The 57,171-nt window shown below is 70.6% G+C and carries 54 protein-coding genes and 1 tRNA gene (1 of these 55 only partly in view); 36 read left to right on the forward strand and 19 right to left on the reverse strand.

What is annotated here, in order from left to right:
- From ABZ154_RS13320 to ABZ154_RS13355, 8 genes are all read right to left on the reverse strand, one after another.
- The coding region (locus ABZ154_RS13320) for an adenylyl-sulfate kinase (protein ID WP_356832003.1) at positions 1–392 on the reverse strand (392 nt) is incomplete at its 3' end.
- Between the two features lie 48 nt (positions 393–440).
- A complete protein-coding gene (locus tag ABZ154_RS13325) occupies positions 441–1,793 on the reverse strand; it encodes an MFS transporter (RefSeq protein WP_356832005.1) in 1,353 nt (450 codons plus the stop codon).
- A gap of 10 nt (positions 1,794–1,803) precedes the next feature.
- On the reverse strand, positions 1,804–2,598 hold the full coding sequence (locus ABZ154_RS13330; RefSeq protein WP_356832007.1) for a methyltransferase domain-containing protein: 795 nt from the start codon (positions 2,596–2,598) through the stop codon (positions 1,804–1,806).
- A 93-nt stretch (positions 2,599–2,691) separates the two neighbouring features.
- Positions 2,692–3,840, reverse strand: a complete 1,149-nt coding sequence (locus ABZ154_RS13335; RefSeq protein ID WP_356832009.1) for a hypothetical protein — start codon at positions 3,838–3,840, stop codon at positions 2,692–2,694.
- 27 nt (positions 3,841–3,867) lie between these two features.
- Positions 3,868–4,599 carry an SDR family oxidoreductase gene (locus ABZ154_RS13340; RefSeq protein WP_356832011.1) on the reverse strand — a complete coding sequence of 244 codons (732 nt, stop codon included), beginning with the start codon at positions 4,597–4,599 and terminating at the stop codon, positions 3,868–3,870.
- Complete coding sequence (locus ABZ154_RS13345; protein WP_356832013.1) at positions 4,596–5,348, reverse strand: hypothetical protein; 753 nt, start codon at positions 5,346–5,348, stop codon at positions 4,596–4,598. Before ABZ154_RS13345 ends, ABZ154_RS13340 begins: the two co-directional genes overlap by 4 nt.
- A gap of 49 nt (positions 5,349–5,397) precedes the next feature.
- Positions 5,398–6,624: a transaldolase family protein gene (locus ABZ154_RS13350; protein WP_356832015.1), complete on the reverse strand. Its 1,227-nt coding sequence runs from the start codon at positions 6,622–6,624 to the stop codon at positions 5,398–5,400.
- Between the two features lie 42 nt (positions 6,625–6,666).
- Positions 6,667–7,347 (reverse strand): HAD family hydrolase, encoded by a 681-nt coding sequence (locus ABZ154_RS13355; RefSeq protein ID WP_356832017.1) that lies wholly within the window; start codon positions 7,345–7,347, stop codon positions 6,667–6,669.
- Between the two features lie 443 nt (positions 7,348–7,790).
- Here ABZ154_RS13355 and ABZ154_RS13360 point away from each other — a divergent pair, with 443 nt between their 5' ends.
- From ABZ154_RS13360 to ABZ154_RS13370, 3 genes are read left to right on the forward strand one after another with little or no spacing between them, the layout of a single operon-like run.
- Positions 7,791–8,498, forward strand: a complete 708-nt coding sequence (locus tag ABZ154_RS13360; protein ID WP_356832019.1) for an AfsR/SARP family transcriptional regulator — start codon at positions 7,791–7,793, stop codon at positions 8,496–8,498.
- A gap of 38 nt (positions 8,499–8,536) precedes the next feature.
- Positions 8,537–9,913 carry an MFS transporter gene (locus ABZ154_RS13365; protein ID WP_356832021.1) on the forward strand — a complete coding sequence of 459 codons (1,377 nt, stop codon included), beginning with the start codon at positions 8,537–8,539 and terminating at the stop codon, positions 9,911–9,913.
- Between the two features lie 58 nt (positions 9,914–9,971).
- Positions 9,972–11,102 (forward strand): transaldolase family protein, encoded by a 1,131-nt coding sequence (locus ABZ154_RS13370; RefSeq protein ID WP_356832023.1) that lies wholly within the window; start codon positions 9,972–9,974, stop codon positions 11,100–11,102.
- Positions 11,103–11,150: 48 nt separating this feature from the next.
- Here the strand turns inward: ABZ154_RS13370 and pabB are convergent, their stop codons facing one another.
- Positions 11,151–13,319, reverse strand: coding sequence for an aminodeoxychorismate synthase component I (gene pabB / locus ABZ154_RS13375; RefSeq protein ID WP_356832025.1), 2,169 nt, complete (start codon positions 13,317–13,319; stop codon positions 11,151–11,153).
- 49 nt (positions 13,320–13,368) lie between these two features.
- The gene (locus ABZ154_RS13380; RefSeq protein ID WP_356832027.1) at positions 13,369–14,076 is read right to left on the reverse strand and encodes a class I SAM-dependent methyltransferase; all 708 of its coding nucleotides are present in this window, start codon (positions 14,074–14,076) and stop codon (positions 13,369–13,371) included.
- 247 nt (positions 14,077–14,323) lie between these two features.
- Between ABZ154_RS13380 and ABZ154_RS13385 the strand changes: the two genes are divergently transcribed.
- Positions 14,324–16,309, forward strand: a complete 1,986-nt coding sequence (locus tag ABZ154_RS13385) for a helix-turn-helix domain-containing protein (RefSeq protein WP_356832029.1) — start codon at positions 14,324–14,326, stop codon at positions 16,307–16,309.
- Here ABZ154_RS13385 and ABZ154_RS13390 read toward each other — a convergent pair.
- The 3 genes from ABZ154_RS13390 to ABZ154_RS13400 all read right to left on the reverse strand — a co-directional run bounded on the left by ABZ154_RS13390 (position 16,249) and on the right by ABZ154_RS13400 (position 19,212).
- On the reverse strand, positions 16,249–17,442 hold the full coding sequence (locus tag ABZ154_RS13390; protein ID WP_356832031.1) for a transposase: 1,194 nt from the start codon (positions 17,440–17,442) through the stop codon (positions 16,249–16,251). The two genes, ABZ154_RS13385 and ABZ154_RS13390, sit on opposite strands and share 61 nt — an antisense overlap.
- Positions 17,443–17,640: 198 nt before the next feature.
- Positions 17,641–18,474: an alpha/beta fold hydrolase gene (locus ABZ154_RS13395; protein ID WP_356832033.1), complete on the reverse strand. Its 834-nt coding sequence runs from the start codon at positions 18,472–18,474 to the stop codon at positions 17,641–17,643.
- A gap of 147 nt (positions 18,475–18,621) precedes the next feature.
- Positions 18,622–19,212, reverse strand: a complete 591-nt coding sequence (locus ABZ154_RS13400) for a CGNR zinc finger domain-containing protein (RefSeq protein ID WP_356832035.1) — start codon at positions 19,210–19,212, stop codon at positions 18,622–18,624.
- A 154-nt stretch (positions 19,213–19,366) separates the two neighbouring features.
- Here ABZ154_RS13400 and ABZ154_RS13405 point away from each other — a divergent pair, with 154 nt between their 5' ends.
- Entirely contained in the window at positions 19,367–19,489 is a 123-nt protein-coding gene (locus ABZ154_RS13405) for a hypothetical protein (RefSeq protein WP_356832037.1), read from the forward strand.
- An 18-nt stretch (positions 19,490–19,507) separates the two neighbouring features.
- A complete protein-coding gene (locus ABZ154_RS13410; protein WP_356832039.1) occupies positions 19,508–19,987 on the forward strand; it encodes a hypothetical protein in 480 nt (159 codons plus the stop codon).
- Positions 19,988–20,200: 213 nt separating this feature from the next.
- Here ABZ154_RS13410 and ABZ154_RS13415 read toward each other — a convergent pair.
- Positions 20,201–20,272: transfer RNA gene (locus ABZ154_RS13415), tRNA-Arg, on the reverse strand.
- Positions 20,273–20,445: 173 nt separating this feature from the next.
- Between ABZ154_RS13415 and ABZ154_RS13420 the strand changes: the two genes are divergently transcribed.
- The 26 genes from ABZ154_RS13420 to ABZ154_RS13545 all read left to right on the forward strand — a co-directional run bounded on the left by ABZ154_RS13420 (position 20,446) and on the right by ABZ154_RS13545 (position 47,320).
- Complete coding sequence (locus tag ABZ154_RS13420) at positions 20,446–20,859, forward strand: response regulator (RefSeq protein WP_356832041.1); 414 nt, start codon at positions 20,446–20,448, stop codon at positions 20,857–20,859.
- A gap of 55 nt (positions 20,860–20,914) precedes the next feature.
- Positions 20,915–22,009, forward strand: a complete 1,095-nt coding sequence (gene nrtL, locus ABZ154_RS13425; RefSeq protein ID WP_356832043.1) for an ArgS-related anticodon-binding protein NrtL — start codon at positions 20,915–20,917, stop codon at positions 22,007–22,009.
- A gap of 29 nt (positions 22,010–22,038) precedes the next feature.
- Positions 22,039–23,430 carry a diaminopimelate decarboxylase gene (gene lysA / locus ABZ154_RS13430; RefSeq protein WP_356832045.1) on the forward strand — a complete coding sequence of 464 codons (1,392 nt, stop codon included), beginning with the start codon at positions 22,039–22,041 and terminating at the stop codon, positions 23,428–23,430.
- 96 nt (positions 23,431–23,526) lie between these two features.
- Entirely contained in the window at positions 23,527–24,828 is a 1,302-nt protein-coding gene (locus ABZ154_RS13435; RefSeq protein WP_199863223.1) for a homoserine dehydrogenase, read from the forward strand.
- Positions 24,829–24,835: 7 nt separating this feature from the next.
- The gene (gene thrC, locus ABZ154_RS13440; RefSeq protein ID WP_356832047.1) at positions 24,836–25,906 is read left to right on the forward strand and encodes a threonine synthase; all 1,071 of its coding nucleotides are present in this window, start codon (positions 24,836–24,838) and stop codon (positions 25,904–25,906) included.
- A gap of 350 nt (positions 25,907–26,256) precedes the next feature.
- A complete protein-coding gene (gene thrB, locus ABZ154_RS13445) occupies positions 26,257–27,174 on the forward strand; it encodes a homoserine kinase (protein ID WP_356832049.1) in 918 nt (305 codons plus the stop codon).
- A gap of 389 nt (positions 27,175–27,563) precedes the next feature.
- Positions 27,564–29,615: a transcription termination factor Rho gene (gene rho / locus ABZ154_RS13450; protein ID WP_356832051.1), complete on the forward strand. Its 2,052-nt coding sequence runs from the start codon at positions 27,564–27,566 to the stop codon at positions 29,613–29,615.
- Positions 29,616–29,944: 329 nt separating this feature from the next.
- On the forward strand, positions 29,945–31,048 hold the full coding sequence (locus ABZ154_RS13455) for an LCP family protein (RefSeq protein ID WP_356832053.1): 1,104 nt from the start codon (positions 29,945–29,947) through the stop codon (positions 31,046–31,048).
- A gap of 148 nt (positions 31,049–31,196) precedes the next feature.
- Positions 31,197–31,421, forward strand: coding sequence for a 50S ribosomal protein L31 (rpmE, locus tag ABZ154_RS13460; protein WP_015611364.1), 225 nt, complete (start codon positions 31,197–31,199; stop codon positions 31,419–31,421).
- A 149-nt stretch (positions 31,422–31,570) separates the two neighbouring features.
- Positions 31,571–32,647 (forward strand): peptide chain release factor 1, encoded by a 1,077-nt coding sequence (prfA, locus tag ABZ154_RS13465; protein ID WP_030569167.1) that lies wholly within the window; start codon positions 31,571–31,573, stop codon positions 32,645–32,647.
- A 46-nt stretch (positions 32,648–32,693) separates the two neighbouring features.
- On the forward strand, positions 32,694–33,539 hold the full coding sequence (gene prmC / locus ABZ154_RS13470) for a peptide chain release factor N(5)-glutamine methyltransferase (RefSeq protein WP_356832055.1): 846 nt from the start codon (positions 32,694–32,696) through the stop codon (positions 33,537–33,539).
- Between the two features lie 52 nt (positions 33,540–33,591).
- Positions 33,592–34,239: an L-threonylcarbamoyladenylate synthase gene (locus tag ABZ154_RS13475; RefSeq protein ID WP_356832057.1), complete on the forward strand. Its 648-nt coding sequence runs from the start codon at positions 33,592–33,594 to the stop codon at positions 34,237–34,239.
- Positions 34,236–34,877, forward strand: a complete 642-nt coding sequence (locus ABZ154_RS13480) for a protein-tyrosine-phosphatase (protein ID WP_073878323.1) — start codon at positions 34,236–34,238, stop codon at positions 34,875–34,877. Before ABZ154_RS13475 ends, ABZ154_RS13480 begins: the two co-directional genes overlap by 4 nt.
- Positions 34,878–35,075: 198 nt before the next feature.
- The gene (glyA, locus tag ABZ154_RS13485; RefSeq protein WP_356832060.1) at positions 35,076–36,362 is read left to right on the forward strand and encodes a serine hydroxymethyltransferase; all 1,287 of its coding nucleotides are present in this window, start codon (positions 35,076–35,078) and stop codon (positions 36,360–36,362) included.
- A gap of 180 nt (positions 36,363–36,542) precedes the next feature.
- Positions 36,543–37,889 carry an MraY family glycosyltransferase gene (locus tag ABZ154_RS13490; protein ID WP_356832062.1) on the forward strand — a complete coding sequence of 449 codons (1,347 nt, stop codon included), beginning with the start codon at positions 36,543–36,545 and terminating at the stop codon, positions 37,887–37,889.
- A gap of 290 nt (positions 37,890–38,179) precedes the next feature.
- Complete coding sequence (locus ABZ154_RS13495; protein ID WP_356832064.1) at positions 38,180–38,593, forward strand: hypothetical protein; 414 nt, start codon at positions 38,180–38,182, stop codon at positions 38,591–38,593.
- Between the two features lie 387 nt (positions 38,594–38,980).
- Positions 38,981–39,421, forward strand: a complete 441-nt coding sequence (locus tag ABZ154_RS13500; protein WP_356832066.1) for a hypothetical protein — start codon at positions 38,981–38,983, stop codon at positions 39,419–39,421.
- Between the two features lie 200 nt (positions 39,422–39,621).
- Positions 39,622–40,449 carry a F0F1 ATP synthase subunit A gene (gene atpB / locus ABZ154_RS13505; RefSeq protein WP_151510888.1) on the forward strand — a complete coding sequence of 276 codons (828 nt, stop codon included), beginning with the start codon at positions 39,622–39,624 and terminating at the stop codon, positions 40,447–40,449.
- Positions 40,450–40,546: 97 nt separating this feature from the next.
- On the forward strand, positions 40,547–40,783 hold the full coding sequence (gene atpE / locus ABZ154_RS13510) for an ATP synthase F0 subunit C (RefSeq protein WP_003966254.1): 237 nt from the start codon (positions 40,547–40,549) through the stop codon (positions 40,781–40,783).
- Between the two features lie 37 nt (positions 40,784–40,820).
- Positions 40,821–41,357, forward strand: a complete 537-nt coding sequence (locus ABZ154_RS13515) for a F0F1 ATP synthase subunit B (RefSeq protein ID WP_356832068.1) — start codon at positions 40,821–40,823, stop codon at positions 41,355–41,357.
- Positions 41,354–42,169: a F0F1 ATP synthase subunit delta gene (locus tag ABZ154_RS13520; RefSeq protein WP_356832070.1), complete on the forward strand. Its 816-nt coding sequence runs from the start codon at positions 41,354–41,356 to the stop codon at positions 42,167–42,169. The genes ABZ154_RS13515 and ABZ154_RS13520 overlap by 4 nt, the downstream gene beginning before the upstream one ends.
- A gap of 143 nt (positions 42,170–42,312) precedes the next feature.
- A complete protein-coding gene (atpA, locus tag ABZ154_RS13525; protein ID WP_356832072.1) occupies positions 42,313–43,884 on the forward strand; it encodes a F0F1 ATP synthase subunit alpha in 1,572 nt (523 codons plus the stop codon).
- Positions 43,885–43,887: 3 nt separating this feature from the next.
- Positions 43,888–44,805, forward strand: coding sequence for a F0F1 ATP synthase subunit gamma (locus ABZ154_RS13530; protein ID WP_356832074.1), 918 nt, complete (start codon positions 43,888–43,890; stop codon positions 44,803–44,805).
- Positions 44,805–46,247 (forward strand): F0F1 ATP synthase subunit beta, encoded by a 1,443-nt coding sequence (atpD, locus tag ABZ154_RS13535; protein WP_031122932.1) that lies wholly within the window; start codon positions 44,805–44,807, stop codon positions 46,245–46,247. The genes ABZ154_RS13530 and atpD overlap by 1 nt, the downstream gene beginning before the upstream one ends.
- A gap of 109 nt (positions 46,248–46,356) precedes the next feature.
- Positions 46,357–46,731, forward strand: coding sequence for a F0F1 ATP synthase subunit epsilon (locus ABZ154_RS13540; protein WP_015611381.1), 375 nt, complete (start codon positions 46,357–46,359; stop codon positions 46,729–46,731).
- A 142-nt stretch (positions 46,732–46,873) separates the two neighbouring features.
- A complete protein-coding gene (locus ABZ154_RS13545; RefSeq protein ID WP_151510938.1) occupies positions 46,874–47,320 on the forward strand; it encodes a DUF2550 domain-containing protein in 447 nt (148 codons plus the stop codon).
- 190 nt (positions 47,321–47,510) lie between these two features.
- On the opposite strand, the gene ABZ154_RS13550 is transcribed toward ABZ154_RS13545, so the two are convergent.
- The 3 genes from ABZ154_RS13550 to ABZ154_RS13560 all read right to left on the reverse strand — a co-directional run bounded on the left by ABZ154_RS13550 (position 47,511) and on the right by ABZ154_RS13560 (position 51,422).
- Positions 47,511–49,385 (reverse strand): glycoside hydrolase family 18 chitinase, encoded by a 1,875-nt coding sequence (locus ABZ154_RS13550; protein ID WP_356832077.1) that lies wholly within the window; start codon positions 49,383–49,385, stop codon positions 47,511–47,513.
- Between the two features lie 190 nt (positions 49,386–49,575).
- Positions 49,576–50,226, reverse strand: a complete 651-nt coding sequence (locus tag ABZ154_RS13555) for a response regulator transcription factor (protein WP_356832079.1) — start codon at positions 50,224–50,226, stop codon at positions 49,576–49,578.
- A complete protein-coding gene (locus ABZ154_RS13560; protein WP_356832081.1) occupies positions 50,223–51,422 on the reverse strand; it encodes a histidine kinase in 1,200 nt (399 codons plus the stop codon). The genes ABZ154_RS13555 and ABZ154_RS13560 overlap by 4 nt, the downstream gene beginning before the upstream one ends.
- 151 nt (positions 51,423–51,573) lie before the next feature.
- Between ABZ154_RS13560 and ABZ154_RS13565 the strand changes: the two genes are divergently transcribed.
- Complete coding sequence (locus ABZ154_RS13565; protein ID WP_356832083.1) at positions 51,574–52,143, forward strand: hypothetical protein; 570 nt, start codon at positions 51,574–51,576, stop codon at positions 52,141–52,143.
- Here ABZ154_RS13565 and ABZ154_RS13570 read toward each other — a convergent pair.
- Entirely contained in the window at positions 52,140–52,712 is a 573-nt protein-coding gene (locus ABZ154_RS13570; RefSeq protein WP_356832086.1) for a cob(I)yrinic acid a,c-diamide adenosyltransferase, read from the reverse strand. The two genes, ABZ154_RS13565 and ABZ154_RS13570, sit on opposite strands and share 4 nt — an antisense overlap.
- A gap of 218 nt (positions 52,713–52,930) precedes the next feature.
- Between ABZ154_RS13570 and ABZ154_RS13575 the strand changes: the two genes are divergently transcribed.
- From ABZ154_RS13575 to ABZ154_RS13585, 3 genes are all read left to right on the forward strand, one after another.
- Positions 52,931–53,779, forward strand: a complete 849-nt coding sequence (locus ABZ154_RS13575) for a 3-hydroxyacyl-CoA dehydrogenase family protein (protein WP_356832089.1) — start codon at positions 52,931–52,933, stop codon at positions 53,777–53,779.
- 213 nt (positions 53,780–53,992) lie between these two features.
- On the forward strand, positions 53,993–54,316 hold the full coding sequence (locus ABZ154_RS13580; protein ID WP_018492200.1) for an STAS domain-containing protein: 324 nt from the start codon (positions 53,993–53,995) through the stop codon (positions 54,314–54,316).
- A gap of 221 nt (positions 54,317–54,537) precedes the next feature.
- Entirely contained in the window at positions 54,538–57,060 is a 2,523-nt protein-coding gene (locus tag ABZ154_RS13585) for an ATP-binding protein (RefSeq protein WP_356832091.1), read from the forward strand.
- A 68-nt stretch (positions 57,061–57,128) separates the two neighbouring features.
- On the opposite strand, the gene nucS is transcribed toward ABZ154_RS13585, so the two are convergent.
- Positions 57,129–57,171 carry the 3' portion of an endonuclease NucS gene (nucS, locus tag ABZ154_RS13590; protein WP_356832093.1) on the reverse strand. It continues 629 nt past the right edge of the window, so the window shows 43 of its 672 coding nt (coding positions 630–672); the start codon falls outside the window, past its right edge; the stop codon is at positions 57,129–57,131.

Genomic DNA, 57,171 nt, shown 5'->3' on the forward strand with positions numbered 1-57,171 from the left:
TTCACATCCCGTACGGAACACACCTCGACGGGCGTCGCGACGTGCACCTCCAGGTAGGGGGTAGCGCTGTTCGCGTGCCGCTTGCGGACCGCCTCACGGCTGTCGGCGAACGGGGCGATCACCGGCACGAGGGCCGTCACGCCGTTGCGTGCCAGGACCTCCGCCACCAGACCGATGCGCTGGACGTTGGTGTGCCGGTCCTCGCGGGAGAAGCCGAGCCCCGCGGAGAGGAACTCCCGGATCTCGTCGCCGTCGAGCACCTCCACCCGGCGGCCATCGGCCCGCAGCCTGGTGGCCAGGGCGTAGGCGAGCGTGGTCTTGCCGGCACTGGGCAGTCCGGTCAGCCACACCGTGGCCCCAGGACGGCAGGTGCATATACCTTGCTGTTTCATGGGGTCCTTTCCCAAAGGTGCCGTCCGTCGCGGCGGACGGGCGTGCGGTCAGCCGACGGAGGGAGCGGTCTGCTTCCCTGCGCCCGGAGCGGCCGGCTTCTTGCCGATGGCGCTCTCCGCCGATCCCTCACGAGGTAGTTGGAGAGTGAGAAGAGCGAGAACCACCGCGGTCACGGCGATCACGACGTAGTACCACATGAAATCCCCGGTCACGTTCTTGAGGAATCCCGCCGTGTAGTTCCCGGCAATTCCACCGATTCCCTGCGTCACGTTCGTGACACCGAATATGACGGTCGCGGCAGCGCCCGACGCCGACTTGGAGACATAGGCCGGGACCAACCCGTAGATCGGGTAGAAGGCCAGCGCGAAAAGCACCCCGGAGACCATCGGTAGGAATCCGACGGGGGCGACCACGAGTATCAGGGCCGAAAGGAAGAAGAGCGTGTAGCACATCACCAGGGAGGCGCGTACGCCGATCCGGTCGGATAGCCAGCCCACCGCGAATCCGGCGAACATCCCGATGACCCCGATGGCGCCCCACACCTGTGCCGCGAAGCCGATGTCGAATCCCAGGCCCTCACGCAGATAGGGAGACAGGTAGTTCTGGAAGGGCATACAGGCGAAGCCGTTCAGGAACTTCATCGTCCACACGATGACGACCCACCGGACCAGCACCATGCGCCAGCCCGCCCGGGCACTGCTGTCTCCGGGGGCCCCCTTCCCCGCCACGGCCTGCTCCGCGCCCTCGGGCGAGCTCTCCTCCTCATGCCGGAAGAGCCCCAGCCGGTGGAAGGTGAAGGCGGCCACCGCGGTCACCATGAGAGTGCCGAAGCCGACCGAATACCACAGGCCGCGCCAGTTGTCGTCCCGGACGAAGCCGGGCACCAGCATGCTGTTGACGAACACCCCGTAGCTGGTTCCGCTGGAGACCAGCCCCAGGACCTTGCCGCGGTGCCGGTAGTCGATGACCCGGCCGACGATCTCCACCAGAGGCACATAGACCGAGGCGGCGGTGCCACCCATGATCGTCAGCAGTGCGCCGATCACGATGATGCTGTCGCTCAGCGGAAGCAGCACCAGACACAGGCCGCACAGGGCGACCGAGCCGATGACCACCTGGCCGCCCCCGACCTTGGTCGACAGCCAGGTGCCGACCAGGGCGAACACCAGGAAACCGAACTGGCCGGCTGCGGTGATCGTCCCGACCGCGGTGTAGCCGAATCCGAGATCTCTGCGCATGTCGGTGACGATCTGCGCGAAGAGATAGAAACCGAAACCGTAGGTCGCGGCGACGAAACTGGTCAGCAGCACGGTCGTAGCGAATGCCGCGAACACCTTCGAGCGGTCGGCGTCCGTCTTCTGTGTCCTCACCACCGGTGCGGGCCTTTCTGACTTCTTCATGGGGCGCTGATCACTGCTTCCGGGCGACGTGGATGACGAAGTCCACCGCGGCGGCGTCGTAATTCTCCTGAAAGTCGCCGAAGTTCTGGACCGTGTCGAAGCCGGTGTCGATCAGCAGCGACGACAGCTCGTCCGAGAGAATGGGGTAGACCTCCAGATGGTGTGTGCCGCCATCGCTGAAGTCGTACTGGAAACGGCACAGCCGGTCGTCGATGTGGGCGACGGTCACGGTCGCTCCGGTGCCGCAGTAGTAGTAGTTCCCGGAACTGCGGTAGCGGTGCTGACGGATCGCGTCGAAGTTCCTGTGGTCGACGATGAGCATGCCACCGGGGTTCAGCGCCTCGTAGAACTCGGTGAGCACCGCCCGCCGGTCGGTCTCCTGGAAGAGGTGCGGCAGCGAACTGCCCAGGCACACGACCGCGTCGTACCGCCCGTCGATGTGCTCGCCCAGGCTCCGCCAGTCGGCCTGGACGGCCGGGAAGACCAGGCCCCGCCGCTCCGCGTTGCGCCGGGTCCGCGCGATCATCTCCGCACTGCCGTCCGCCGCGGTGACGTCGAAGCCCGCCTCGGCCAGGGTCACCGCGTGGTACCCCGTCCCCGCCGCCACGTCGAGCACCCGGCGTGCCTCCGCCCCGCGCAGCAGCTCCACGAAGAAGTCCTGCTCGCCGGCGCGGCGTCGGTCCCAGTCGATCAGCTGGTCCCAGCGGTCCACCAGTGGGCTGACGTACTGTCCCTCGAAGTCCTCGGCGGCCTTGGCCCGCGCAGCGGTAAGGGCGTCTGATGTCCGGGTCGCGGGTGTGGTCACGATGGTCCTCCGGCTCTCGGCGGTGCTACGGCGTCCATGCGGTCAGCTGGACGTGGGGGCCGACCGGGGACCGCACCCCGGCCGGCAGCGGCGTCAGCTGAACTTGGCGGCGAACGCCCGGTACTTGGCGCCCAGTTCGTCGGCCCAGCCCTGGGCGTCGCCGAGCTTCATGCTCGGGCAGTCGTAGCCCAGGAGCCGCTTCATCACGGACATCTCCCGGCCGGTGAAGTGCACCGTCCCGTCACTGTCGATCCGGTCGATGCCGTCGGCGCGCTGACAGTCCTCGTTGATGCGGACCGCCTCGTCGCGGCTCAGTCCCTCCGGGAGGTCGAGCGTGCCTCCGCCCCGGTGGACCCGGACCGGATAGCCGCCCGGGAGACCGCCGGGGGCGGGCGCATGGGCCGCCACGCCACTGTCGGTGGCCAGGCCCCGCAGCACCCGTACGGCCGACGACGCGGTGAGCAGCTGGCCGTCCACTCCGCCCAGCCGCTTGAGCCGGCGGCCGAGCTGGGCGAAGAGCGCGCCGTGGTCCACCTCCGCCGGTCCCGGCCGGTCCGACGCCGTCACCGCGAGGTGGTAGGCGCCCTGCCCGGCGTCGCCGAAGCGCGGCACGTAGTGGCTGAAGTAGTGCTGGGCCGTCAGCCGGACCTGGACCTGCGAAGGGTGCAGGCCGAGCAGGTGCGCGGACCCCCAGGTGAGCGCCGGAACGATGTTGGCCACGTTGCCGACACCGATGGCCGGTGCCAGGCCGACCTTGTCGAGCACCGGCCCGACCGCGTCGGGGAAGGCGGCGTTCACCACCGGGGCCTGGACGCCCGACTCCCGGACCGCTCGCATCAGCAGGTGGTTGAGCGTCAGGTGCATGGGGAGCCACGGACCGAACTGCGCCTCGTCCAGCTCCTCGAAGACGTCCCTGGGCAGGGCGGTGATGACCCGCCAGGACTGGAGGGAGGCGCCCATGAAGATGATGTCGGGACGGACCCGGGCCAGAGTCTCGGCGGTGGCGTCGACATCGCGCAGGTCGATGTGGACGGTGTCGGCCGTGCCGTGCTCACCGAGGTTGGTGGCGGTGAACAGGGCCAGATTGGCGCGCTTGCGCATCAGGTCGGTGTCGCGTCCGGCGAGGACGACGCGGTTGGTCGCCGGGTCGCCGAGCAGCATGGAGAGGACCCGGGCGCTCAGATCACCCATGCCCACCACCATGATCAACGGCTTGGCGGGACCGCTTGTCGAGGAGTTCACGAGATTCCCTTCACGGTGTTCTGGCACTCAGCGCGGGTAGGAGCCGTTGTCGGCGCGCAGGAGGGCGCCGGTGAGGGTCCGGGACTCGTCGCTGAGCAGGTAGGCGCAGACGTCGGCGACGTACTCGGGCAGGATGTCGCCGTCGAGCTGCTCCTGGCGTTTGTACTCGGCGTAGCGGTAGGCCGGTATGCGGTCTGCGATGGCGGTGTTGACGATGAGGCCGGGCGAGACCACGTTGACCCGGATGTAGGGGGCGAAGTTCATGGCGTTGGACTTCGTGAGGCCGATGACCCCGGCCTTCACCGTGCCGTAGAGCGCGTCGGAACTGCCGACCTCGCCTGCCACGGACGCGAGGTTGACGATGGCACCCCGCCGCTCGGCGGGCAGCAGGTGCTCGGCGAAGCGCCGGGACAGCCATACCGGTCCCTTGATGTTCACCGCGATGACGCGCTCGATCGTCTCGTCGTCGTACGCGCCGACCGGCTGCCCGAGATAGAGGCCGGCGTTGTTGACCAGCCCGCTCACCTCGGGGTGGGCGGCCAGGACCCGGTCCATGAAGGCGTCGCAGTCGGCGTGTGAGGCCACGTCCGTGACATGGGTCTCCAGCGGCCGCCCGCCATGCTCCTCGGCGAGCGTCTTCAGGCCGGCTTCGTCGATGTCACACGTGATGACGGTCTTGCCGGCGTCCAGCAGTCTGCCCACCAGAGCCCGGCCGACGCCGCTCGCCCCGCCGGTGACGATGACCGTGTGCATACTCATACGCTTGCCTCCTCGGCCGGCCGCAGCCGGTGCTGGTCCAGGTGGTCGTAGAAGGGGCGGCAGTGCCGCTCGAACTGCCGTAGCTCGGGTCGCGTCTCGTAGGTGAAGCGGTAGGAGCCCGGCGGCCTGGTGAAACCGCTGCTGGCGGCGACGTCGGTGTGCCAGCCGCTCCAGGTGGCCCACTGCGGCTGCTCGCCCGCCGACCACCGCAGGGCGTCGGGGAGGAAGGGGATGCCGACCGCCTCGCAGTAGGCGGCCAGGGTGGCCCGTGGGCGCGCCGTGAGATCCGCGGCGTTCACGACCACCGGCGTGGCGCCCGTCAGCTCCGTGACGAAGTCGAAGGCGCGGGCCAGCTCTTCGTAGCCGAGCACCTCGCGCGTGAGCTCGGGGTGGACGGTGGCGTGCGAGAGGACGGCTTCCTCGGGGTCCCGGATCAGGAAGGTGTTCACCTGTCCGAGCAAGTACTCGGGGTCCTTGAGCAGGTGGTCGAGACAGTGGTACGGGAAGTCCTTGTGGAAGACCGGGCGTTCGCGCCGTGCGTCCTCCATCATCCGCTTGACCTCCGGGTAGGTCAGGGGATGATCCGGGTCCTGGTTCTTGTGGGGGATCGCCGCCCGTTCCTCGTGCATGAAGTAGACGTAGGCGAAGGCCTCGTGGAACACCGTGAAGTCACCCCGTTCGATGAACGAGCGCTCCAGGGCGGTCGACATCGACCGGGGGTGGCTCCACAGTGCGACGGACCGGTGCATCCGGTACCTCCTCGAAAGACGAAACGGGGCCGGCCGTGGGCGGACCGGATCAGATCAGCAGCAGCGGCCGGGCGGAGAGTGCCGCCGACTGGAACTGATGGGCGACGAAGTCGATCAACTTCCGGGTGTTGCCCATGACTTCCGAGTACGTGGAGATGAACGAGCCGTAATGGCAGAACTCCTCGGGCCGCATACCGTCCGGGTCGTAGGCGCGTTGGAACGATGGCAGCCAGCCCAGCTTCTCCAGCACGTCCGCCGGCACCTCCTCCTCGATGGCCCGGGCGTCGAAGGCGGGCAGCTCGCTCTCGCGGAGCATCACGTCGGCGATGAACCGGGGCTTGCAGGTGTAGGCGACGGCGCCGCCGGCGCTCTGCTCCAGGTGCATACTCAGCGTCGCGGATCCCAGCGCCGGATCGTCCACCTCCAGGCTGGAGAGCAGCGGCTTGACGGGGTGGCCGTTGTCCCGGATGAGTGTGTGGATGCGCTTGAGGATGGCGACCTCGGCCCAGCGCAGGTCGGTCTGCGAGAGTTCGATCTCACGGATGGCGGCTTCGTGGCGCAGATCGGTGTTGGCGCCGAACCGGCCGATCATGTGCGTGAAGACGGCCCGCCACCGTCCGGTGTCGACCCCGTCGGCCTTCGCCTTCAGCAGCCCCGCCTCCACCGCCTCGGCACAGGCCACGAACTGCGGGACGGTGTACGAAAGGGTCGAGTTGACCGAGATCCCGCGGGCCACCAGGTGCCGGATGGCCTCGTAACCCTGCTGGGTGCCGGGCACCTTCACCATCAGGTTCGGCGCTATCCGGGCGATGCTCAGGGCCTGTTCGAGCATCAGGTCGGTGTCGAACATGCGGCGTGGGTCGAGCTGCCCCGACACCCAGCCGTAACGGCCCCCGCTCGCCTCCCACATGGGCAGCATCTCGCGTGCGGCACGGCGCAGCGCCTCCTCGTACAGGAGCGAGAACGTGCTCGCCACATCGGGGGCTGCCTGGCTGCGGATGAGCTGCCGGATGTCGGTGCGCCAGTTCTCCGGCGAGGCCAGGACGCTCTGGGCCACCAGGGAGGGGTTGGTCGTCACACCGCGGGCCAGGGAGAGTTCCGGGGTGGCCGGACAGAGGAAGCGTTGGAGCTGCTCACGCCACCGTTCCCTGGTGGACGCGTCGGGGGCCGTGGCCAGGTGGCGATCGCACCAACCGGGGAAGTCGAGCGGGGAGGAGTCCCACCAGATCTCCGCCGCGTCGCTGGTCCGCTGTAGTTCTTCGAGAACACTCGGCATGTGAATCATCCCTTTGTCTCGGTTCTCCGGGAGGGGCGGGTGTCACCGGGCCGCAGGCGCGGCCGGGCCCTGTGCGGTCCACCGGTCCAGCAGCCCGGGGAGTTCCGTCATCGAGCCGAATACCGTCGCCCCCTCCGCTCGCAGCTCACCGGCCGTTCCGCTCTCCGGCGGTGCGTAGCCGAACACGGCCATGCCGGCGGCGCGGCCCGCGCGGACGCCGACGAGGCTGTCCTCGACGACCGCGCAGCGGTCGGCCGGTACACCGAGGTCCGCCGCTGCGTGGAGGAACAGCCCGGGGTCCGGTTTCCACGAGCCGACCTCGTAGGCGCTGTAGATGCGGTCCTGGAAGGAGGGCAGGAGGCCGGTCAGTCCCAGGGTGTTGAGGATCTTCTCGCGCGGCGCACTGGACGCCGTGCAGAACGGGAGCCGGAGGCCGTCGACCACGTGGCGCACGTGGGGGACCGCTCGCAGCTCGGTGGCGAACAGCTCCGCCGACCTCGTGCGGAACCGTGGGACGAACCCGGCCGGCAGCGCCCGGCCCAGCTGCGCCTCCAACTGCCCGACCCACTCGGCGACCTTGCGGCCGCGGATGAAGGCGAGAGCCTGTTCCGGGGAGAAGGAGAGCCCTTCCAGGCCGGCCATCTCCCGCATGACCTGCGAGCTCAGCGTCTCGCTGTCGACCAGAACACCGTCGCAGTCGAAGATGACCAGAGGCTTCGTCATGGGGGAGCCCTTCCAGGGTGGCGAGCCGTCTTGTGCCACGCGCTCCGGGTGATGCGGGCGGCGGGACTCCATGAGCAAAGCAAAGCGTTCTTACGATTCGCTCACCGCTCGATACCTGGACGGCCGGAAGTGGCGTCAAAGGGGCGAAAGCGGGCGCATTTGACGGAGTCGGCTCTCCTTCCTGGACCCACCGGCCCGGGCTGGCTAGCTTCGTCACCGGGTGCACGGCGGTGAAATGGGTACCCCGTTCACCCGTTTCCCCCCAGCCGCCGATCACATCTGTCGTCGGATCTCTTCGGCCAGGAGCCGGTGCGAGAGGGAGTGCGATGAAGTTCGGAGTTCTCGGTCCGTTATCACTGACGGAGGGCGGGCATTCCCTGCTGCCGTCCGCTCCAAAGACGCGCCAGCTACTGGCCCTGTTCCTCACGAGAGCGAATCACCTGGTGACATTGGACGCGTGCGTCCAGGAACTCTGGGGCGGGGCGGCGCCGCGCAGTGCCGTACAGAGCGTGCACACACGCGTCTTCCAGATGCGCCAGGCCCTGGCCGCGGGCACACCCGGGGGGACGGCGGACGAGAGCAAGCGCATCCTGCGTACGCACCACCACGGTTATCTGCTCCAGGTCGACCAAGGCGCCCTCGACCTGCACGGTCTCGACCGGTATCTGGCCGATTTCCGGCAGGCACAGGGGCGCCGGGACGATGTCGGCATCTCCTCGGCACTCCGCTCGGCCCTCGGCCTCTGGCGCGGCCAGACCCTGCTCGACGTGCAGCACGGCCCCTGCCTCCAGTCCTACGTCACCGGCATGGAGGCGCTCCGCATGACCGTGCTGGAACAGTGCATCGACGCCGAACTCCGCCTCGGAATGCACCATCAGCTCCTTTTCGAGCTCGGCGCCCTGGTGGCCCGTAATCCGGTGCACGAAAATTTGCACGCCCAGTACATGGTCGCCCTCTACCGGTCAGGGCGTACCGCCGATTCGCTGGAGGCCTATCACCTCCTCCACCGGAAACTGAACGAGGAACTCGGAATCGATCCGTCCCCCAGGATCAGGCAGGTGCAGACGGCAGTTCTGACCGAAAGCGCGGAACTCGACGTCGTTCCGTCGGAAAGGACCGATCTGTCACCGGCCCTCGTGGCCGGACGCTAGCGATATCCGGCGCCACCGGCGGGGAGGGGAGGACGTTCGTGTCCGCCGTGCATGTGCACAGGGGAAGCGGTCCGGCCGACCGGGACCGCCGTCGCGTCCGCCGCTTCGAGAACCGCATCACGGTGTGCGCCGGCGGCGGCGAGGTATGCGACGGATGGGTGCTGGGAGTGGTCGGCGCCGCGGTGCCGTTGGCCCGCGACGATCTCGCACTCACCCCGGTGTGGACGGGGCTGATCGGTTCCGCCTCGCTCATCGGTCTGTTCTTCGGAGGGCTGGTCTTCGGCTGGCTCACCGACCGGATCGGCCGCCAGAAGATGTACCTCATCGATCTGTTGGTCTTCCTCGTCGGCTCCCTGGCTCAGCTGGTCGTGCAGGACGCCGCCCAACTCCTGGCCATCCGACTGGTCATGGGTGCCGCGGTGGGTGCGGACTACGCCATCGCCGGAGCGCTGGTCGCCGAGTTCGCCCCGCCCCACCGCAGAGGCCGGCTCCTGGCCTCGCTGATCGTCTTCTGGTACGTCGGCTACACCCTGGCCACGGCGCTGGGCATCGCGGTGACGCAGCTGACCGACGACGTCTCCGTGTGGCGCTGGATCCTCGCGAGCAGCGCGATCCCCTCCCTCGTCGTCCTGCTGGCCCGGCTGGGCACGCCTGAATCGCCGACCTGGCTGGCGAGCAAGGGCCGGACGGCCGAGGCCGAAGCGATCAGCAGGCGCTGGCTGGGCAGGGAGCTCGACCCGCCGGACAAGGACGGCGCACCGGTCCGGACGGGGCACAGCGCGCTGTTCTCACCGCCCTACGTCCGCCGGACCCTGTTCACCAGCCTGTTCTGGCTCTGCCAGGTGACCCCCTTCTTCGCGATCTCCACCTTCGCGCCACAGGTGCTGCGGCTCCTCGGAGCCCCGTCCGACGGGACCGGGGAACTGCTGCTCAACGGGTTCCTGCTGGTGGGCTGCCTGAGCGGCATGGCGGTCATCAACCGGGTGAGCCGCCGGGCCCTGCTGATCCGGCCGTTCGCCGTCACGGCCGCCGCCCTGCTCGCTCTGGGGCTGTGGCCGCACGCCCCGCAGGCGGTGATCGCCCTCTGCTTCGGTGTCTTCGCCCTCTTCCACGCCGCGTCCAGCGTGCTCCAGGCGGTCTATCCGAGCGAGGTGTTCCCCACGGAGATCCGGGCCACCGGCATCGGGTTCGCCGCCGCGGTCAGCCGGATCGGCGCCGCCGTCGGCACGTTCCTCGTCCCGCTGGGGCTGGAGGCGTGGGGCGTCGGCCCGGTCATGCTCCTGGGCTGTGCGCTCTCCCTCGCGGGCGTGCTGGTCTCGGTCGCCTGGGCTCCCGAGACCCGTGGCCTGGCGCTGGAGCGGGTGAGCCGCCCGGACACACCGCCCCGGCGCCGCCGGGCCGCCGGTGATCCGTGAACCGCGTTGCGGCCGGCACCGGCCCGCCCGACCTGACCGAAGGAGCGGTGAGCATTCCATGGGGGAAGACGACGCCCCGCGCGGGAGCAGCGCCTTGACGCAACTGACCCATGAGGGCGTGTCCGTCTGGCTGGACCGGGCGGGCCACCGGCCGCTCGTGGACGGGACGCTCACGCGGTGGGCGGCGCACGCCCCCCTTGGTGGTGTCGTGCTGTCCCTGGGCGCGCTGGCCGACGAGGTCCGGGCCGGGTGCGCCGGCCTCGCTGAGGGGACGGGCCCGGCCGGTCCCGGGCACCCCGCACCGGACGATGCCGTACAGGCCATGCATCACGCGGACGCCCGCCGGGCCTGCGACGCGCTGCGGCCGCGCTTCGCCGAGACCCGGGGGGCTGAGGGCTGGGTCACCGTGGAACTGGACCCGCGGTTCGCCGACGACGCCCGCGCCACGGTCGTCCGGGCGCGCGCCGCGGCGCGTGCGGTGAACCGGCCCAGCCTGCTGGTTGCGGTGTCCGCCACCACCGCGGGACTGACCGCGATCAGCGACTGCGTGGCGGAGGGCATCGGAGTGAACGCCTGTCACATCACCTCGCCGGCACGCTACGCGGAGGTGGCCGAGGCCTGCTTCGAGGGCCTGGAGCGGGCGGTCGCCGCCGGTCGCTCCGTCGCCGGGCACATCGCGGTGGCCACGTTCGAGGCGGCCCGGATGGAGGCAGCGGTGGACCGGCGCCTGGACCCCGGGGGCGGGGGCGGTACTCCGCTCGCCGGACGTACGGCGCAGACCCTCGCCCGGGCCGCCTACCAGTTGTACGAAGGACAGCTGGGTTCCGCCCGCTGGCGGCGGCTGCGGGCGGCCGGGGCACGTCCGCAGCGACTCGTCTGGGCGGCCGGTGACGCGCCCGGGAGCGCCCTTGCCGTCCGGCAGGTGGAGGATCTCGTGGCGTGGAGCACGGTCCACGCGCTGCCCCGGCCGACCCTGGACGCGCTGACCCGGACGGGACGGCTGCGCGGTGACACGCTGTCGGGGGAGTCCGGGGCGGCGGAGTCGGTGCTGTCGGGCCTGCGGCAGGCCGGCGTCGACGTCGGGAGTACGGGGACGGAGCTGGCCCGTACACTGCGCCGACGCGGTCTGGACGACCGCCGGGAGGTCGTCGGCGCGGTGCGCGAGGCGTGGGGCTGCACCCGGCGGTGAACGTCCCGTCCGTCACCGCCGGGTCGGCGCCCTGCCCACCCGTCGGGTTCAGCGCCCGAAGGCGTCCGCCCGGACCGCGGAGACGGACTCGTGGTGCGGTAGCGCGCTCGCGACCATCGCGAACAGCGGTTTCGCCTTGAGCACCGTCTCCTCGAACTCGGCCTCCGGGTCCGACAGTGCGGTGACGGCCCCGCCGACCCCGTACCGGACGCGCCCCGGAGTGATCACCGCCGTACGGATGACGATGCTCAGGTCGGCGGCCCCGTTGAGGGAGAAGTACCCGACGGCCCCCGAGTAGACGCCCCGGGGGCCGTCCTCCAGCCGCTGGATGATCCGCATCGTCCGCTCCTTGGGGGCCCCGGTCATCGAGCCGCCCGGGAAGGCCGAACGCACGCAGCCGATGGCGCCCGCGTCATCGCGCAGCCTCGCGGTGACGGTGCTGACCAACTGGTGGAGGGTCGCGTACGTCTCCACGCGGAGAATGTCCCGCGCCACCACCGAGCCGGTCTCCGCGCACCGCCCCAGGTCGTTGCGGACCAGGTCGACGATCATGAGGTTCTCGGCTCGCTCCTTCTCGTCCGTGCCCAGCTCCCGCGCCAGCGCCGCGTCCCGGGCGGGCGTCGCACCACGGGGCCGGGTCCCCTTGATCGGCCGTGACTCGGCCACCCCGTCCGCGCCGACCCGCAGGAAGCGCTCCGGCGAACTGCTCAGCACCGAGAGCCCGTCGAACCGCAGCAGTGCGGCGAACGGGGCGGGGGAGGAGCGCCGCAGCCGCCGGTAGCTCTGCCACGGGTCGAGGTCCACCCGGGCCTCGGCCATGTTGGTCAGGCAGATCTCGTACGACTCTCCCTCCCGTATCCGGTCCTGGCAGGAGGCTACGAGATCCAGGTACGCGGAGCGGCTGTGCCGCAGCTCCACCCGCTCGACCGCGGGCGGAGGGCCCGGCGGGGGCTCCGGCTCCCCGTCGTCGGCCAGGGCTTCCAGCCGCGCCGCGGTCCGCCGCAGCCAGGAGCGAGCGGCCTCCTCCCCCGTGCCGGGCTCCGCCGGATCCCGCGCGGCGTCGGCGCTCAGGGCGAGGAGGTGGGTCGTGCCCCGGTCGTGGTCGAAGACCACCGCCCGGTCGGCGAAGACCATCGCGGCGTCCGGCTCTTCGGAGCGGTGCGCCGCGCCGCCACCGGGAGGCGGCTTCAACTCGTAGCCCAGGTAGCCGACCCAGCCGAGCGCGAAGTCACCGGGCAGCTCCGGTACGTCGGTCACCGTGCCCCGCAGGTCCGCGTCCAGCCAGTCCAGGAAGTCCCCGGTGACGATCTCCGTACCGGCCCGGGAGGCGACCTGTACGGTGCCGCTCGACACGTCCGCCGTGGCGACCCGGGCCAGCGGCCCGGACGCGTCCCCCATGACGGAGAAGCGGCCGAGCGGGCCACCGGGGCTGCTGCTGTCCAGCCAGAAGGCGAACGGCTCGGAGGCGTGGAGGCGGCCGAAGACCGCCTCGGCGTCCCAGCGCGTGCGCAGCCTCTGGGTGTGGACCCGCAGCCGGAGTGGGGCCGAAGGCCGTCGCGGTCGCGGTGCGCCACCGGACCCGACGGACCGGCCGACCGTTGCGCGGGGAGCGCCGGCTCGCGCCCGGGGTGCCCGCCACGAGTTCTCCTCCGGCAGCTCGATGAAATTGCGCAGGATCCGCATTCCATGTTCCGTCCCGATGGATTCCGGATGGAATTGCACACCGTGCAGCGGGCGGTGCCGGTGCCGTAATCCCATCACCACGCCGTCGTCGGTGCGTGCCGTCACCTCCAGCTCGTCGGGGACGTCCGTGACGGCGAGGGAGTGGTAGCGAACGGCTTCGAAACGTGCGGGGATTCCCGCGAAAACTCCGGTACCCGTGTGCACGATGGACGAGACACGGCCATGCCACGGTTCCGGCGCCGGAACGACCAGCCCTCCGCTTGCCAGCGCAATGCCCTGATGGCCGAGGCAGACGCCGAGAAGAGGAACAGCGCTTGCACGGATGATGTCCGCGGAGATTCCGAAATCACCCTGGCGTGAAGGATGCTCAGGGCCGGGCGATATGACAACCCGGTCGAAATGGCGCAGGTGTCCGGTTTTCCATCCGGCCTCATCGTTATGGACGACGGTCGGCTCGTGTCCGGATATCTGCGCCAGATAGTCGAAAAGGTTATAGGTGAACGAATCGTGATTGTCGACCAGCAGCGTACGCATCGGTGAGCTCGGTCCTCTTTCGGCTGTGCCGGGCGGGCGCGTGCGACGGTCAGCCGCGCAGCGGGCGGACCTCCAGCAGGTGGTGCTCGATCCGGTCCTCTCCCTCCAGGACCGTCCGGCTCCTCAGGACGCGTAGTCCGCGCCCGCACTCCTCGGCGATCTGTGACAGCCGGGCCAGGTCCCCCCGCTCGCAGAAGTGCAGCAGGACGGCCCCGCCTTCCGTGAGGTGGTGCGGCGCCTCGGTCAGATACCGGCGGTGCGCGCCGTACGCGGGGTCCACGTAGGAGCGTTCGTGCACCGACCGGTAGACGAAGTCCTCGGGGGCGAGCACGTAGTTGGAGCTCCAGAAGATCCGGTCGAACCGGGCCCCGTCGTCGAGTGCGTCGAACAGGTCGCTGTGGACCGTGGTGAGCCGGTCCCCCACGCCGTGCCGGTCGGCGTTCAGCCGGGTGTTCCGTACGGCGTTCTCGTTGATGTCCGACGCCGTGGTCCGGCATCCGGCGAGAGCGGCCGACACGGCGATCACCCCGGTGCCGCAGCCGATCTCCAGCAGTGACGAGGGTGGCTGTGCGCCGGACCCGTCGAGTCCGAGGAATTCGAGGGCGATTTCCGTCGACGGTGAGTGGACGGGAGCGAAGACATCGTCCAGCAGATCCCACTCCCGCCCTCCCAGGGAAAAGGTGCGAGGTCGATCGGGATCGGTCCGCGAACGCCTGCTGCGTTCCAGGGACCTCAGATGGCTTCGCACGTCGGACATGGTTCCTCCGGAACTCGGTGGGGCACTGATTCTCCTGCCTGCCACTGTTCTCGGCCGCGGAGGCGGCCGGGAAGGTGTTCCGATGACCGTGTGGGACATGTGCATGGTGGTGCGATCACCTTCCATCCCTGTGGTGCCCGTCACATCCGGTGTTGTGGGGGAATGAGGGGGGAGGTTGCGCGGCGTAGTGCGTGTCCGAGAGATGTGAGTCGATTCGCGTTTGTTCCTACGGGAAGGCAAAGAACTGATGGATTCAGCCGAACGGTCGGGTATGGGCGAAATGATCGACATTCTCGAATTACTCGCCGCCGAGGCTCCGTCCGCGGATATCGCAGATCTCCTCCGACGAGTCCGGGCCCGCGGCGCGGGCCCCGGGACACTCGCGCAGTGGGAGCGGGCGGAGCGCCTCGCCCATCGCGTGCACACGCTGTTCTCGCGACGTCAGCAGCGCGAGGCGGAGCTCTCCGCCCTGCTGGACACGGCTCGTGACCTGACACTCCCCTACGACCTGGACACGCTGCTGGAGACCATCACCCGACGCACCCGGACGCTGCTCGGCCTCGACATGTCCTACATCAGTTTCCGCGACGCCGAGGCGGGAGGGAGCTTCGTGCGCACGGCGGACGGCCACGCCTCCGCGCTGACCGTCGGCTTCCGGGTGCCGGGTGCCTACGGCCTCGGGGACGAGGCGACGGCCCGGTCCGTGCCGATCTGGACTCCCGACTACCTGTCGGACGAGCGGTTACGCCACACCGACGTGCTGGACGAGGTGGTGCGGGCGGAGGGGCTGCGAGCGATCATCGCGGCACCGTTCAAGTTCGGCGACGACGAGTTCGGCGTACTGTACGCCGCCGACCGCAACATACGTCACTTCACCATCGGCGAGGTCTCCCTGATGAGCTCGCTGGGAGACCTCGCCGCCGTGGCCATCGAGAAGGCCCGTGCCCTCGAACGAAGCCGCGCCGACGTCGCCACCCTGAGGGCGGGGACCTCCACCATGAAGTCCCAGCTGGTCAGGGCTCGCGAACTGGCCGGCCTGCACACCGGGCTCGTCGATCGGGCGCTCGCCGGGCGGAGCCTGAAGGAACTCGTCGCCGAGCTGGCCGTGGCGCTGCGCGGTGCGGTACAGGTGAAGGACGCCGAGCACCGCACGCTCGGGGCTGCCGGAGCCGTGCCCGCCGTCGACGCCGCCGAGGCGTTGGAGGCGTCCCGGACCGCCTCCGCCCGGCGTCTCCCGGTCGTGCTGTCCACCGGCACCTGGGTGATGCCGATCTTGGCCGGGAACGAGGAGCTCGGCGTTCTCCTGCACCACCCGTACGCGCCGGAGTGCGAAGCCGAGGAACAGCTCCTGCGCCTGGCCGCCCAGTCCGTCGCCGTACTGCTCCGGCTGCAGAGCGGCGAGGCGGCCGCCGCGAGCCCGTTCCGTGACGAGCTCTTCGACGATCTGCTCTCCTCGCACCGCCCGGCCCGTCAGATACTCCAGCAGGCCGGCCGGCTGAACGTCGACCTCGAACGGCCGCACGTGGTCGTCGTCATCCGTCCGGAAGGCGGCGAACAGGGCAGAGTGGCCGGCTGGGCCGCCGCGTACACCCGGCGGATGGACGGACTGCGAAGCATCCAGAAGGGCTGCGTCGCCCTGCTGCTGCCCGCCGTCGACGCCAGCGCGTCGGCCGCCGCCGTCTCCGCCGAACTCGGCCCGCTGCTCGGCCATCCGGTGACCGTCGGCGCGGCCGGGCCGGTGTCCGGCCCCGACCTGATCCAGCGGACGCATCAGGAGGCGCGGCGCTGTCTGGACGCGCTGATCTCGCTCGGCAGCGCCGGGGCCCACGCCTCCCCGGAGGACCTGGGGTTCCTCGGGGTGCTGCTTTCCGACAACCGTGACGCCGCGCACTTCATCGCCGTCACGATCGGTCCGGTCCTCGACTACGACGCACAGCGGACGACCGAACTCACCCGGACACTCGACGCGTACTTCACCGCGGGCGGAAGCCCGACCCACGCCGCCGAAGCGCTGCACGTCCACCCCAACACCGTCTCGCGCCGACTGGAACGGATCACCGAACTGCTGGGCGCCGACTGGCTGAAGCCGGAACAGGCCCTGGAGGTCCAGGTGGCCCTGCGGCTGCACCGGACCCACGAACTGCTGAGGCGCAAGCGCGACCTCGGTCCGGATCAGGCCGAGAGACCGGAGCCCTTCCCCTGGCCCGGTGAGGACAGCGCCGACATGGCGTAGGCGCCGGACGCCAGCGTCATGTGCCGGTGCCAGCCGTGGAGGGAGCGCCCCTCGTAGTCGCCGAGCCCCACCGCCGCGCCCCGGGTGCGCCAGCCGTCACCGACCGCATGCAGCAGCTGTGCCGAAGACATCAGGGAGTCCGTCGACGACTCGTCCATGTTCGTCAGCCACAACTCACCCGGCTCCCGGCGAGGTTCGTGCCAGACGCCCAGCAGCGTCAGCCGGCCGCGCTCCTGGCGGGAGCGGTCCTCGGTGCCGGCCAGCCGCACCGTCGCCGTCGCCGTCGCCACCGGCCGTCGCCCGGACGGTTCGGGCCGCGCTCCGCGGCGCACCCGGAGCGTGGTACCCAGCGCATCGCGGGCCGCGACCACCTGCCCGCCGGGGGCGGCCCGGTGGCCGCCCGTCAGCGGCGTCCACCTGCTGATGCGCGCGGCGGCCGGGGCCCGCCCCGCGAACAGCGCCGCCAACCACCGCGGTTCGTTCCCGCCCCGCGCGTCCATCAGTATCGGACGTCCGGCGCTTCCCCACCGGCGGACATCGTCGAGGAGCTCGCGCAGGCAGTCTCCGGCGACCGGCTCCCCCTCCTCCGCCGTGCTCCGGTCACCGGTGTCGCGGCCGGTCGGCAGCCGGTCGCCGGACAGTTCCAGACGCCAGCTGACCGGGGCGACCATCCGCTCCGAGGCGTACCACACGCCGAGCGCGCGCTGGCCGTTCACCACGTACTTCCCGTCGGGCGAGAGGTGCCGGGAGACCCCCACGGTGTGCTCACCCGCCTTGGGGATGGAGACCGGCAGCGCCACCCAGGCGGACGGAGGCCCATCCTCCTCCAGGAACGCGGCCAGGGACCGCCGGACCGCCCCGACCGCCCAGTGCGACCTGCTGACGAAGTGCCTCAGCCGCTGTTCGTCGCCGGGGACACCGACCGTCGTCGCGATGTTGGCTATCGACTTGCGCCCCTGGGCGCGCAGGAGCCCGTCCATGTACTGACGTGCCCGGATGCGCTGCTCGTACCGCTGGAAACCTGAGAGCAGAGCCGTACACAGCTCGGTGACCCGTTCCTCGGGGTCAGGGGGCGGGGGCGAGGGGAGACCGAAGACGCGGGCGCGCCCGACGGGAGCCGTGTCGCCGGCCATGACAGCACCTCCTGGTGTGGGGGCGTTCGCCGCCCGCACACCAGAGTCGCTGCCCGGTGCGGCGCGCAGCAGGTGTGCCGGGCACACCGCGCCGCTGCCCGGTGGTGGCCGCACCACCGTCGCCCGCCGCCCAGGGGGCAGGGGTGGCACGGTGGAGCGGGCCAGGGGTGGTGCTCCGGCCACCATCCGGTGCCGGTGTCAGGGGAGATCGCGGAGGAAGGCCAGGAGCGAGGCGGTCAGCGCGGCCGGGGCGTCCAGCGGTACGAGGTGTCCGGCGTCCGGGATCACGGTGAGCGCGGCGCCAGGGATGACGGAGGCCAGCTCGTGCGCCCTGGCCACCGGGATCCACGCGTCCTCCGCGCCCCAGCACACGGTGACCGGCAGCTCGATCTCGGGGTACAGCTCCTGGATCTCGTCGGTGTAGCGCTGATCGGCCTGGGCGATCTGCCGGTAGAAGGCGGCCTGGCCCTGCTCGTCGGACCAGGGGGCGGTCAGCCGGTCGGCAACGTCGGAGCGCAGCCCGGGAAAGCTGGCCGAACGGACGTACTCGCGTACGAGCGCGCGGTGCAGCGCGGCGGGAAGCTGTTCGAAGACCTCGCTGTTACCCCCCACCAGCCGGAAGAACGGCGAGCCCCAGGGGGCCAGGGCGACGGGGTCGACCAGGGCCAGGCCGCGGTAGGCGGCCTTGTGCAGCAGGTGGGCCCGCAGGGCGACGGCGCCGCCGAAGTCATGCGCGACCACGGCCGGGTCGGTGAGTTCCCAGCGGTCCAGCAACTGGGCGAAGACCTGGCCCTGCGCGTCCAGGGAGACGTCCTGTCCCGGGTACTTCTCCGAGGCGCCGTAACCCGGCATGTCCCAGACGAACACCTGGTAGCGCTGCGCCAGGGCCTGGGCCACCTCGCGCCAGACGAAGGAGGAGAACGGCGTTCCGTGCAACAGGACGACGGGTTCTCCGTCGTCCGGTCCCCGCCGGTCCCAGCGGACTGTGCCGGATGTGGTGGGGAAGCTTTCTCGCAACTGCCAGTCGGTCACTTCTGTCGTCCTTCTCGTGTGCGGGTCGCCCCGGCGAGTGCCTCCCCGGTGCTGTCCCGGACGACGGCCGCTCGCGCCCTGCTTCAACGAGGGCGTGGCCGCGCAGGGTTCGGCCGCACCCGGGCCCGGTGTCGTCCGGATGCCGCTTCAGCCTGCCGGCGGACGCTCTCCGGCCTGTCGGCGGGCGCGGTGGCTGGCCACGTTGAGGCGGTTGCCGCACAGGCCCGGCATGCAGTAGCGGCGACGGCCCGCCTTGCTGGTGTCCACGAAGAGGCCGTGGCAGACCGGCGAGGAGCAGGGCCGGAAGCGGTCGTGACCCAAGGTGTGCAGGACACCGAGCAGCCCGGTCCCGATGAGGACGGCGAGTTCCTCCGCGTCGGAGCAGCCCGGCGGGGTGACGAGGTGCCACTGCCACCTGCCCGCGTCGTCCCTGAGCAGGGCCGCCCGGGTGGCCACCCGGGCGACGAGCCCGTTCGCGCCGTCGGCGACGTCGTTCTCGTCCTCGGCCTCCAGCAGTGCGCGCGTCTCCTGGCGGAGGGCAAGCACCCGCGCGAGATCGTCCTCGGACGGCAGTCGGGCCGCGGGCCCGGTACGCAGCCCGTGCTCCACGAGGAAGTCGGCGAGGGCGGCGGGGTCCGTCAGGATCTCTCCGGCGGCGGTGCGGACGAGGGCGGATGTGTTGACGAGGCCGGTGGCCGCACCGGCCCCCCAGGCGTAATCGGAAAAAGGTACCTTCAAGCCTTACCCCTGCTAACGTAAGAAGAGAAAAGCGACTATACCCCTTAGCTTGCCGGGGGGCGGTCCCGTGCGTGTGCGGGTGGTCGCGCAGGCGGCTTCGCGCGCGTGAGGGCCGCAACCGCCCGTACCGCCCGTGCAGGAAGGAAGCCCGCTCATGCGTGCACTACTCCGCCACCTGCTCCGGGCCGTCCAGGATCTGGCGTACGGCATCAACGCCGGCAACGCGATCCGGCTCGGCCTGGCGCCTCCCGTCCGCCGGTCCGCCCGCACCCGCTGAGAACTCACAAGGAGATCCATGAACACCGGAGCGTTCCTCGCCTATCTCGACGGGCGCCAGGTGCGTTGGCGGCTCACTCTCGACGAGTGCCTCAAGGCGGCGGGCCCGGACCCGCGCCGACGACTGCTGGCGGTCTTCGACGCGCTCAGCTCGTCGGCCCCGGACGGATTGCGCTGCGGCGCCTTCGTCAACGCCCAGTTCGAACTGGGCGAGTCGCAGGGGCTGTGCCGCACGATGATCGCCCAGCACAAGCGGGCACTGCGCGCCCGCGTGCTCGAACTCGCCCGGGCGACCGGCGCGGTCGACCCGGAGCTCCTGGTCGATCAGCTGCTCCTGGTCTACGAGGGTGCGGTCGCCAACCACTCCCTGGGCAACGTCGCCGCCCCCGCGGACACGGCCCACCGCACCGCCCGCCAGCTGATCGCCGCCGCCAGCCCCCGGCCCCTGGACTCCTTCTGGGCCGAGGGGGCGGGGAGCGCCGAGGAGCAGGGCGCCTGAGGGCCCCGGCCCCACCATCACGGATTCCGGCTGACCCCGGGCCCGCGTGCGGCAGAACGACGGGTCGGCGAGGTCGGGCGGGGGGCGTCCACGACGATCATCGCTCCACGCGGCCCGCGCCCGCCCGTCGGGCGGGCGGGCGTCCACTGCCCGGGACGTACGAAAGCGGGCCTGAGCAGCGCTTGCGCTGCTCAGGCCCGCTTTTCCGGAAAGTGCCCCCGGCAGGATTCGAACCTGCGCACCCGGCTCCGGAGGCCGATGCTCTATCCCCTGAGCTACGGGGGCGTATCGCGGTGGTGCTCTGCGACGGGTGAAACACTACCAGCTCCCGGCTGGTCTCCGTGAACAGGTATTCCGTCGCGTCAGCCCGTCCCCCGTCCGGGGCGGAAGTGGTGAAACGCCGGACGCGGTCACCGGGGCCGACCTACTCTCGAAGGGTGTCAGGGGCGTACGGCCGCGTGCTTGTTGTCGACGACAACAAGGTCATCCGGCAGCTGATCAGGGTCAATCTCGAGCTGGAGGGCTTCGAGGTCGTGACCGCGGCCGATGGTGTCGAGTGCCTGGACCTGGTCCACCGGATCCGTCCCGATGTGATCACCCTCGACGTCGTGATGCCCCGCCTCGGAGGCCTGGAGACCGCGTCCGGACTGCGCTCCGACCCCCGCACCCGCCATGTGCCCATCGCCGTCATCAGCGGCTGCACGCCCTACGAGGTGGACGCGGGCGTGTCGGCCGGGGTCGACGCGTTCCTGGCGAAGCCGTTCGAGCCGAGCGAGCTGGTGCGGATGGTGCACCGGCTGGCGGCGGGGGAGGCGAGGCCGTCGGTCGACGGATGGAGCGGCGCCGGGCGGGCGGGGAGCGCCACCGGTTGACCGGATGGCGAAACCGGGTCGCGGAGTGCCCCTCCTCCTCCCATACGCTTGACCCGTGACCCCCGCCGATCTCTCCCGGACCGTGCTGCGCGCCGTGCGCCGCGCGGTCGACGAGAATGCGCTGCGCGCGCCCGTGCCCGCGCGCGTGCGGGTGGAGAGGACCCGGCCCGGGGGCAGCGGCGACTACGCCTGCGCGGTGGCGCTCCAGCTTGCCGGGCCTGCCCGGCTGCCGGCCCTGGAGGTCGCGCGGATCCTGCACGAGCGGGTCGCCGCCGAACCCGGGATCGGGCGGGTCGAGATCACCGGGCCCGGTTTTCTGAGCTTCACCCTGGGCGCCCCCGCCGACAGCGACCGGGCCGTTCTCCACGCCGTACGGGAACAGGGGAGCGTGTACGGACACGGGGGCGCGTTTGGGGGCGAGGAGATCCGGTTCCTTCACGCGCCCGAGGTACGCGCGGCCGTCACCGCCGATGCCGTACGCCGGCTGCTGACGGCCCAGGGCGCCCGGGTCCGGATCAGCTGCGAGGGGGCGGGTGAGGCGGACAGGACGGAGTGGAGCCGCCTCGGCGTCACCGCCGACGCGCACGGCACGTCCCCGGCCGCGCGCAACCCCCCAGCCCCGTCCACCCCCATACGCCCGGTGCCCGCCGGCGCCACCGCCGGGGAGCTGCTGGAGCGGCTCGGCGTGGACGCCACCCGCTGGGGGCTGCTGCGGCCCGCCGTGCACGACCGCGCCCGGCTCGGCGACGGACTGCTCGTCCAGGGGGAGGCCAACCCGCTCTTCCAGGTCCGGTACGCCCACGCCAGGGCCCGCGCGCTCACCCGGGGCGCCGCCGCCCTGGGGTTCACCTCCGCTCCTGACGCGGCTCCGCACGGAAGTGCCGCCCGCCCCCTCCTCGATCTCCTCGCCGACCACCCCGGCGTCCTCCTCGCCGCAGCCCGTCACCGCGCGCCCGACCGGGTCGCCCGGCATCTGGAAGCCGTCGCCCACGCGTTCTTCGACTTCCACGACTGCTGCTCTCCGCTGCCTTCGGGTGACGAGAAACCCTCGGCCGCCCACCGCTCCCGGCTCGCCCTCGCCGAAGCCGCCGGGACGGTGCTGGCAGGCGGCCTGTCCCTGCTCGGTATCAGCGCGCCCGCGCATCTCTGACGAATCCGAAGAATCCGAGAGACCTCACCATGAGCCGCTCCGCACACCCCGCCGGTCCCCGTCACGCCGACGTCCTGACCGAGGGGCACTACTCCGCCCCCGCCGCCGACCTCAACGTCCTGGACGAGAAGGTCTGGGCCCGTACCGTCACCCGCGACGCGGACGGTGCCCTCACCGTCGGCGGGATGGGTGTCGCCCGGCTCGCCGAGGAGTTCGGGACCCCCGCCTACTTCCTCGACGAGAGCGACTTCCGCGCCCGCTGCCGGGCCTGGGCGGACGCCTTCGGGCCGGACGCCGACGTCTTCTACGCCGGGAAGGCCTTCCTCTCCCGCGCCGTCGTGCGCTGGCTCCAGGAGGAGGGGCTGCATCTCGACGTCTGCTCCGGCGGGGAGTTGACCACGGCCCTCGACGCGGGCATGCCCGCCGAGCGCATCGCCTTCCACGGCAACAACAAGACCGTCGCCGAGATCGAGCGGGCCGTCCAGGCCGGCGTCGGGCGGATCGTGCTCGACTCCTTCCAGGAGATCGTCCGCGTCGCCCACATCGCCCGGAGCCACGGCGTCCGCCAGCGCGTCCAGATCCGGGTCACCGTCGGCGTCGAGGCGCACACCCACGAGTTCATCGCCACCGCGCACGAGGACCAGAAGTTCGGCATCGCGCTGGCCGACGGGCAGGCCGCCGAGGCGGTGCGCCGCGCGCTCGGGCTCGACAGCCTCGAACTCATCGGGATCCACTCGCACATCGGCTCGCAGATCTTCGACATGGCCGGCTTCGAGGTCTCCGCCCGGCGCGTGGTGCAGCTGCTCGCCGAGGTCCGTGACGAGCACGGCGTCGAGCTGCCCGAGATCGACCTCGGCGGCGGCCTCGGCATCGCGTACACCTCGGAGGACGACCCCCGCGAGCCGCACGAGATCGCCAAGGCGCTCAGCGACATCGTCACCCGCGAGTGCGAGTCCGCAGGGCTGCGCACCCCCCGCATCTCCGTCGAGCCGGGGCGCGCCATCGTCGGACCCACCGCGTTCACGCTGTACGAGGTCGGCACCATCAAGCCCCTCGAAGGGCTGCGGACGTATGTCAGCGTCGACGGCGGGATGTCGGACAATATCCGTACCGCGCTGTACGACGCCGAGTACAGCGTGGCGCTCGTCTCGCGCACCTCGGAGGCCGAGCCGATGCTGGTCCGGGTCGTCGGCAAGCACTGCGAGAGCGGGGACATCGTGGTCAAGGACGCGTTCCTCCCCGCCGACCTGGCGCCCGGCGACCTGATCGCCGTCCCCGCCACCGGCGCGTACTGCCGCTCGATGGCGAGCAACTACAACCACGCCCTGCGCCCTCCGGTCGTCGCCGTCCGGGACGGCGAGGCACGCGTCATCGTCCGGCGCGAGACGGAGGAAGATCTCCTGCGTCTCGATGTCGGCTGATGAAATAGTCATCTCAGGATCCGGACGGGGGTCAGAAACGCCCGTCCGGTGAGTGAGACTGGTCCACACATGAGCATGTATGAGAAACGAGGTCGGATGATGCGTACGCGTCCGCTGAAGGTGGCGCTGCTGGGCTGCGGAGTGGTCGGCTCAGAGGTGGCGCGCATCATGACGACGCACGCCGACGACCTCGCGGCGCGCATCGGGGCGCCCGTGGAGCTCGTCGGCGTCGCCGTCCGCCGCCCCTCGAAGGTGCGTGAGGGCATCGACCCCGCACTGATCACCACCGACGCGACCGCGCTCGTGCAGCGCGGCGACATCGATGTGGTCATCGAAGTCATCGGGGGCATCGAGCCGGCCCGCACGCTCATCACCACCGCCTTCGAGAACGGCGCCAGCGTCGTCTCCGCCAACAAGGCACTGCTCGCCGAGGACGGCGCGGCCCTGCACGCCGCCGCCGAGAAGTACGGCCGCGACCTGTATTACGAGGCCGCCGTCGCCGGGGCCATCCCGCTGGTCCGGCCGCTGCGCGAGTCGCTCGCCGGTGACAAGGTCAACCGGGTGCTCGGCATCGTCAACGGCACGACCAACTTCATCCTCGACAAGATGGACACCAGCGGCGCCGGTTACTCCGAGGCGCTCGACGAGGCCACCGCCCTCGGGTACGCCGAGGCCGACCCGACCGCCGACGTCGAGGGCTTCGACGCCGCCGCGAAGGCCGCGATCCTCGCCGGCATCGCCTTCCACACCCGCGTGAGGATCGGCGACGTCCACCGCGAGGGCATCACCGAGGTCACCGCCGCCGACATCGCCTCCGCCCGCCGCATGGGCTGCACGGTCAAGCTCCTCGCCATCTGCGAGCGCGCCGCCGACGGGGCCTCCGTCACCGCCCGCGTCCACCCCGCGATGATCCCGCTCAGTCACCCGCTGGCCTCCGTCCGTGAGGCGTACAACGCGGTGTTCATCGAGGCGGACGCCGCCGGCCAGCTCATGTTCTACGGCCCCGGCGCCGGCGGCTCCCCGACGGCCTCCGCGGTCCTCGGCGACCTGGTCGCGGTCTGCCGCAACAAACTGGGCGAGGCCACCGGACCCGGTGAGTCCGCCTACACGCGTCTGCCGGTCAGCCCCATGGGCGAGGTCGTCACGCGCTACCACATCAGCCTCGACGTGGCCGACAAGCCGGGCGTACTCGCCCAGGTGGCAACGGTCTTCGCCGAGCAGGGCGTATCGATCGACACCGTCCGCCAGCAAGGACGTCCAGACGGAGGCGGCGAGGCATCCCTCGTCGTCGTCACCCACCGCGCGCCCGACGCCGCCCTCTCCGGGACCGTCGAAGCGCTGCGCAAGCTCGACACCGTGCGCGGTGTCGCCAGCATCATGCGTGTTGAAGGGGAGTAAAGGACCCATGACCAGCAAGGGCACCCACCAGTGGCGCGGCATCATCGAGGAGTACCGGGACCGGCTTCCGGTCACGGCCACGACGCCGGTCGTCACGCTTCGTGAGGGCGGTACGCCGCTCGTTCCGGCGCAGGTCCTCTCCGAGCGCACGGGCTGCGAGGTGCACCTCAAGGTCGAGGGCGCCAACCCCACCGGTTCGTTCAAGGACCGGGGCATGACCATGGCCATCACCCGGGCCAAGGAGGAGGGGGCCAAGGCGGTCATCTGCGCCTCCACCGGCAACACCTCGGCCTCCGCCGCGGCGTACGCGGTGCGCGCGGGTATGGTCTGCGCCGTCCTCGTACCGCAGGGCAAGATCGCGCTCGGCAAGATGGGCCAGGCGCTCGTGCACGGCGCAAAGATCCTGCAGGTCGACGGCAACTTCGACGACTGCCTCACCCTGGCCCGCTCGCTCTCGGACAACTACCCGGTGGCGCTGGTCAATTCGGTCAACCCGGTCCGTATCGAGGGCCAGAAGACCGCCGCGTTCGAGATCGTCGACGCGCTCGGCGACGCCCCCGACATCCACGTCCTGCCGGTCGGCAACGCGGGCAACATCACCGCGTACTGGAAGGGGTACACCGAGTACGCCCGTGACGGCGTCTCCACGCACGCCCCGCGCATGTGGGGCTTCCAGGCCTCCGGCTCCGCGCCCATCGTGCGCGGCGAGGTCGTCAAGGACCCGTCCACCATCGCCACCGCTATCCGTATCGGCAACCCGGCCTCCTGGGACTACGCCCTGGCCGCCCGGGACGAATCGGGCGGTTTCATCGACGAGGTGACGGACCGGCAGATTCTGTCCGCCTACCGGCTGTTGGCCTCCCAGGAGGGCGTCTTCGTGGAGCCCGCGTCGGCCGCGTCCGTCGCCGGTCTGCTCAAGGCCGCCGAGGAGGGCAGGGTCGACCCCGGCCAGCGCATCGTCTGCACGGTCACCGGTAACGGCCTCAAGGACCCCGACTGGGCCGTCGCGGGCGCCCCGCAGCCGGTCACCGTACCGGTCGACGCGGCCACCGCGGCCCAGAAGCTCGGGCTCGTCTGACCCGGGGGGCCGACGCGGGACGACCTCCCGGGGCCAACACGCGGCAACCCTTCGGGGCCAACACGAGACAACCCAGCTCAACCGCCCTCTTTTCGGGGCGGAGAGCGCATAGGAGGCGGGCGACACGCATCGTGCGCCTCCTGTGCGCCCTATGTCGCGACAGAACCTTCCTTCGATAAGCTGTACCCCATCCGCCCGACACCCGCCCCACGGGTCTGCCGCGGCGCGAGCGCCGTCGTGACGGCGAGCACGGGCCGGGCCACCGGCCCCATCCCCGTCCCCGTAGGCCCCCACCGCCGCAGAGCCACCGCACCGCAATCCCCGCCGCCTTACAAGGAGTCATCCAGCCGATGGCCGGTCCCGCGTTCCGAGCCGCCGCCGTCAGGGTGCGCGTCCCCGCAACCAGCGCCAATCTGGGCCCGGGTTTCGACGCCCTCGGCCTCTCGCTGGGGCTGTACGACGACGTCGTCGTCCGGGTCGCCGACTCCGGGCTCCACATCGACATCGCAGGTGAGGGCGGCGAGACGCTGCCCCGCGACGAGAGCCACCTGCTCGTCCGCTCCCTGCGCACCGCCTTCGACCTGCTCGGCGGCCAGCCCCGCGGCCTGGAGATCGTCTGTGCCAACCGGATCCCGCACGGTCGCGGCCTCGGCTCCTCCTCCGCCGCCATCTGCGCCGGAATCGTCGCCGCCCGCGCCGTGACGACCGGGGGCGACGCCCGTCTCGACGACGAGGCCCTGCTGGAGCTGGCCACCGAGATCGAAGGGCACCCCGACAACGTCGCGGCGTGTCTGCTCGGCGGTTTCACCCTCGCGTGGATGGACGGCGGAGCGGCCCGGGCGATCCGGATGGACCCCGCGCCGTCCGTCGTTCCGGTGGTCTTCGTACCCGGCCGGCCCGTGCTCACCGAGACGGCGCGGGGCCTGCTCCCGCGCTCCGTCCCGCACGTCGACGCCGCCCTCAACGCGGGCCGGGCCGCCCTGCTCGTCGAGGCGCTGACCAGGCGCCCCGAGCTCCTGCTCGCCGCCACCGAGGACCGGATCCACCAGGAGTACCGGGGCCCCGCGATGCCCGAGAGCGTGGAGCTGGTGCACCGGCTGCGCGCCGACGGTGTGCCCGCTGTCATCTCCGGCGCGGGCCCCACGGTGCTCGCGCTGGCGGAGGAGGGGTCCGCCGACAAGGTCGCCCGACTGGCGGGCGAGGGTTGGGCCGCCAACCGGCTGGCCCTCGACGCCGCGGGCGCCACCGTGCTGCCGCTGGCCGCGTAACCGCATCTGATTACCGGTGGCCGAGAGGGGGAATGTTTGTTGGAGCCGGTAGTGTTAACCTCAAGTCTGCAACCGACGTCTTTGAGGCGCGTTGCTTCGTGTCCCCCTCCGGGACCGCCATTCTTCCGGGAGCCTCCCCAACTGCCTGAGCAGCCTGCCTGAGCAGTTTCGAGCACGCTCCGGAACCGGCACGACACCCCTCGCTCGTCCAGGAGTGGGCCGAGCAGGGGGATCTCGCGCCGGACCCCGCACGTTCATCTCTCCGCCGTACCCGGCGGACCACCGCCCCGGCAAGGTCCGCGATCCAGCAAGATCAACAGACCGCAGTCGGACAGCACAACCGGTCGCCGAGCCAGAAGGCCGACGTCCGCTCCAGGGAAGGACCCTTCGTGAGCGACACCACCGATCTGATGGGCGTCACTGCCGACAAGAACGTCGACAGCGCCGCGCCCGCCGAAGGTGCTGCCACTGGCACCACCGCACGGCGCCGCCGCTCCGGCACCGGCCTCGAGGGCATGGTCCTGGCCGAGCTGCAGCAGGTCGCGTCCGGCCTCGGCATCAGGGGTACTGCGCGGATGCGCAAGAGCCAGCTGATCGAGGTCATCAAGGAGGCGCAGGCGGGCAGCGGATCCGCCGCCCCCAAGGCCTCCTCCAAGGCCGCCGAGGCCCCCGCCGCCGAGGCGGCGGAGAGCAAGCCCAAGCGGCGTGCGACCTCCAAGGCGCGCACCGGGGACGAGGCCGCCGCCGCCGAGAAGGCGGCCCAGCAGCAGATCGACATCCCCGGCCAGCCGGCCAGCGACGACCAGCCCACGGGCGAGCGCCGTCGCCGCCGCGCCACCGCGCAGGCGGGCAGCCCCGACACCAAGGCCGAGGCGAAGACCGAGGCCAAGGCGGAGCCGCAGGCCGAGCAGAAGACCGAGGACCGCGGCGAGCCCAAGGGCGACGCCAAGGCCGAAGCCGCCGCCGACACCGCCGAGGGCCGTCGTGGCGACCGCCAGGGCCGTGGGGACCGCGAGCGCGGTGACCGGGGCGAGCGCGGGGATCGCCGTGAGCGCCAGCGCGACCGCCGGGGCAAGGGCGACGACCAGGGCCAGCAGGGCGGCGGCGGGCAGCAGCGTCCGCAGCGCCAGGGCCAGGGGCAGAGCCAGGGCCAGGGCCAGCAGAACCGTGACAACGGTCCGCAGGACGACTTCGACGACGAGGCGGGCGGGCGCCGCGGCCGCCGTGGCCGCTACCGCGACCGTCGTGGCCGTCGTGGCCGCGACGACTTCGCCAGCGATGTGCAGGTGGCCGACGACGACGTCCTGATCCCCGTCGCGGGCATCCTGGACATCCTCGACAACTACGCGTTCATCCGGACCTCCGGCTACCTGCCGGGCCCGAACGACGTGTACGTCTCGCTCGCCCAGGTCCGCAAGAACGGCCTGCGCAAGGGCGACCACGTCACCGGTGCGGTCCGCCAGCCCAAGGACGGCGAGCGGCGCGAGAAGTTCAACGCGCTGGTCCGCCTCGACTCGGTCAACGGCATGGCCCCCGAGTCCGGCCGCGGCCGCCCCGAGTTCCAGAAGCTGACCCCGCTGTACCCGCAGGACCGGCTCCGTCTGGAGACCGACTCCAACATCCTGACGACGCGGATCATCGACCTGGTGGCCCCGATCGGCAAGGGCCAGCGCGGGCTCATCGTGGCCCCGCCGAAGACCGGCAAGACCATGATCCTGCAGGCCATCGCCAACGCGATCACGGTCAACAGCCCCGAGTGCCACCTGATGGTCGTCCTGGTCGACGAGCGTCCGGAAGAGGTCACCGACATGCAGCGGTCGGTGAAGGGCGAGGTCATCTCCTCGACCTTCGACCGGCCCGCCGAGGACCACACCACCGTCGCCGAGCTGGCCATCGAGCGCGCCAAGCGTCTCGTGGAGCTGGGTCACGACGTGGTCGTCCTGCTCGACTCGATCACCCGTCTGGGCCGCGCGTACAACCTCGCGGCGCCCGCCTCCGGCCGCATCCTCTCCGGTGGTGTCGACTCGACCGCGCTGTACCCCCCGAAGCGCTTCTTCGGTGCCGCGCGCAACATCGAGGACGGCGGCTCGCTGACCATCCTGGCCACCGCGCTCGTCGAGACCGGCTCGCGCATGGACGAGGTGATCTTCGAGGAGTTCAAGGGCACCGGCAACATGGAGCTCAAGCTCGACCGGAAGCTCTCGGACAAGCGCATCTTCCCGGCGGTGGACGTCGACGCGTCCTCCACCCGCAAGGAAGAGATCCTGCTCGGCACCGACGAGCTGGCGGTCGTCTGGAAGCTGCGCCGGGTGCTGCACGCGCTCGACCAGCAGCAGGCGATCGAGCTCCTCCTGGACCGGATGAAGAAGACCCAGTCCAACGCGGAGTTCCTGCTCCAGATCCAGAAGACGACGCCGGGCAGCGGAAACGGCAACGACTGACGTACACACGGCAGTTGACGCGGAGGGCCCGCAGCACCACGGTGCTGCGGGCCCTCCGCGTTCCCGGCCCCGGCCCGAGACCTTTGCCACACGCAGGCCCGCCGGGTGACGTCCCCGCCAGTGGGTGTCCGGGACAGGAAACCGCAGGTGAACGCCGGATCGCCGGCCGCCCGCCGGCCCGCGTGCGCCCTCTGCCGCCCTCCGGGCCCAGACAGGGCCCTGTGCAACCCTTCTTGCTGCTTCGCCGTCTGATCAAGAGATGACAAACCCTCCCGGAACCGTCACGGCCGGGGGCGAGGAGCAGCGGAACGCCGTAGCGAGGGAGACGCGTGAGCGAGCAGAGGAAGACCCCGGGGCGGATACGCGGCACCGGCACCCGCCGGAGGAAGCCCACCCGCCGTCACCGCGCGAAGGTCGCCACGGCCTGGACGGTGGCGGGCGTGGTGGTCCTGGGCGGGGCCGGGTTCGGATACGCGTACGTCACCCTCGACGGCAACCTCTCCAGCGTCGACATCGACGCCCAGCTCGGCACCGACCGCCCCGACGACGTGGACGACGGCTCGCAGGACATCCTGGTGCTGGGTTCCGACTCGCGCTCCGGCGACAACGGCAAGTACGGCGCCGACGAGGGCGCCGCCCGCTCCGACACGGCGATGGTCATGCACGTCGACAAGGGCCACAAGTCGGCGAGCGTCGTCTCGATACCGCGCGACACCCTGATCGAACGCCCCGCCTGCGCGAGCGACACCACGGACGAGACGGTCCCCGCCGAGCAGCGCGCCATGTTCAACACCGCGTACGAGGTCGGCGGGCCGGCCTGCGCGGTGAAGACCGTCGAATCCATGTCCGGTATCCGCATGGACCACTACATCGAGGTCGACTTCACCGGCTTCGAGAAGCTGATCGACGAGCTGGGCGGCGTCGAGATCACCACGAAGAGTGCGATCAGCGACGCCAAGAGCCATCTCGACCTGGAGCCGGGTCCCCACACCCTGGACGGGGAGCAGTCCCTCGGCCTCGTCCGTACCCGCAAGAGCGTCGGGGACGGCAGTGACCTCGGCCGCATCCAGCTCCAGCAGGCGTTCGTCAAGGCGCTGATGGAACAGGCGAAGAGCGTCGGGGTGTTCTCCAGCCCGACGAAGCTGCTCGGCCTCGCGGACGCCGCCACCAAGGCGCTCACCACCGACTTGGGCCTCGGCTCGGTCAAGAAGCTCACCGGGTTCGCGAACGGCCTCAAGGGGCTCGGCGCGGACAACGTGCACATGGTGACCCTGCCGGTGGAGTACGACCCCGCCGATCCGAACCGGGTCCTCCCGCAGGAGGAGGCCGGACGGCAGGTGTGGGCAGCCCTCAAGAACGACCGGCCCATCCCCGCCTCCGCCACCGAGAAGTCCGCGGGGGACAAGGGAGACGCCGGAAAGGTCGTCCAGTAGCACGCTCGTACGGTCACGGGGAATACCTGCGGCCCGCCCCCGGTTTTGGGAGATACGGCCGGTCCTGGCAGACTGGTACGTCGGCCCCGGTTCACGGCCGCGCAATCCGCGCGGACGACCCGGCGCCCTCCCGAAACTAGGAGACACCTTGAAGCGCGACATCCACCCCGAGTACGTCGAGACGCAGGTCAGCTGCACCTGCGGTGCGTCGTTCACCACCCGGAGCACCATCGACTCCGGCGCCATCCGCGCCGACGTCTGCTCCGAGTGCCACCCGTTCTACACGGGCAAGCAGAAGATCCTCGACACCGGCGGCCGCGTGGCCCGCTTCGAGGCCCGCTTCGGCAAGGCTGCCGGCTCCGCCAGCAAGTAGCGAGCCACTGCGCCGGTTCTCGGCGCCCTCTTCCCGGGGGCGTCGGAACCGGCGTTTTTCCGGTCGGGTGTGCGGGGGAGCCCCCGGCGCCCCACCCGGCAGCACGCCCTCCAGCAGGCCCGTAGACGTAATCAACCAGGAGCCCCCGAATGTTCGAGGCGGTCGAGGAACTGATCGGCGAGCACGCCGGTCTTGAGAAGAAGCTCGCCGACCCGTCGGTCCACGCCGACCAGGCCAACGCGCGCAAGCTGAACAAGCGCTACGCGGAGCTGACCCCGATCGTCTCCACGTACCGGGCCTGGAAGCAGACCGGCGAGGACATCGAAACCGCCCGCGAGTACGCCGCGGACGACCCCGACTTCGCCGCCGAGGTCAAGGACCTGGAGAAGGAGCGCGAAGAGCTCACCGAGAAGCTCCGTCTCCTCCTCGTCCCGCGCGACCCCAGCGACGACAAGGACGTGCTCCTGGAGATCAAGGCGGGCGCCGGCGGCGACGAGTCCGCCCTGTTCGCCGGTGACCTGCTGCGCATGTACCTGCGGTACGCCGAGCGTATCGGCTGGAAGACCGAGATCATCGACTCCACCGAGTCCGAGCTCGGCGGCTACAAGGACGTCCAGGTCGCCGTCAAGACCAAGGGTGGCAACGGCGCCACCGAGCCCGGCCAGGGCGTCTGGGCCCGGATGAAGTACGAGGGCGGTGTGCACCGCGTGCAGCGCGTGCCCTCCACCGAGTCCCAGGGCCGTATCCACACCTCCGCCGCGGGTGTGCTCGTCACCCCCGAGGCCGAGGAGGTCGAGGTCGAGATCCACGCCAACGACCTGCGCATCGACGTCTACCGCTCCTCGGGCCCCGGCGGCCAGTCCGTCAACACGACCGACTCCGCCGTCCGCATCACGCACCTGCCGACCGGCGTCGTCGCCTCCTGTCAGAACGAGAAGAGCCAGCTCCAGAACAAGGAGCAGGCCATGCGCATCCTGCGCTCCCGGCTGCTCGCCGCCGCCCAGGAGGCCGCCGAGCAGGAGGCCTCCGACGTGCGCCGCAGCCAGGTCCGTACGGTCGACCGCTCCGAGAAGATCCGGACGTACAACTTCCCGGAAAACCGCATCTCCGACCACCGCGTCGGCTTCAAGGCGTACAACTTGGACCAGGTGCTCGACGGAGAGCTCGACGCCGTCATCCAGGCGTGCGTCGACGCCGACTCCGCCGCCAAGCTCGCCAACGCGTAAGCGCACCGCCCGCCCCGCACGCCCGTAAACCGTACGGAGAACCGCGATGAACCTGCTGCTCGCCGAGGTGGCCCAGGCCACCCAGCGGCTGGCCGACGCCGGTGTTCCCTCACCGCGATTCGACGCCGAGGAACTCGCGGCCTTCGTGCACGGCGTGAAGCGGGGCGAGCTGCACCAGGTGCCCGACACGGACTTCGACGCCCGGTACTGGGAGACCGTCGCCCGCCGCGAGGCCCGCGAACCGCTCCAGCACATCACCGGCCGCGCGTTCTTCCGCTACCTGGAGCTCCAGGTCGGGCCCGGCGTCTTCGTGCCCCGGCCGGAGACCGAGTCGGTCGTCGGCTGGGCCATAGACGCCGTCCGCGCGATGGACGTCGTGGAGCCCGTCGTCGTCGACCTGTGCACCGGCTCGGGCGCCATCGCGCTCGCCATGGCCCAGGAGGTCCCGCGCTCGCGCGTACACGCCGTGGAGCTCTCCGAGGACGCCCTCAAATGGACCCGGAAGAACGCCGAGGGGTCCAGGGTCACCGTCCACAAGGGAGACGCCCTGAGCGCCCTCCCCGAGCTCGACGGCCAGGTCGACCTGGTGATCTCCAACCCGCCGTACATCCCGCTCACCGAATGGGAGTACGTCGCTCCCGAGGCCCGCGACCACGACCCGGAGATGGCCCTCTTCTCCGGCGAGGACGGCCTCGACACCATCCGCGGCATCGAGCGCACCGCCCACCGTCTGCTGCGCCCCGGCGGCCTCGTCGTCATCGAGCACGCCGACACCCAGGGCGGCCAGGTGCCGTGGATCTTCACCGAGGAGCGGGGCTGGGCCGACGCGGCCGACCACCCCGACCTCAACAAGCGGCCCCGGTTCGCCACCGCCCGCAAGGCCATGCCGTGACCGGCCCCCGGCACCACCACCGCTACCCGTACACGCTCGAGGAGGCCGGCTGATGGCACGGCGATACGACTGCAACGACGCCACCGACCGGACCACCGGGCTGCGCGAGGCCGCGTCCGCCGTCCGCCGAGGCGAACTGGTCGTGCTGCCCACCGACACCGTGTACGGGATCGGTGCGGACGCCTTCAGCTCCGAGGGCGTCGCCGACCTGCTGGACGCCAAGGGCCGCGGCCGCAACATGCCCACCCCCGTCCTCATCGGCTCCCCGAACACCCTGCACGGCCTGGTCACCGACTTCTCCGAGCAGGCCTGGGAGCTGGTCGACGCGTTCTGGCCCGGTGCCCTCACCCTGGTCGCCAAGCACCAGCCCTCGCTCCAGTGGGACCTCGGCGACACCCGCGGCACCGTCGCCATCCGGATGCCGCTGCACCCCGTCGCCATCGAGCTGCTGACCGAGGTCGGCCCGATGGCCGTCTCCAGCGCCAACCTCACCGGACACCCCTCGCCCGAGGACTGCGACGCCGCCCAGGGCATGCTCGGCGACTCCGTCTCCGTCTACCTCGACGGCGGTCCGACTCCCGGCATCGTGCCGTCCTCGATCGTCGACGTCACCGGTGCCACTCCGGTCCTCCTGCGGGCCGGTGCCCTCTCCGTCGAGGAGCTGCGCAAGGTGGTACCCGACCTCGAGGTGGCCAATTGACCGCGCCCGAGGGGCGTGGCATAGCGGGGCGGACCGACACCTTCCGCATCCTCCACGTCAGCACCGGCAACGTCTGCCGCTCACCGATCACCGAGCGGCTGACCCGCCATGCCCTGGTGGGCCGCCTCGGCGATCCGCTCAGCGGCGGCCTGATCGTGGAGAGCGCGGGCACCTGGGGCCATGAGGGTGCCCCCATGGAGGCCAACGCCGAGGTCGTCCTCGCCGACTTCGGCGCGGACGCCAGCGGCTTCGTCGGACGCGAGCTCCTCGACGAGCACGTCATCCGCGCCGACCTGGTCCTCACCGCCACCCGCGACCACCGTGCCCAGGTCATCTCCATGGGCCACTCCGCGGGCCTGCGGACCTTCACGCTCAAAGAGTTCACCCGGCTGGTGCGGGCGATAGACCCCGCCACCCTGCCCGACCCGCTCGACGAAGGCGTCGTCGAGCGCGCCCGCGCCCTGGTCCGTGCCGCAGCCGCGCTGCGCGGCTGGCTGCTGGCCCCGACCGCCGAGGCGGACGAGGTCTACGACCCCTACGGCGCGCCCATCACCTTCTTCCGCTCCATCGGCGACGAGATCAACCAGGCGCTCGACCCGGTGGTCACGGCGCTCACGGGCGTACGCGCGCCGCACTGAGGGACGTACGCGCGCTGTACGGTGCGCCGACCTCCGTACGCGCTCCGGACCGAGCGCCGGTGCGACCGGTACGCGCGGTGCGCCGACCGGCGTACGGGGCGCCGCGACAGCGGGCACACCGCCCCGCCCCGGCCTACATTGGAGCTGACACCGGCCCCCCCTCGCCGGCGCACCCTCCTCCAGGCCCGGAGCCGTCCCATGCCGGTCACCTCTCCCGCCGCACCCGTAGCCGCCGCCGTGCCGGCCACGCCCGACGCCCCGCCCCAGGACTTCGGCGCCCTGCTCCGCCAGGACCCGGAGGTCGCCGGGGTCCTGCAAGCCGAGCGGGACCGGCAGGCCGCCACCCTCCAGCTGATCGCCGCCGAGAACTTCACCTCGCCCGCGGTCCTGGCCGCCCTCGGCTCCCCGCTCGCCAACAAGTACGCCGAGGGGTACCCGGGCGCCCGCCACCACGGCGGCTGCGAACACGCGGACGCCGCCGAACGCATCGCGGTGCGCCGCGCCACCGCCCTCTTCGGCGCCGAACACGCCAACGTCCAGCCGCACTCGGGCTCCTCCGCCGTCCTCGCCGCCTACGCCGCACTGCTGCGCCCGGGGGACACGGTGCTCGCGATGGGACTCCCGTACGGGGGACACCTCACCCACGGGGCGCCCGGCAACTTCTCCGGCCGCTGGTTCGACTTCGTCGGGTACGGGGTGGACCCTGCGACCGGCCTCATCGACTACACCCGGCTCCGCGCCCTGGCCCGCGCCCGCCGCCCCAAGGCCATCGTCTGCGGCTCGATCTCCTACCCCCGCCACCCCGACTACGAGCTGTTCCGGGAGATCGCCGACGAGGTGGGCGCGTACCTGATCGCCGACGCCGCCCACCCGATGGGGCTGATCGCCGGGGGAGCGGCGCCGAGCCCGGTCCCGTACGCGGACGTGGTCTGCGCCACCACGCACAAGGTGCTGCGCGGTCCGCGCGGCGGCATGATCCTGTGCGGCGGGGAGCTGGCCGAGCGGATCGACCGGGCGGTGTTCCCGTTCACGCAGGGCGGCGCGCAGATGCACACGGTGGCGGCGAAGGCGGTCGCCTTCGGGGAGGCGGAGACACCGGCGTACACGCTCTACGCGCACCAGGTGGTCGCCCACGCACGGGTGCTGGCTGCGGGCCTTGAGGCCGAAGGCTTCGAGGTCACCACGGGCGGCACGGACACCCACATCATCGTGGCGGACCCGGCCCCGCTGGGCGTCGACGGCCGCACCGCCCGGACGCGGCTCTCGGCGGCCGGCATGGTCCTGGACACGTGTGCGCTGCCGTACGGGGAGGCCCGGGGCATCCGCCTGGGGACCGCCGCCGTCACCACGCAGGGGATGGACGAGGGGGACATGGCGAGGATCGCGGCTCTGTTCGGGGCGGCGGTCCGGGAGCCGGGCGACGTGAGCCCGGTCGCGGCGGAGGTCCGGGAGCTGGCCGCGCGCAATCCGCCGTACCCGCAGTAGCGCGGACCGCCTTACCCGGAGCGGTGGACTCCGCCTTACCCGGAGTAGCGGACTCCACCGTTTCCGGAGTGGTGGACTCCGTCGTATCCGGGGCAGACGAACCCTGTGCAACCATCACCCGTACCGTGGAGTCCTTGTTCCTGAGACTAGGGTGTGGGTTTTGGATGGCCGGCGAATTCTGTGGGGCAGCCCGTGCGTGATTACCTGCTGACGCTCTGTGTCACGGCAGCGGTGACCTATCTGCTGACCGGACCGGTGCGTAAGTTCGCCATCGCGGTCGGGGCGATGCCCGCGATCCGTGCGCGCGACGTCCACCGGGAGCCGACACCCCGGCTCGGTGGGATCGCCATGTTCGGCGGGCTGTGTGCGGGTCTGATCGTCGCCGACCATCTCTACAACCTGAAGAGCGTCTTCGAACTCTCCAACGAACCACGGGCGTTGCTCTCCGGAGCCGCCCTGATCTGGCTGATCGGCGTCCTCGACGACAAGTTCGAGATCGACGCCCTGATCAAGCTCGGCGGCCAGATGATCGCCGCCGCCGTCATGGTCATCCAGGGCCTCACGATCCTGTGGCTGCCGATCCCGGGCGTCGGCACGGTCGCCCTCACCCAGTGGCAGGGCACGCTGCTCACGGTGGCGCTGGTGGTCATCACGATCAACGCGGTCAACTTCGTCGACGGCCTGGACGGGCTCGCGGCGGGCATGGTGTGCATCGCCTCGACGGCGTTCTTCCTGTACGCCTACCGCCTCTGGATGGGGTACGGGATCGAGGCCGCGGCCCCCGCGACGCTGTTCGCGGCGATCCTGATGGGCATGTGCATCGGCTTCCTGCCGCACAACATGCACCCGGCGCGGATCTTCATGGGGGACTCCGGCTCGATGCTGATCGGCCTGGTGCTGGCGGCGGGCGCGATCTCGATCACGGGCCAGGTCGACCCGGACGCGATGAAGCTGTTCGTAGGCAGTGAGCGGCAGGCCACCCACGCGATGCTCCCGGTCTTCATCCCGCTGGTGCTGCCGCTGACGATCATCGCGATCCCGGCTGCCGACCTCGTCCTCGCCATCGTCCGGCGTACCTGGAACGGCCAGTCGCCGTTCGCCGCCGACCGCGGGCACCTGCACCACCGCCTGCTGGAGATCGGCCACTCGCACAGCCGGGCCGTGCTGATCATGTACTTCTGGTCGGCCCTGATCGCGTTCGGCGCCGTCGGCTACTCGGTGCACTCGGCCTCGATGTGGATCGTGTTCGTGATCATGGCGGCGAGCGCGGTGGGCCTGGTCCTGCTGCTGATGCCGCGCTTCACCCCCCGCACCCCGCGCTGGGCCAACCGCTTCGTCCCGCCGCGCTACCGCCGCCCCGACCCGGAGCAGGCCTCTTCCCCCGCGTACGAGGAGAAGCCGGAGCTCGTGACCTCCGGGGCCCAACAGGGCGCGCAGGCTGCCCGGGCAGCAGGCCTCAACGGCGCCACAGCGGTGGGCGGACGTCAGCGATTCCTCTCGCGCCAGAAGGTCGACAGCAGCCGCTAGGCGACAGACGACGCGGCAACCGGAGCGACATTGGCCGGTTTGTGATCTTTGTGGCGGCGCGCTCGGCGGTGGTTCTGTGAGCACGCCCGCCACCAGCGCTCTTCGGTGCCGTGTTTCCCGCGCCCAGGGTGTACGAGCAGAGAAAAGACAAGAATAAGACATTTCCCTTTCCGAGGCCTTGACTATTCGCATGAAAACTCATTGCAGTGGAAGTCGCGTTTCGCCTAGCGTCTGGCAGGCCGCGTCCGAGACCGGGGCGTGGTAATCCATGACTCCATCAAGGGGGAACAGTGCGTAAATTTGCCTGCATAGTCGCATCGGCGGCGATGATGAGCGGCCTGCTCGGGGCTGGAGTCGCCCAGGCCTCGACGCCGTCTGCTCAGCAGCCGATCGAGGCCAAGGCGACCAAGAAGTTCCATGTGGCGCTCTATCCGAACCAGAAGTCGGAGTCCGGTGAGACGTTCAAAAAGGGGAAGACCGGCAAGGTGAAGTACACCGTGACGAAGAAGGAGTGGAACCATGCCGTCGGGTTCCGGCTCGTCACGTGCAAGGGGCACAAGAGTCTGACCGAGTGGATCGATTTCAAGAAGAAGAAGGGTGATTACTATACCTTCAAGAAATCGGTCAAGAAGGGGACCTGCTTCAAGGTGCAGGCCAAGCGCTCGTGGGCTCAGGGCGTTGACGGGAAGGTGAAGTACAGCTGACGCGTCAGCTGCGGGCAGGCTAGGCGTACATGGGTCGGTGGCTACTCTCGTGGCCACCGACCCTTCTGCTTGGTGTGGATGTTGGGCCGCGTGGAAAGTCGCTCGTGCGGGTGGCGACAGCGAGGGCCTGATCAAATAGCTGCATTATCAGACATCACGCCCAGTTCGGCGCTCAGGCGCGCGAGTTAGCCCTCATGTGTGACTGTTGGCACACTTTCCAGGTAAAGACCTCATCAAATAGTTTGTGATACCGTTCACGAGACCCGGCGACGGAGCCGATGGACCCTGTGAGGCGGTCCATCGACCTGGACTTCCGCCTCGCGGACCGGGCCTACGCTCGTCCATGACGACGCCCCATTCCTCCCCAAGACCAGTGGAGCTGCCGCCATGCAGTCCGACATGCGCGAACTACTGCGCATCGCCACCCCCACCGCCGCGGTGGGAGCCATCGCCACGCTCGTCGGCGGGCTCGTCGTCGGCGGCAAGGGGGCGATCGGTGCGGCGGTGGGTTGCGTGGTCGTGATCGTCTTCATGGCGCTCGGACTGCTGGCGCTCAACTGGGTCGCCAAGACCATGCCTCACCTGTTCCAGGGCATGGGGCTGATGATCTACTCAGGCCAGCTCGTGCTCCTGCTGATCTTCATCCTCAGCATCCGGAACACCTCTCTCTTCGACCTTCAGGTCTTCGCCCTCTCGCTGGTCGCGGCCGTGATCACCTGGATCACCGCGCAGGCCGTACTGCACGCGCGCAGCAAGACCCTTTACGTCGACCCCGACGCGGACACCCGGAACCGACCGGGTGGAGCTGGGGGAGATCGTGACGAGTAGGGCCGGGATAAAGCCGTGTTCGACGTGCTGCTATCGTCCGGTCTCGGTTGCGGTAGTGCGAGCGCGGGCAACAGGGCGGTCGCTTGATTCATCGCGAGGCTTCGGGCCCGGCCGCCGCCTCCTCACCGTAAGAACCAGTCCGGTGCCGACCTGCGGCCACCCGCCGCTCCGACACAACGAGGTAGCCGCATCCATGCGCCATGCAGAAGGAGCTCTTGGTGACTGACGCCCAGACGCTCGCTTTCGAGACTGACTGCCACTTGTTCCAGGGATGCGGATTCCAGGCTCCCAGCGCGTGGTCGTTCATCTTCGAGCCGCTCTTCACCATCGGGCCTGTCGAGTTCAACAAGCCCATGCTGCTCGCGATTATCGGAACCTTCCTGATCCTGGCCTTCTTCTGGGCCGGCTTTTCGAAGGCGAAGGTCGTACCCGGCAAGCTGCAGATGGTCGCCGAGGCGCTGTACGACTTCGTCCACCGCGGTATCGCCAAAGAGGTCATCGGCAAGAAGGGTGAGCCCTTCGTTCCGTTGCTGGTCTCGCTGTTCTTCTTCGTCTGGATTCTGAACCTCTGGGCCCTCATCCCGATCGCCCAGTTCCCGGTCAGCTCCGTCATCGCCTACCCGATCGGCCTGGCCCTCGTGGTCTGGGTGACGTACATGACGGTGACGTTCCGGTCGAACGGCTTCGTCGGAGGCATCCGCAACCTCTGCGTTCCGAGTGGTCTGCCGAAGCCCATCTACGTGCTGCTGACGCCGCTGGAGTTCGTCTCCAACGTCTTCGTCCGGCCGTTCACGCTGGCGGTGCGACTCTTCGCGAACATGTTCGCGGGCCACATCCTGATCCTGATCTTCACGATCGCCACCTGGTACATGCTCGGCACCGTCCTGGGCACGGTCTACGCCTCCGCGTCGTTCGCCCTGACGCTGGTCATCACTGTGTTCGAGATGTTCATCCAGGCCCTCCAGGCCTACGTGTTCACGGTGCTGACCGCCACGTACCTCTCGCAGGCGCTCGAAGAAGCCCACTGAGGTCTCGCCAAGCCTCCCGGCTTGAGACCTCACCCACCCCAAACGCCCGGTGCGAAGACACTTTCCACCGGTCCCACCAAGAGAAGGAACCACGGACATGTCTGCTGCTTTCGAGACCCTCGCGGCCGTGAACGGCAACGTCGGCACCATCGGCTACGGCCTCGCCGCGATCGGCCCCGGCATCGGCATCGGCATCATCTTCGGTAACGGTGTGCAGGCCATCGCCCGCCAGCCCGAGGCTGCCGGCCTCATCCGCCAGAACATGCTGCTCGGCTTCGCCGTCGTCGAGGCCCTGGCCCTGATCGGCTTCGTCGTCCCGTTCATCGTCAAGTGACGTTGTGCCTGTAGCCCCATTCGACGAAAGGTCCACCATGATGTACCTGGCAGCCGAGGAGGCGCAGAGCCCTCTGTTCCCGGTGTGGCCCGAGATCGTCATCGGCTTGATCTGCTTCGGCATCATCTTCTTCGTCTTCTCGAAGAAGCTGCTTCCGGTGATCAACAAGACCCTGGACGAGCGTCGCGAGGCGATCGAAGGTGGCATCGAGAAGGCCGAAGCGGCTCAGACCGAGGCGCAGAGCGTTCTTGAGCAGTACAAGGCTCAGCTCGCCGAGGCCCGCCACGAGGCCGCTCGACTGCGCCAGGAGGCGCAGGAGCAGGGTGCCGTCATCATCCAGGAGATGAAGGCGGAAGGTCAGCGGCAGCGCGAAGAGATCATCGCCGCCGGCCACGCCCAGATCGAGGCCGACCGCAAGGCCGCGTCCTCCGCGCTGCGCCAGGACGTGGGCAAGCTCGCCACCGACCTGGCCGGCAAGCTCGTCGGTGAGTCCCTCCAGGACCACGCCCGGCAGAGCGGCACCGTCGACCGTTTCCTCGACGAGCTCGAGGCGAAGGCCGAGGCCGTCCGATGAACGGCGCGAGCCGCGAGGCACTGGCCGCCGCACGTGAGCGGCTCGACGCGCTGACCGACAACACGTCGGTCGACGCGGCGGCCCTCGCCGACGATCTGGCTTCGGTCACCGCGCTGCTCCACCGCGAGGTTTCGCTGCGCCGGGTCCTCACGGACCCGGCCCAGAGCGGCGAGAGCAAGGCCGAGCTGGTCGCGCGCCTGCTCAGCGGTCAGGTCAGCGGCGAAGCCGTCGACCTGGTCTCCGGGCTGGTCCGCTCCCGCTGGTCGCAGTCGCGTGACCTGGTGGACTCGGTCGAGGAGCTGGCGAACACCGCAGACCTCACCGCGGCCCAGCGTGCGGGCGTCCTCGACGACGTCGAGGACGAGCTGTTCCGTTTCGGCCGGATCGTCGGCTCCGACACGGAGCTGCGTTCCGCGCTCACCAGCCGTACGGCCACCACCGCCGCCAAGAGCGAGCTGCTGCGCAGCCTGCTCGGCGGAAAGGCACAGCCGGTGACCGAGCGGGTCATCGTCCGTCTGGTGACCCAGCCGCGGGGACGTAGCCTGGAAGCGGGACTCGAATCCCTGTCCAAGCTCGCCGCGGACCGGCGCGACCGCACGGTCGCGATCGTCACCTCGGCGGTGCCGCTCAGCGACCGGCAGAAGCAGCGTCTCGGCGCCGCTCTCGCCAAGATCTACGGCCGCGAGATGCATCTGAACCTGGACGTGGACCCTGCGGTCCTCGGCGGGATCTCGGTGCGCGTCGGTGACGAGATCATCAACGGCACCGTCGCGGAGCGCCTCGAAGAGGCGACCCGCCGCATGGCCGGCTGACCCAGCGCGGTCGGCACCAGAGCAAGAACAAGCAGGACCAGCGGCCCGGTTGGGCCGTGCAGAAATTGCAGAAGATTCCTGGGGGTCGGCCCCCAGACCCCCTTAAGAAACTTCGGGCCCAACAAGGAGAGCAGGGAACCCAGATGGCGGAGCTCACGATCCGGCCGGAGGAGATCCGGGACGCACTGGAGAACTTTGTCCAGTCGTACCAGCCGGACGCGGCCTCGCGCGAGGAGGTCGGTACGGTCAGCGTTGCCGGCGACGGCATCGCGAAGGTGGAGGGTCTGCCCTCCGCCATGGCGAACGAGCTGCTGAAGTTCGAGGACGGAACCCTCGGTCTCGCCCTCAACCTCGAGGAGCGCGAGATCGGTGCGATCGTTCTCGGCGAGTTCAGCGGAATCGAGGAGGGCCAGCCGGTGCAGCGCACCGGTGAGGTGCTCTCCGTCGGCGTCGGCGAGGGCTACCTCGGCCGCGTCGTCGACCCGCTCGGCCAGCCGATCGACGGTCTCGGCGAGATCGCGACCGACGGCCGCCGCGCCCTCGAGCTGCAGGCCCCTGGCGTCATGGTCCGCAAGTCGGTGCACGAGCCGATGCAGACCGGCTACAAGGCCGTCGACGCCATGGTGCCGATCGGCCGAGGCCAGCGTCAGCTGATCATCGGCGACCGTCAGACGGGTAAGACCGCTCTGGCCGTCGACACGATCATCAACCAGCGCGACAACTGGCGCTCCGGCGACGTGAACAAGCAGGTGCGCTGCATCTACGTCGCCATCGGCCAGAAGGGCTCCACCATCGCCTCCGTGCGTGGTGCGCTCGAAGAGGCCGGCGCGCTGGAGTACACGACCATCGTCGCCGCCCCGGCGTCCGACCCGGCCGGCTTCAAGTACCTGGCGCCGTACACCGGTTCGGCCATCGGTCAGCACTGGATGTACCAGGGCAAGCACGTCCTGATCATCTTCGACGACCTCTCGAAGCAGGCCGACGCCTACCGCGCCGTGTCCCTGCTGCTGCGCCGCCCGCCGGGCCGTGAGGCCTACCCGGGTGACGTCTTCTACCTGCACTCGCGTCTGCTGGAGCGCTGCGCCAAGCTCTCCGACGAGATGGGTGCCGGTTCGATGACGGGCCTCCCGATCGTCGAGACCAAGGCGAACGACGTGTCGGCGTTCATCCCGACCAACGTCATCTCCATCACCGACGGCCAGTGCTTCCTGGAGTCCGACCTGTTCAACGCGGGTCAGCGTCCGGCGCTCAACGTCGGTATCTCGGTCTCCCGTGTCGGTGGCTCCGCCCAGCACAAGGCCATGAAGCAGGTTTCCGGCCGACTCCGGGTGGACCTCGCCCAGTACCGCGAGCTGGAGGCGTTCGCCGCCTTCGGTTCCGACCTGGACGCGGCCTCGAAGGCCTCGCTGGAGCGCGGTAAGCGCATGGTCGAGCTGCTGAAGCAGCCGCAGTACGCCCCGTTCCCGATGGAGGAGCAGGTCGTCTCCGTCTGGGCCGGCACCACGGGCAAGATGGACGACGTCCCGGTCGAGGACATCCGTCGCTTCGAGACCGAGCTGCTGGAGTACCTGCGCCGCGAGCGCAAGGACCTCCTGACCAGCATCGCCGAGGGCGGCAAGATGTCCGACGACACGCTGCAGTCGATCGCCGACGCGATCGCCGCCTTCAAGCAGCAGTTCGAGACCTCGGACGGCAAGCTCCTGGGCGAGGGCTGATCGATGGGCGCTCAGCTTCGCGTTTACAAGCGCCGCATCCAAGCCGTCACCGCGACCAAGAAGATCACCAAGGCGATGGAGATGATCGCCGCCTCGCGCATCGTCAAGGCGCAGCGCAAGGTGGCGGCGTCGATGCCGTACGCGACCGAGCTCACCCGCGCGGTGACCGCGGTGGCGACCGGCTCCAACGCCAAGCACCCGCTCACCACCGAAGCCGAAGCGCCGACCCGCGCCGCGGTCCTGCTCGTCACGAGCGACCGCGGTCTGGCCGGCGGCTACTCCTCCAACGCCATCAAGGCCGCGGAGCGGCTGCGGGAGCGCCTTGCCGGTGAGGGCAAGGAGGTCGACACGTACATCGTCGGCCGCAAGGGTGTCGCGTACTACGGCTTCCGCGAGCGCAAGGTCGAGGAGTTCTGGACGGGCTTCACCGACAACCCGGCGTACTCCGATGCCAAGCGCATCGCCGCCCCGTTGATCGAGGCCATCCAGAAGGACACGGCCGAGGGCGGCGTCGACGAGCTGCACATCGTCTTCACGGAATTCGTGTCGATGATGACGCAGAACGCGGTCGACGACCGGATGCTGCCGCTTTCGCTCGACGAGGTCGCGGAGGAGAGCACCCGTAAGGGCGAGATCCTTCCGCTGTTCGAGTTCGAGCCGTCGGCCGAGGACGTCCTCGACGCCCTTCTGCCGCGCTACGTCGAGAGCCGTATCTACAACGCACTGCTGCAGGCAGCCGCTTCCGAGCACGCTGCCCGCCGTCGCGCGATGAAGTCGGCCACCGACAACGCCGGGGACCTCATCAAGAGCCTCTCCCGGCTTGCCAACGCGGCCCGCCAGGCCGAAATCACCCAGGAAATCAGCGAGATCGTCGGCGGTGCCAGTGCTCTGGCCGACGCGACCGCGGGGAGTGACAAGTAATGACGACCACTGTTGAGACGGCCGCTGCCACGGGCCGCGTCGCCCGGGTCATCGGCCCGGTCGTCGACGTGGAGTTCCCCGTCGACGCGATGCCGGAGATCTACAACGCCCTCCACGTCGAGGTGGACGACCCGGCCGAGGCCGGCGCCCGCAAGACGCTGACCCTCGAGGTCGCCCAGCACCTGGGTGACGGCGTGGTCCGCGCGATCTCGATGCAGCCCACCGACGGCCTGGTCCGCCAGGCCCCGGTGACCGACACGGGCACGGGCATCACCGTCCCCGTCGGTGACATCACCAAGGGCAAGGTGTTCAACACCCTCGGTCAGATCCTGAACGAGCCGGAGGCCGAGGCGCAGATCACCGAGCGCTGGCCGATCCACCGCAAGGCCCCGGCCTTCGACCAGCTCGAGTCCAAGACCGAGATGTTCGAGACCGGCCTGAAGGTCGTCGACCTGCTGACCCCGTACGTCAAGGGCGGCAAGATCGGTCTGTTCGGTGGTGCGGGCGTCGGCAAGACGGTCCTCATCCAGGAAATGATCATGCGTGTGGCGAAGCTGCACGACGGTGTGTCGGTGTTCGCCGGAGTCGGCGAGCGCACCCGTGAGGGCAACGACCTCATCGACGAGATGACCGAGTCGGGCGTCCTGGAGAAGACCGCGCTGGTCTTCGGCCAGATGGACGAGCCGCCGGGCACCCGTCTGCGGGTCGCGCTGTCCGCCCTGACCATGGCGGAGTACTTCCGCGATGTGCAGAAGCAGGACGTGCTGCTCTTCATCGACAACATCTTCCGCTTCACGCAGGCCGGTTCCGAGGTCTCCACGCTGCTCGGCCGCATGCCGTCCGCAGTGGGTTACCAGCCGACCCTGGCCGACGAGATGGGTGTGCTCCAGGAGCGCATCACCTCGACGCGTGGTCACTCGATCACCTCGATGCAGGCGATCTACGTCCCCGCGGACGACCTGACCGACCCGGCCCCGGCCACCACGTTCGCCCACCTCGACGCGACGACGGTTCTCTCCCGTCCGATCTCCGAGAAGGGCATCTACCCGGCCGTGGACCCGCTGGACTCCACGTCCCGCATCCTGGACCCGCGCTACATCACGCAGGAGCACTACGACACGGCCAGCCGCGTCAAGGGGATCCTGCAGAAGTACAAGGACCTCCAGGACATCATCGCGATCCTCGGTATCGACGAGCTGGGCGAGGAGGACAAGCTCGTTGTCCACCGTGCCCGTCGCGTCGAGCGCTTCCTGTCGCAGAACACCCACGCCGCCAAGCAGTTCACCGGCCTGGACGGTTCGGACGTCCCGCTCGACGAGTCGATCACCGCGTTCAACGCGATCTGCGACGGGGACTACGACCACTTCCCCGAGCAGGCGTTCTTCATGTGCGGTGGCCTGGACGACCTCAAGGCGAAGGCCAAGGAGCTCGGCGTCTCCTGAGCCTCCGGCTCACCGAGGGGGGCGGGCCTGGTCCCGCCCCCCTCACCACGCCCCGTAGAATTGAACCGACACCCGGCCGGGCGGCCGGGTGGTGACCCGAGGAGTCTCCTTGGCTGCTGAGCTGCATGTCGAGCTGGTCGCCGCGGACCGCAGTGTCTGGTCCGGCGAGGCCACGCTGGTCGTCGCGCGTACCACGTCCGGCGACATCGGCATCATGCCCGGTCACCAGCCGCTTCTCGGTGTGCTGGAATCGGGCCCGGTGACGATCCGCACGAGCGAGGGCGGTACCGTCATCGCCGCTGTGCACGGTGGTTTCATCTCGTTCGCGGACAACAAGCTGTCGCTGCTGGCCGAGATCGTCGAGCTGGCGGACGAGATCGATGTCCAGCGCGCCGAGCGTGCGCTGGAGCGCGCGAAGTCGGACGCGGACGCCGCTGCTGAGCGGCGCGCCGAGATCCGTCTGCGCGCGGTGGCGGTGCACTAGCACCCCCACGGACAGATGTTTTTACTCAGCCGCGGCCCGAGCTGGAGAAATCCAGCCGTGTCGCGGCTGAGGCGATGCAGGTGCATATCAGTTCGAATCGGTTCGTTATCCGTTACTCGACGATGCGAGGAGGTCGGTGGAGATGGTCCTCGCGTTGTGGGTGGGCGTGTCCGTCGTCGTCACGGTCCTGGTGGGGCTGTTCGTCTTCGGCCTGCGCCGACGGCTCATCCAGCGGTCCGGAGGCACCTTCGACTGCAGCCTCCGCTGGGACGTCTCCGAGGAGCCGGACCCCTCCGGCAAAGGCTGGGTCTACGGGGTCGCGCGCTACAGCGGCGATCGCGTCGACTGGTTCCGTGTCTTCTCCTACGCTCCTCGCCCCCGCCGGGGCCTGGAGCGTTCTGCGATCGAGGTGATCGCCCGCCGGCTTCCGGAGGGCGAGGAGGAGCTCGCGCTCCTGTCCGACTCCGTCGTGCTCGGCTGTCTCCACCGGGGGACGCGCCTGGAGCTGGCGATGAGCGAGGACGCCCTGACCGGCTTCCTCGCCTGGCTGGAGGCGGCGCCGCCGGGCCAGAGGGTGAACGTGGCTTGAAAGGCGGCCCCGCTCGAATGGGGGGCCGCCTTCCAGCGGGGCCCCGGACAAAGCCCGGGGCGGCGCGACGTGGCGTAAGGCCGGAAGGTCCGTACACAGCGAAAAGCCGGGGAGACGGGGGGCGGACCCGTCTCCCCGGCGGTTTTCCGGGGTGGTGCTGGCCGTTACGGCGTGGGGATGGCCGCCGGTGCTACTGGAGCCCGCTGTTGATCGCGCTCACCAGTTCACCGTTGGTGGTGTCACCGGAGAACTCCCAGAAGAACGCTCCGCCCAGGCCCTGGTTCTTCGCCCAGGTCATCTTGGAGCCGATGGTGGCCGGGGTGTCGTAGCTCCACCAGTTGGTCCCGCAGTGCGCGTAGGCCGTGCCGGCGATGGTGCCGGTGGCCGGGCAGGTGCTCTTGAGGACCTTGTAGTCCTCGATGCCCGCCTCGTACGTGCCCGGGGCCGCGCCGGTCGCCGTGCCGCCGGGGGCGGACTGGGTGACGCCGGTCCAGCCGCGGCCGTAGAAGCCGATGCCGAGGAGCAGCTTCTTGGCCGGGACGCCCTTGGCCTTCAGCTTGGCGATGGCGTCGGCGGAGGTGAAGCCCTCCTGGGGGATGCCGGTGTACGGGGTCAGCGGCGAGTGCGGGGCCGTCGGGCCCTTGTTCGCCCAGGCGCCGAAGAAGTCGTACGTCATCACGTTGTACCAGTCGAAGGACTGGGCGGCGCCCGCGTAGTCGGCGGCGTCGATCTTGCCGCCGGCCGAGCCGTCCGCGGTGATGGCGGCGGTGACCAGGTTGCCCGCGCCGAACTTCGTCTTCACGGCCGAGGCGAGGTTCTTGAGCGCGGCCGGGCCGCTGGTGTCACAGGTCAGACCACAGGCGTTGGGGTACTCCCAGTCGAGGTCGATGCCGTCGAAGACATCGGCCCAGCGGGGGTCCTCGACCAGGTCGTAGCAGGACTGGGCGAAGGCGGCGGGGTTCTGCGCGGCCTGGGGGAAGCCGCCGGACCAGGTCCAGCCGCCGAAGGACCAGAGGACCTTGATGTGCGGGTACTCGGCCTTCAGCTTGCGCAGCTGGTTGAAGTTGCCGCGCAGGGGCTGGTCCCAGGTGTCGGCGACGCCGTCGACGGACTGGTCGGCGGTGTACGCCTTGTCGTAGTCGGCGTAGGAGTCACCGATGGTGCACCGGCCGTTCTGCACGTTGCCGAAGGCGTAGTTGATGTGCGTGATCTTCGCCGCGGAACCGGACGTCACCAGGTTCTTGACGTGGTAGTTGCGCCCGTAGACGCCCCAGTTGGTGAAGTAGCCCAGGTTGATCTTGTCGCCGCCAGGCTGCTCGCCGCCGCCACCGCCGGTGGTGCGGACCGAGACGGAGCCGGAGACCGGGCCGAGCTGATCGATGGTGTCCCGGGCCTGGACCGCGTAGGTGTAGTCGGTGCCGGCGGTCAGACCGGTGTTGGTGTACGTGGTGCCGGTGACCGTGGCGATCTTGGCGCCGTTGCGCAGGACGTCGTAGTTCTTGACGCCCTTGTCGTCGGTGGCCGCGCTCCAGCTGAGCTTCACCGAGGTGTTGGTGACGTCGCTGGTGGCGGGGGTGCCAGGGGCGGAGGGCGGGTTGTCGCCCGGGACGGTGGAGCCGTCACAGGAGGCGCCGTTGAGCTTACAGCCGGTGGGGGCGCCGGGGCCGGAGCCGTTGAAGCCGAAGCTGACGCTGGCGCCGGGGGCCACCGTCCCGTTCCAGCTGAGGTTCTTGGCGGTCCAGCGGGTTCCGGAGCTGGTGACGGAGGCGTCCCAGGCGGAGCTGACCCGGGTTCCGGTGGGGTAGTCCCACTCGATGGTCCAGGAGGAGAGCGCGGTGGTGCCGGCGTTCTTCACCGTCCACTGGCCCTCGAAGCCGCTGCCCCAGTCCGACTTCTTGGTGTACGTGGCGGTGGCCGACGCGGCTGCCGAGGCGGGAGAGGCCAGACCCACCATCGCGGCCAGCGGAACGACGAGCGCGGTGAGGCCCGCGACGACCTTGGATCTGCCGCTCCGGGTGGGGATCCAGCTGAATCCGGAACGGCGTTGGGGGGTGTCAGTGCTCAACGGTGCTCCTCGGGTGAGGTCCAACAAACGGGGGTGATTCGTGGACTGCAAACCCTGCGCCGCCCTGAGTACGCGTGCTCTCGTACTCACCGCAGTGTGTGTGGGGTGACATTAGGAAGGTCTGGACCAATCGTCAAGAGGTCTGGACCAAAGATCGAGGGTCTGGCCTCGGGCCGGGACGGGACCGAGGTCAGACCCCCAACTCCCGTGCGAGTACGGCCGCCTGCACCCGGCTCCGTAGCCCCAGCTTGGCCAGCAACCTGCTGACGTGCGTCTTCACCGTCGCCTCCGCCATCGAGAGCCGCACCGCGATCTCCGCGTTCGGCATCCCCTCACCGAGACACCCCAGCACCTCCCGCTCGCGCCGGGTCAGCGACTCCAGCACCGCCGGATCGGCCGCACCCGCCGCACGTACGGTCCGTACCCCCGCGAACTCCGCGATCAGCCGACGGGTCACGGCCGGTGCGATCAGCCCCTCGCCGCGCGCCACCGTCCGTACCGCTTCCAGCAGATCGCGGGCGTCGGTGTTCTTCAGCAGGAACCCCGAAGCCCCCGCCCGCAGTGCCCCGAACACGTACTCGTCCAGGTCGAACGTGGTCAGGACCAGGACGTCCGCCAGCCCTTCCGCCACCACCTGCCGGGTCGCCGCCACCCCGTCCAGCCGCGGCATCTGCACATCCATCAGGACGAGATCCGGCCGGAGTTCACGGGCCAGGCGCACCGCCGCCTCGCCGTTCCCCGCCTCCCCGACGACCTCGATGTCCGGCGCGCTGGTGAGGATCAGCACCAGCCCCGCCCGCACGGCCGCCTGGTCCTCGGCCACCAGTACCCGGATCGTCATCCCCGCATCGTCCTTTCCGCCACGGGCAGTTCGGCCCGCACCCGCCAGATCTTCGTGCCGTCGCCGTCCGGTTCGGCCCCCGCTCCCCACGTCCCGCCGAGCAGCGCCACCCGCTCCCGCATCCCCACCAGACCGGCGCCCGAACCCGGCGCGGTGGGCCCGGTCCGGCTGCCGAACACACTGGTCACCTCGACCGCCAGTACGTCGCCGGTGAGGTCGAGCCGCACGGTGACCGGCCCCGGTGCGGCGTGCTTGAGGGCGTTGGTGAGGGACTCCTGCACGATCCGGTACGCGGCCAGCTCGACGGGGGTGGGCAGGGCCCCCGACCCCGCCTCCCGGGTGTCCTCGAGCGTGCAGACCAGCCCGCTCGGGGCGCCGTTGGTGTTCGCCTGCTCCACCAGGGCGTCCAGGGAGGCCAGCGTCGGGGCGGCGGCCGGGGCGCCGTCCTCACCGCCCTCGCGCAGCAGCCCGATCAGCCGGCGCATCTCCGCGAGCCCCTCGACGCTGTTCTCCCGGATCACCTTGAGGGCGCTCCGCGAGGTGTCGGGGTCGTCGATGGACAAGGCCGCCGTGGAGTGGATCGCCACGGCGGAGAGGTGATTGGCCACCATGTCGTGCAGCTCCCTGGCCATCCGGGCCCGCTCGGCGACCACCGCCTGGACCCGGTCCATCTCGGCCAGCCGCGCGGTCTGCGCGGCGGACAGCCGGGCGGCCTCGGCGGCGGTGCGGTGGTTGCGCACGCTGACCCCGGTGATCGCGGGGACGAAGGAGACCAGCCCCGTGACGACGCCGATCAGCAGAGCCTCGGGCGTACGGAACCAGGCCAGGAAGCCGATCGCGGACGCGACGGTGACCAGCAGCGTGGCCACCGGGAGACGGCGGGCGGCGGCCGGGGTCCCGTACAGCACGGCCGCGTACATGACGTCCGTGAACATCAGAATGGTCGCGAGGCTGCCCCGGGTGAACTGGTCCGCGACCAGCGCGAGCGTGGCGACGGTCAGCGCCGTCCGCGGGGCACTCCGGCGCAGCAGCTCCATCGCGGCGATCACGGTCAGCGGTACGAGGGTGACCCAGGGCGCGGAGAAGGGGCGGCCGCCCTGGGTGTGGAGGCCGAGCAGCCACAGGAGCAGCCCCCCGAGCAGCCCGGAGACGGCGAGGGCCACGTCGTCGCGGTGGGGACGGACAGAGGTGAACACCCCTCCATCCAACACGCACCACCGGCCCCGGGCCTCCCTTCGCGGACCGATGCGCGACTACATCGAAGGATGCAGTCCCGTTTCGTCACCGACGACGACGCGCTCCTGCCCGGCGGACGGGAGGCTGGAGGGGAACGGGAGGAGAGAAGCTGTGATCGCTCTGCTGGTCGTGGCCTGCGAGGTCGCTTTCTGGGTGCTGCTGGCGGCAGGACTCGCGCTGCGGTACGTCGCCAGGAAGCCGAGGCTCGGCGCGGCCGTGCTGCTCTGCGAGCCGCTGCTGGAGGTCGTGCTGCTCGTGGTGACGGCGATCGACCTGAGGAACGGCGCCCAACCCGACTGGAAGCACGGCCTGGCCGCCGTCTACATCGGCTTCACCGTGGGCCTCGGCCATCACACCGTCAAGTGGGTCGACGCCCGGGTCGCCCACCGCTGGTTCGGCGGCCCGCCGCCGGTGAAGCCGCCGAAGTACGGCATGGCCCGCGCCGCCCACGAGTGGCGCACCGCCGTCCGCTGGATCCTCGCCGCGGTTGTCGCGCTGGGCCTGCTCCAGGCGGCGGTCTGGTACGTCGGCCCGGGCGGCGGGATCAGCTCGCTGCAGGGCTGGCAGCAGAAGATGGGCTGGGTGATCGGCATCAACCTGATCATCGCCGTCGGCTACACGGTGTTCCCGAAGCAGGTTCCGAAGGGCGCGGAGACGGACCGGGAGCCGGCTGACCGCTAGCGCTCGCCGCCCGGCACCCACAGCACGTCCCCGACCTCCTTGTTGGCGCTGCGCGCCAGGATGAACAGGAGGTCGGAGAGGCGGTTGAGGTAGGTGGCGGTCAGGGTGTTCATCACCTCGCCGTGCACCTCCAGCGCCGCCCAGGTGGACCGCTCGGCGCGCCGGACCACGGTGCACGCCTGGTGGAGCAGGGCGGCCCCCGGCGTACCCCCCGGAAGGATGAAGCTCCTGAGCTTCTCCAGCTCCTCCAGGAAGCGGTCGCAGTCCGCCTCCAGCTTGTCGACGTAGGACTGCTCGACCCGCAGGGGCGGGTACTCGGGCTCCTCCACGACCGGGGTGGACAGGTCGGCGCCCACGTCGAAGAGGTCGTTCTGGACCCGTACGAGGACCTTCACCACGTCCTCGGAGAGCTGCCCCAGCGCGATGGCGGTCCCGATCACCGCGTTGGCCTCGTTGGCGTCCGCGTACGCCGCGATCCGCAGATCGGTCTTGGCGGTACGGCTCATGTCGCCGAGGGCCGTGGTGCCCTGGTCGCCGGTCCGGGTGTAGATGCGCGTCAGATTGACCATGGGCCCAGCGTAGTGAGGCCCGCACCCCCAACTACGCGCGGCGCGGAGCCGAATGACGCGTCTCGGTGTGATGTCCGTCATTCGAGACGTGACGCGCATCTCTTCACGGCCCCAGCGCCCCCGACGGGTACTAATCTCCGCCGGAGAGCATACGAAGAGCCGTTGAGAAATGCCGCAGAGGCGGACGTGGACGCGGACAGAGAACAAGGGGTGCGAACGTGGCCAGGAAGCTCGCCGTCATCGGGGCCGGACTCATGGGATCCGGGATCGCGCAGGTCTCCGCCCAGGCGGGCTGGGACGTCGTGCTGCGGGATGTCACCGACGCGGCGCTGACCCGCGGCCTGGACGGCATCAAGGCCTCGTACGACCGGTTCGTCTCCAAGGGCAGGCTGGAGGCCTCCGACGCCGAGGCCGCCCTCGCCCGCATCACCACGAGCACCGACCTCGACGCCGTCGCGGACGTGGACGTCGTCGTGGAGGCCGTCTTCGAGAAGCTCGAGGTCAAGCACGAGATCTTCCGCGCCCTGGACAAGGTCGTCGGCGAGAACACCGTGCTCGCCTCGAACACCTCCGCCATCCCGATCACCAAGATCGCGGCCGTGACGGAGCGTCCGGAGCGCGTCGTCGGCGTGCACTTCTTCTCGCCGGTCCCGATGATGCAGCTCTGCGAGCTGGTCCGCGGCTACAAGACCAGCGACGAAACCCTCGCCACCGCCCGGGAGTTCGCCGAGTCGGTCGGCAAGACCTGCATCGTCGTCAACCGCGATGTGGCGGGCTTCGTCACCACCCGGCTCATCTCGGCCCTCGTCGTCGAGGCCGCGAAGCTGTACGAGTCGGGCGTCGCCACGGCCGAGGACATCGACACCGCCTGCAAGCTGGGGTTCGGCCACGCCATGGGCCCGCTCGCCACGGCCGACCTGACCGGCGTGGACATCCTGCTCCACGCCACCGGCAACATCTACACCGAGTCGCAGGACGAGAAGTTCGCCGCCCCCGAGCTGATGCGCCGGATGGTCGACGCAGGTGACATCGGGCGCAAGAGCGGGCAGGGCTTCTACACGTACTGACCGCAGCCGTATCCCTGCCCCTTCGGTCCCGCCGTCGGGGCGGGGAGTGTACCCGGCCGTGTCCGGTCTCCGGCGAACCGACGTCACTCCACCGAGTGAATTCGGTATCGGTTCGCTTACAGACGGCAACTTCCCTGTCGCTGCGGCAGTCAGTTGTGGAAGAGAAGAACAGGCAGACGGACCTCGCCACGGAGCAACAGCAGGGGAGCGCATATGCATATCAGGGGCGACCACGCCGAGCTGGTCGTCGGGGGCCGCCTCGACGTCCGAAGCGCGGCGGACGCCCGTACGGTCCTCCACTCGGCCGTCGACGACGGAGCCGGCGATCTGGTGCTGGACCTGACCGAGCTGAATTCCTGGGACGCCACCGGACTCGGCGTCATCATGGGGGCCCACCGCAGAGCCGGCCGGGCCGGGCGCCGTCTCGTGCTGCGCGGCGTCCCGCCGCAGATGCAGCGCCTCCTGGTGGCCACCCGGCTGCACCGCATCCTGGCGATCGAGGGCGGGATCGCCGCCGATTCGCTGCCGCGCGTCTGAGTACGTAGGCACTGCCGGGGCAGAAGACGCGCAATCCTCACCGGAATGTGACGTCCCGGACGGCATGGCACCCCGCCCGTGCGTGGATACTGTGCGAAGGTCTAGGGTTCGGCCGTCTGCCTTATGACACCCACCCGAGGCAGACACCGGACCGGAAGCGACAGCGGGGCGTGTGAGGCCGGAGGGGCAAACCGAGCGCGACGCGTCTGGGGGACTTGTTGATGGACCCGACACACCAGGGGCCGGAAGAGTACGGGCAGAACGCCAACGGCTCCGACGGCCGCCGCCGGCCGTCCCGGGAGTCCAACGCGGCCGACTTCGGCCAGCCGACACCGCAGCAGGTCCGCGTCGTCCAGGTCACGGTCGGGGATCTCCTGCTCACGGTCAACCCCGTCGACGGCAGTGAGGTCGAGGCCTGCCCGCCCGGCTCGGAGCCCACCGCACCCGTCCGCCGCACCCCCGCCGAACGCGCCGACCACGAGCGCGCCGGCGCACCGCCCGTACCGGCGGGCCCGCCCGCCCCGCAGCTCCCCCTGCTGGAACGCCAGGAGGAGCGCGAGCGGGTGGTGGGCCTGCTGGCCCGCGGCCGCAGCGTCCGCCTCACCGGCCAGGCCGGGTCCGGCCGCACCGCGCTCCTCGACGCCGTCGCCGCCGACTGCGCGGACCTGGCCCCCGACGGCGTCGTCCGCCTCAGCGGCCACCGGCGCACCGCCGCCGACCTGCTGTACGGCATCTTCGACGCGATCCACCATGCCCCGCTGCACCGCCCCGGCCCCGAGGAACTGCTCGCCCTCGTGCGCTCCATCGGCGCCGTCGTCGTCATCGACGACCTGGAGATCGGCGGGGCCGCCCTCGACGGGCTCCTGGAAGCCACCCCCGAGTGCGCCTTCCTGTTCGGCACCGAGCCCGACCTCGCCGCCCCCGGCGTCGACGCCCACCTGGAGGAGGTCCTCCTCGCCGGCCTCGGTCGCTCCGCCTCGCTGGAGCTGCTGGAGAAGGTCGTCGAGCGCCCCCTCACCGAGGACGAGCGGAACTGGGCGGGCGATCTCTGGTTCGAGTCCGAGGGGCTGCCGCTCCGCTTCGTCCAGGCCGGATCGCTGCTGCGCCAGCGCGACCGGCTGAACACCGACCCCGGGGCCTTCGACGAGTACGACTACTTCGAGCCACGCCCGGACGACGCGCCCCCGGTCCCCGAAGCGCCCACCCCCGAGACCCTGGACGTGCCGCTGCCGAGCCTCGGTGAAGGGGCCGCGCCCGCCGTCCTGCTCGCCTCCCGGCTCAGCGAGGCGGCCCGCGAGACCCTGCGCTTCACCGTCGCCCTCGGCGGCGAGGTGCCCCACCAGGCCCATCTGCCGGCTCTCGTGGGCGACACCCACGCGGACGCCGCCCTCGGTGAACTCGCGGGCTGCGGACTGCTCTCCCCGGCCGGCCCCCGCTACCGGCTCGCCGCCGGTGTCCTCGCCCAGCTGGAGGCCGGCGGGTACGCGGAGAGCGCCGCCGCCCACGCCCGTACGGCCGCCCAGCACTACGCCTGGTGGGTCTCCCACCCCTCGGTCACCCCGCAGCGGGCCGTAGCCGAGGCCGACGCCATCGTCGCCGCGATGGGCCGCCTCGTTCCCGACGGCGAGGCGGGCCAGGCCAGCGCGGCCGTCCTGCTGGCCCGCAGCGCCGCTCCCGCCCTCGCGGCGGGGATGAGCTGGGGCGCCTGGGAGAAGGCGCTCAGGGCCGGCCAGGAGGCCGCCAGGATCGCCGGTGAGGTCGCTGAAGAGGCCTACTTCCACCACGAGTTGGGCGTCCTCGCCCTCTGTTCCGGCAATCTTGACCGGGCCCGTACGGAGCTGGAGACCTCGATCTCCATGCGCGGCGCGCTCGCCGACAAGTCCGGGGCGGTGGCCGGCCGCCGCGCCCTCGCCCTGGTGGCGGACCGCTCCGGCGGTTTCGCGCCTCCGGCCCGGTCCCAGACGGGCGACGAGGTGCCCGCCGTACGCCACGACCTCCTGGCCGGTACGCCGCCCGTCAGCTTCCCGGCCCCGCCGCTGTTCACCCGGCAGACGGTCGAGGAGGACCCCACCCTCATCTCCTCGCTGCCCGCCGGCCCCCGGGCCACCGCACCGAAGCCGGGCGGCGGGCGCGTGGTCCTGGGCGGCGCCCGGCGCAACCTGGCCGCCGCGGGGGCGGGCGCGCTGCTGATCGCCGTGCTCGGCACCGTCGTCACCCTCGGCCTCACGGCGGGCGACCCCGAGGAGCCCGGCGGCAGCCGTAACGTGACCACCGAGCAGTCGTCCCCCGAGAGCACCCCCGATGACGCGTCCCCCGCCGACGAGCCGGACGACGTCCCCGCACCGGACGACGGCGCGCCCGGCGGCGAGGCACCCACCAACGCGGGCCCCTCGCAACCCGCCACGCCCAGCACCTCCGGCTCGCCCTCCCCGGCTCCCTCGTCGCCGGACGGGAGCTCACCGGGCGCGGGGGAGCCGTCGAGCGGGCCGAGCAGCAGCACCTCGGGTGCGCCCACCCCGACCAGGACCTCGCCCACGCCCTCGCAGTCCACGAGCACCGGCCCCAGCGTGACGCCCACCGAGTCGGAGCCGGAGCCGACCCCGCCGACCGAGACGCCCACCACGGAGCCCCCGAGCCCGCCCCCGCCGGACACCACCTCCTCCGCCAGCGGCCCCGCCGAGTCGGCCGGTGCCGGCACCGGAGCCCCCGCCAAGAGCGGCGAGCCCACCGAGGCGTCGGCCTGACGACACGGAAGCCGGGCACCCGCGGAAGGGTTGCCCGGCTTCGGCCGTGCGGTGGTGGATGACGGCCGTCAGAACAGCCGCAGCTTGTCGTCCTCGATGCCGCGCATCGCG

This window comes from Streptomyces sp. NPDC006261, assembly GCF_040613515.1.
In the GTDB taxonomy this organism is placed as follows: domain Bacteria; phylum Actinomycetota; class Actinomycetes; order Streptomycetales; family Streptomycetaceae; genus Streptomyces.

What these genes read in the sequence shown, in the direction of transcription:
- ABZ154_RS13325 (WP_356832005.1), bottom strand. Translation starts at nt 1,793, where the DNA reads ATGAAGAAGTCAGAAAGGCCCGCACCGGTGGTGAGGACACAGAAGACG.
- ABZ154_RS13340 (WP_356832011.1), bottom strand. Translation starts at nt 4,599, where the DNA reads ATGAGTATGCACACGGTCATCGTCACCGGCGGGGCGAGCGGCGTCGGC.
- ABZ154_RS13345 (WP_356832013.1), bottom strand. Translation starts at nt 5,348, where the DNA reads ATGCACCGGTCCGTCGCACTGTGGAGCCACCCCCGGTCGATGTCGACC.
- ABZ154_RS13350 (WP_356832015.1), bottom strand. Translation starts at nt 6,624, where the DNA reads ATGCCGAGTGTTCTCGAAGAACTACAGCGGACCAGCGACGCGGCGGAG.
- ABZ154_RS13355 (WP_356832017.1), bottom strand. Translation starts at nt 7,347, where the DNA reads ATGACGAAGCCTCTGGTCATCTTCGACTGCGACGGTGTTCTGGTCGAC.
- ABZ154_RS13370 (WP_356832023.1), top strand. Translation starts at nt 9,972, where the DNA reads ATGGGGGAAGACGACGCCCCGCGCGGGAGCAGCGCCTTGACGCAACTG.
- pabB (WP_356832025.1), bottom strand. Translation starts at nt 13,319, where the DNA reads ATGCGTACGCTGCTGGTCGACAATCACGATTCGTTCACCTATAACCTT.
- ABZ154_RS13380 (WP_356832027.1), bottom strand. Translation starts at nt 14,076, where the DNA reads ATGTCCGACGTGCGAAGCCATCTGAGGTCCCTGGAACGCAGCAGGCGT.
- ABZ154_RS13385 (WP_356832029.1), top strand. Translation starts at nt 14,324, where the DNA reads ATGGATTCAGCCGAACGGTCGGGTATGGGCGAAATGATCGACATTCTC.
- ABZ154_RS13390 (WP_356832031.1), bottom strand. Translation starts at nt 17,442, where the DNA reads ATGGCCGGCGACACGGCTCCCGTCGGGCGCGCCCGCGTCTTCGGTCTC.
- ABZ154_RS13405 (WP_356832037.1), top strand. Translation starts at nt 19,367, where the DNA reads ATGCGTGCACTACTCCGCCACCTGCTCCGGGCCGTCCAGGATCTGGCG.
- ABZ154_RS13410 (WP_356832039.1), top strand. Translation starts at nt 19,508, where the DNA reads ATGAACACCGGAGCGTTCCTCGCCTATCTCGACGGGCGCCAGGTGCGT.
- lysA (WP_356832045.1), top strand. Translation starts at nt 22,039, where the DNA reads ATGAGCCGCTCCGCACACCCCGCCGGTCCCCGTCACGCCGACGTCCTG.
- ABZ154_RS13435 (WP_199863223.1), top strand. Translation starts at nt 23,527, where the DNA reads ATGATGCGTACGCGTCCGCTGAAGGTGGCGCTGCTGGGCTGCGGAGTG.
- thrC (WP_356832047.1), top strand. Translation starts at nt 24,836, where the DNA reads ATGACCAGCAAGGGCACCCACCAGTGGCGCGGCATCATCGAGGAGTAC.
- thrB (WP_356832049.1), top strand. Translation starts at nt 26,257, where the DNA reads ATGGCCGGTCCCGCGTTCCGAGCCGCCGCCGTCAGGGTGCGCGTCCCC.
- prfA (WP_030569167.1), top strand. Translation starts at nt 31,571, where the DNA reads ATGTTCGAGGCGGTCGAGGAACTGATCGGCGAGCACGCCGGTCTTGAG.
- prmC (WP_356832055.1), top strand. Translation starts at nt 32,694, where the DNA reads ATGAACCTGCTGCTCGCCGAGGTGGCCCAGGCCACCCAGCGGCTGGCC.
- ABZ154_RS13475 (WP_356832057.1), top strand. Translation starts at nt 33,592, where the DNA reads ATGGCACGGCGATACGACTGCAACGACGCCACCGACCGGACCACCGGG.
- glyA (WP_356832060.1), top strand. Translation starts at nt 35,076, where the DNA reads ATGCCGGTCACCTCTCCCGCCGCACCCGTAGCCGCCGCCGTGCCGGCC.
- ABZ154_RS13500 (WP_356832066.1), top strand. Translation starts at nt 38,981, where the DNA reads ATGCAGTCCGACATGCGCGAACTACTGCGCATCGCCACCCCCACCGCC.
- atpB (WP_151510888.1), top strand. Translation starts at nt 39,622, where the DNA reads ATGCAGAAGGAGCTCTTGGTGACTGACGCCCAGACGCTCGCTTTCGAG.
- atpE (WP_003966254.1), top strand. Translation starts at nt 40,547, where the DNA reads ATGTCTGCTGCTTTCGAGACCCTCGCGGCCGTGAACGGCAACGTCGGC.
- ABZ154_RS13515 (WP_356832068.1), top strand. Translation starts at nt 40,821, where the DNA reads ATGATGTACCTGGCAGCCGAGGAGGCGCAGAGCCCTCTGTTCCCGGTG.
- ABZ154_RS13520 (WP_356832070.1), top strand. Translation starts at nt 41,354, where the DNA reads ATGAACGGCGCGAGCCGCGAGGCACTGGCCGCCGCACGTGAGCGGCTC.
- atpA (WP_356832072.1), top strand. Translation starts at nt 42,313, where the DNA reads ATGGCGGAGCTCACGATCCGGCCGGAGGAGATCCGGGACGCACTGGAG.
- ABZ154_RS13530 (WP_356832074.1), top strand. Translation starts at nt 43,888, where the DNA reads ATGGGCGCTCAGCTTCGCGTTTACAAGCGCCGCATCCAAGCCGTCACC.
- atpD (WP_031122932.1), top strand. Translation starts at nt 44,805, where the DNA reads ATGACGACCACTGTTGAGACGGCCGCTGCCACGGGCCGCGTCGCCCGG.
- ABZ154_RS13545 (WP_151510938.1), top strand. Translation starts at nt 46,874, where the DNA reads ATGGTCCTCGCGTTGTGGGTGGGCGTGTCCGTCGTCGTCACGGTCCTG.
- ABZ154_RS13555 (WP_356832079.1), bottom strand. Translation starts at nt 50,226, where the DNA reads ATGACGATCCGGGTACTGGTGGCCGAGGACCAGGCGGCCGTGCGGGCG.
- ABZ154_RS13570 (WP_356832086.1), bottom strand. Translation starts at nt 52,712, where the DNA reads ATGGTCAATCTGACGCGCATCTACACCCGGACCGGCGACCAGGGCACC.
- ABZ154_RS13580 (WP_018492200.1), top strand. Translation starts at nt 53,993, where the DNA reads ATGCATATCAGGGGCGACCACGCCGAGCTGGTCGTCGGGGGCCGCCTC.
- ABZ154_RS13585 (WP_356832091.1), top strand. Translation starts at nt 54,538, where the DNA reads ATGGACCCGACACACCAGGGGCCGGAAGAGTACGGGCAGAACGCCAAC.